This is a genomic window from Clavibacter sp. A6099 (assembly GCF_021919125.1).
Classification (GTDB): Bacteria; Actinomycetota; Actinomycetes; order Actinomycetales; family Microbacteriaceae; genus Clavibacter; species Clavibacter seminis.
On the sequence record NZ_CP083439.1, the window covers coordinates 393,544 to 448,379 of the forward strand.

Below are 54,836 nucleotides of genomic sequence, written 5' to 3' on the forward strand. Positions count from 1 at the left end.
GGCGTTCGCCAGCCCCTCGGCGAGGAGGCGCAGCACCTCGAGCTCGCGGTCGGTGAGCGTCAGCACGCGCGGGTCGGTCGGGATCGTGGGGATCGGCGCGGTGGAGGCGGCGTCGGCGGATCCGCGCCCGAAGCGCTCGATGACCCGGCGCGTGACGTCGGGCGAGAGCAGCGCGTCGCCGCGCGCGATCACGTGCACGGCCTCCACGAGCGACTCGGGCGACGCGCTCTTCAGCACGAACCCGCTCGCGCCCGCGTCGAGCGCGGTGAAGAGGTAGTCCTCGCGGTCGAAGGTCGTGAGCATCAGGACGGCGGCGCCGATGGCGGGATCCGCCACGATGCGCCGAGTGGCCTCGAGCCCGTCGACGCGCGGCATCTGCACGTCCATGCAGATCACGTCGGGCGCGAGCGCGGCGGCCAGGCGCACGCCCTCCTCGCCGTCGGCGGCCTCGCCGACCACCTCGATGCCGTCCTCGCTCTCGAGGATCACGCGGATGCCGGCGCGCACGAGCGCCTGGTCGTCGACGAGCAGGACGCGGATGGATGCGGGTGCGGCGGGTGCGGTCGGGTCGGTCGGCTCGGCGCTCATGCGCGGGTCTCCTCGGGGGTCGGGGCGGGGATCGACGCGTCGAGCGGCTCGGGCAGCGGCACGGGCGGGACGACCGGCGCGCGCCCCGTGGGCACCGAGGCCCGCACGAGGTAGCCGCCGCGGGCCTTCGGGCCGATCTCGATGGATCCGCCCACCGCCGCCACGCGCTCCCGCATGCCGCGCTGGCCGAGGCCGCCCGGCCCGTTCCGCACGGGACCCGAGGCCGCCGACGCCGCCGCGCCCGCGGGCCCGCCGTCGCTCACCTCCACCTCGACGCGGTCGGCGAGGTAGCGCAGCCGGAGGTCGACGCGCGCACCCGTGCCCGCGTGCTTCCGCACGTTCGTGAGCGACTCCTGCGCGACCCGGTAGACGATGAGGTCGACCGTGGGAGTCAGCGGACGCGGGGTTCCGATGACGTCGTAGGCGACCGCGAGGCCCGCGCCGCACGCATCGGCCACGAGCTCGTGCAGCTGCTCGACGCCGCGGGTGGACGCGGTGCGGGTGGGGTCCTCGGCGGCGTCGTGGCCGGCGGACCCTGCGCCTTCCTCGTCCTGCCGCAACGCGACGAGCATGCGGTGCAGCTCCTCGATGGCGCTGCGGGCGTTGTCCTCCACGATGCCGAGCGACGCCGCGGCCTTGTCGGCGTCGCGGGCGAGGACCCGCCGGGCCGCGCCCGCGTGCACGCCCATGACCGAGACGTGGTGCGCGACGACGTCGTGCAGCTCGCGCGCGATGCGCACCCGCTCGAGCGTGACCGCCTGCTCGGCCACGCGTTCGCGCTCGGTCGCGAGCTCGGCCGTGCGCGTCTCGAGGGCGCAGCGGTCGCGCGCCGACGCCCACGCGCGGTCGCCGAAGTACCAGGCGCCGCCGAAGTAGAGGAGGTTCGTGATGATCGTGATGAGGCCGGACGCGACCGGCGCGGGGATCCACGAGTCCGCCGGGGCGTTCTTGAAGACGGAGGCGTTGATCGAGTAGAAGCCCGAGGTCTGCAGCAGCGCGCTGAACAGCCACGCGAACATGCCGACGACGACGATCCCGCGCGTGATGTTCGCCCGTAGGCGGCTCCGCCCCCACGCGCCCAGCGAGTACATGGCGATGAACATGGCGATGTTGGAGAACAGCACCTCCGGCACGAACTGGTAGGCGCCGACGATGAAGACCGTGGCGATCACCAGCGTCACGGCTTCGGGCTGCACGCGGCGGAGTGCCAGCGGGAGCGTCATGAGCACGATCCAGGCGACGATGACCCACATGGCGGGCCGCGACGGGTACATGCCGAGCGCGTAGTACTGCATGACGCTGAACGTGGTGAGCACGAGCATCACGAGCGCGAGGATCACGTCGAAGCGCAGCCCCGCGCGGTCGGGACGCGGGCGCACCCAGAAGCGGTCGACGCTGTCGGGGGCGGATGCGGCGCTCATCCGCCCAAGGTATCGACGCCGCCCGGCGCAGCGCATCCGCCGGATGACGGAACGCCCGCCGATGACGGGAGCCTGTGGCCGGACATCGAGATAGGCCGCACGGGTCAACCGGTGCCAGACTGGCGCGACGGGCGCATCCGCCCGGCCGTCTCTCCCGCACCGCCGCGGATCCTCCTCCGTGCGCCGCCCGCCCGCCGCACGAGGTGCGCTCGACCTCCCGTCCCGCGCCCTCGTCGTCCGCGCTCGCGCGCTCGCCTGCCGGATCCGCTCGCACCACCGCCGACGCTCGCGTCGGCACGAAAGGACCCCATGTCCGACACCACCGCATCCGCCCGCCCGGCGCCCGGCAGCGCCGGCGCGCCCGGCGACGCAGGCCGGCCCGCCGCCCCCGTCGTCTCCCGCCGCGCCTGGCAGGCGCTCATCGTGCTGCTCGCGGGCATGTTCATCGCGCTGCTGGACACGACCATCGTGAACGTGGCGCTGCCGACCATCCGCACGAGCCTCGACGCCTCCGAGTCGACGCTGAGCTGGATCATCTCCGGCTACGCGCTCGCGTTCGGCCTCGCGCTCATCCCCGCCGGCCGCCTCGGCGACCGCTACGGGCACAAGTGGGTGTTCGTGACCGGCATCGCGCTCTTCACGCTCGCCAGCCTCGCGTGCGGTGTGGCTCAGGACGACCTCCAGCTCGTGATCGCACGCGTGGTGCAGGGGCTCGCCGGCGGCCTGTTCGTGCCCGCGGTGACCGCCTTCATCCAGCTGCTGTTCCCGCCGCAGGCGCGCGGCAAGGCGTTCGCCATCATGGGCGCCGTCATCGGCGTCTCGTCCGCGCTCGGCCCGATCGTGGGAGGCCTCATCATCCAGGCCGCTGGGGAGGAGTCGGGCTGGCGCCTGGTCTTCTTCGTCAACCTGCCCGTGGGCCTCGCGACCGTCATCGCCGCGATCTTCCTGCTCCCGAGCCGGAAGGTGGCCGAGGAGGTCGCGGGCGACGTGCGCGCGCAGTCCGGCCAGCGCCCGGGTGCGCAGGGCGGTGGCGCGCAGGCGAAGCCCGCGGCCCCCGCCGCCTCGGGCGTCGACCTCGTCGGCATCCTCCTCGTGAGCGCCGGCCTCGTGGCCCTCCTCGTGCCGCTCATCGACGGCCAGGACCAGGGCTGGCCGCTCTGGACCTACCTCTCGCTCGCGGGCGGCGTCGTGCTCCTCGCGTTGTTCGGCGCGTGGGAGGTCATGCAGACGAAGCGCTCGAAGGGCGTGCTCGTGCCGCCGCACCTGTTCTCGCACCCGGCGTTCACGGGCGGCGTGATCCTCGCGATGGTCTACTTCGCGGCCTTCACGAGCATCTTCTTCACCATCTCGATCCTGTGGCAGTCGGGCCTCGGCAACTCCGCGCTCGAGTCCGGCCTCGTCTCGATCCCTTTCGCGATCGGCAGCATCGTCGGCTCGTCGCAGAGCAACCGCCTCACGAACCGCCTCGGCCGCACCGTGCTCGTGATCGGCACCGCGCTCGTGAGCGTCGGCCTGATCTGGCTGTGGCTCGTGCTGCTGAACACGGCGGCCGCGGACCTGACCAGCTGGATGCTCCTCGTCCCGCTGCTGCTCGCGGGCATCGGCAACGGCCTCTTCATCGCCCCGAACGCGCAGTTCATCGTCGCGACCGTGGATCCGGCGGAGGCGGGTGCCGCGTCCGGCGTCATCGGCACCGTGCAGCGCGTCGGCTCGGCGGTCGGCATCGCGGTCATCGGCAGCGTGCTGTTCGCGGGCGTCGCCGGGGCCGGGATCCGTGGACCCCAGGACCTGCCGCAGGCGTTCACCGACGCGTCGGCCTCGGCCATGGGCGTCAGCGCGATCTTCGCGGTCGTCGCCTTCGCGCTCGTGTTCGCCCTGCCGCGGCGGGTGTCGCGCGGGCACTGACCCGCGCGGCTCCTCCCGCTCCACCTCTCGCCGATCCGGATCCGTCCGGGTCGGCGAGAGCCGTTTCCGCGGGTGCGTACCTCTTTTTATGCGGCGGCGATGCGCTCCCGTAGCCGGGTGAGCGCGTCCGCCGCGCCGTGCAGCACCGAGATGTGGCCGTCGTCGGGGCGGATCACGAGCTGCGCGCTCGGCACGCGGTCGGCGAGCCAGCGCGCGTGGGCGACCGGTGCGATCCGGTCGGCGTCGCCGTGCAGGAGGATCACCGGGGTGCGGACGGCCGCCAGGTCGACGCCCCAGTCGGCGACGAGCGCGAGGTCGTCGTCGACCATGCCGCCGATCCCCGCGTCGAACCCGTGCGATGCGACCCCGTCCAACCACGCCCAGTCGGTCTCCAGCGCGCGGAGGTCGCCGTCGGTGAACTTCGCCGGGTCGAACTCGGACGCGGCCAGCTCCTGCTCGAGCGCCTCACGCCCGGCCACCGCGGCGCGCAGCTCGCGCTCGCCGCCCGCGTGCATGCCCGCGAACCAGTCGAGGCCCTCGGCGCGGATCGGCGCGAGCGCGGCCCCGCAGAGGGCGCCGAGCACGCGCCCCGGGAGCGCGGCCGCGGCGGCCAGCGCGAGCACCGCGCCGCTCGAGTGACCGAGCACGGCGAACCGGTCGACGCCGAGCGCGTCCGCGACGGCCGCGTCGTCGGCTGCCGCGTCGGCGACCGCGCGGCCCGGGTGCCGGGTGGATCCGCCGTACCCCGGTCGGTCGTACGAGATCCACCGGATGCCGCGGCCCGCCGGTGCCTCGACCAGCGGCGCGGGCGGCGGCCCGACGTTCGGGGTTCCGTGGTGGTAGACGACCACGAGGTCGGCACCGTCGCCGGGGCCCGTGTCGTAGCAGTGCAGCGCGCGGCCGTCGGGGAGCCGCAGATCCGTCTCGGTGAGCATGGGGCGAGCGTAGGCGCGCGTGCGGCCGGCGGACAGGGGCGCTGCGGTGCCCGGGACGCGGGCGCCGCACGGTGGCAGGATCGGCGCATGGACGAGGTGCAGCGCGACGAGCTCCGGGAGCTCCGCCGTCGTGCCTACGGACCAGCCCCCGATCTCGACGACGCCGATCTCGACCGACTGCGGGAGCTCGAGGGGCGGCAGGGCGGCGCAGCGTCGGCGTCGCGCTCGCACTCGGAGGGCGCGGCCTCGCCCGTCGCTCCGTCCACGGCCCACCCCGCGGGTCCTGCTCCCGCGGATCCCGTCCTCGACGAGCGCGACGCCGACGAGCGCGACGCCGACGAGCGCGACGCCCCCGCATCCCGCGCGCCCGCGTCCCGCCGTCGCACCGCGATCCTCTGGGCCGCATCCGTGCTCGTCGCGGTCGGCGCGACCGTCGCGCTCACCTCGGGCCTCGCGACGATGACGGGCCGCGACGTCGGGACCATCGCGCTGGATCCCGACCGTCCCGTCCCCGGCCGCTGGGACGACTGGTACCAGGACGTCGCGACGGGAGTCGGCGAGTTCCACGGCCTCACCGTGATCGGCCTCGAGAACCCCGAGGACGACGCCGCGTGCGTCACGGTCGTCGCCCCGCAGTTCGCCCGCGGCACGAACCCGGTCGGCGGATGCGCGGCCGGCTCGTTCCCGGCCCGCGGCGTCCTCACAGTCACGGGCGACATGCCGGCCGAGCTCCGCGACGAGTTCCCCGAGGGCACGGCGCTCGAGTTCGTGCTCGAGGGCGGATCCGTGCGCGTCACGGCGGGCTAGGCGTCACGGCGGGCTAGGCGCAGCGTCGGGCCCCCGCGTCAGGCCGGGTTCGAGTTGAGCAGCCGGGTCACCGCGATCATCGCGCCGCCCACCACCGCCGGGATCCCGCCGCCGGGGTGCACCGACGCGCCGACCCGCCACAGCCAGGGCCGCCAGGGGTCGTTGTACGAGGGGCGGTGGAACGGCCCGCTCAGCCACGGCGGACGCGCTGCGCCGTAGAGCGCGCCGTGCGGCTCGCCGCCCTCGCCGTAGTAGCGCGGATCGAGCACCGTCTGCTCGTCGAGGAGGTCGGTGAGCGGCCCGTCGAGCCCCATCGCCGCGGAGACGCGGTCGACCTCGCGCCGCACGAAGGGGTGCTCGGCCGTGTAGCGACCGCCGTCGGCGGGCGCGGTGAGCAGGATCCCGACGGTGCTGCGCGGGTTCGGGTACACCTCGCCCGCGCGGTACTGGTTGACGAACACCATGGTGTCCGCCGGCTCGTCGCCCGCCTCGAGGCTGCGGTGCAGCGCGGCCGGCTTCGTCGGCAGCACCACGCTGTGCGTCGCGATCCCCGCGGGCAGCTCCTCCCGCAGCACGCCGTAGAGCGCGACGGCCGAGCAGGAGAGGGTGCGGGGGCGCAGGCGGGGGAGCGTCGGGATCCGCGACGGGCCCATCAGCGCGGCCAGCCGGTCGGCGTCCAGGGCGCTGACGACGAGGTCGGCGGGGTGGCGCCCGACGGCGGTGGTGACCGAGCCGCGCTCGATCCGGGTGACGGCCTCGCCAGTGCGCACGTCGACCCCGGCTGCCTCGGCCAGCCGACCGAGCGCGAGCACGATCTCGTACACGCCGCCGCGCGGCACCCAGGCGCCGGTCTCCGCCATGATCGCCGGCATGCTCGCGTAGAGGGCCGGGGTGCGCGCGGGCGAGACGCCCGCGTTGAGGGTGTGGATCGCGATGATCTCGCGCAGCCCGTCGGGCAGCCACGGCAGGCCGTCGAGGTAGGCGCGCGTGGTGAGGCGCGTGCCGTAGACGTCCAGCAGCCGGCGCAGCGCCGGCAGGGCGGACCGGTCGAGGGGATCGGCGAGCAGCAGCTCGGTCACGTCGTCGGCGAGGGGCGCGTGCAGGTCGGAGAACCGCTTCCAGGCGGGGTACCAGGGGTGATCGGGCGCCACCGGCAGCGAGGTCTCCTCCCCATCGAAGTAGTAGCGGCCGACCTCGGGCATCCGCACCAGGTCGAGCCGGCCGTCGTCGCGGGTCCGCTCGGGCGCGCGCCCGCCGTCGCCGAGTCGCCGCAGCAGCTCGTCCCAGACCGCCGGGAACGTCACCAGCGACGGCCCGGTGTCGATGCGGTCGTCACCCAGCCGGATCCGCCTGCTCTTGCCGCCGAGCTCGGGGGAGGCCTCGAGCAGGGTGACGCGATGGCCCGCGTGCGCGAGCAGCGCGGAGGCGGTGAGCCCGCCGATCCCGCCGCCGACCACGACGACGCGGCTCACGGGGTGCCTCCCAGCACGATCGAGACCATGAGCAGCACCCCGGCGAACGTCCCCGCGATGTACGGGAAGGCGACCGACAGGCGGTACAGGCGGTGCCCGGTCTGCGGCGTCGGGTCGCGCAGGAGGCCCACCACGAGGATCCCGGCGATGAGCAGGTCGACGGCCGCCACGGGCACGCTCACCACCGCGAACAGCGCCGCCGAGAGGATCCACCAGGCCCCGCTCCACATAGCCGTCCCGCGCGGACCGAGCCGCACCGCGGTGGTCGTGATGCCCGCCTCGCGGTCCTCCACGATGTCCTGCACCGCGTCGAAGGCGTGCTTGGCCACGCTCCAGGCCATCAGCCCGAGGGCGGCGGGCCAGACCGGCGCGACCTCGAGGGCCGCCGGCACGATCACCAGCGGCAGCGCGTAGGCCGCGTTGCTCAGCGAGTCGAGGAAGGGCCGCGCCTTGAAGCGCAGCGGGGGCGCGGAGTAGAAGACGAACACGCCCGCGTAGAGCAGGATCGCCGCGTTCGCGAGCGGCGGCAGCACGAGGAGGAAGCAGACGAGGAACGGGACGTTGACGGCGGCGACGGCCCACGCGATGAGCCGCACCTCGGACTGGCGGATCCTCGCGCCCTCGATGGAGCCCTTGCGGGGGTTGGCCGCGTCCGTGTCCTGGTCGTAGATGTCGTTGACGCCGTAGATCAGCAGGTTGAACGGCAGCGTCAGCCACAGGATGATCGGCAGGGCCCGCATGTCGAACAGCGCGCCGGTCAGCCACACGGCGACGAGACCGGATCCGATGGTGTTGATCCACAGCACCGGGCGCGAGATGAGCACGAGGCGGCGCACAGCCACGCCGATCCCCGACGGTGCGATGCGCGACATCCGCTCGCTGCCGTCGGTCACGGGCACGAGCGTACGCCGCTCGCGCTTACGCCGGCCTGACGGCGTCGGGCCCAGACTGGGTGGATGCGCATCATGCTGCTCACCGCCGGCTCCCGCGGTGACGTGGAGCCCTTCGTGGCCCTGGCGCGACACGCGGCATCGCGCGGTCACGAGGTCCGGCTGGCCCTGCCCGACGACTCGGTCGCGCCCGAGGGCGTGGACACCGTGCCGCTCGGCCTGGACGCGCAGCGGGTCATGTCGCCCGGCGGTCGCACACCATGGGCTCTCGCGCGCCACGTGCGCGCGGAGGTGCGGCCGGCGATCCGGCGGATGCTCGCCGCCGCGGTGCGGGAGACGGTCGCCTTCGGCCCCGACGTGGTGGTGCACCACCCCCTGATCCTCAGCGCGCCGATGGTGGCGGACGCGCTCGGCGTGCCCCGCGTGCTGGTGGAGTTCGCGCCGGTGGCCACCCCGAGCGACCGCTTCCCCGCCGCCGGCGGACCCACGGCCACGCGCGACCTCGGCCCGCGCAACCGGTCCACCTACGCCGTGCCGCGTGCCGCCGCGCGCCTCTTCGACGGCGACGTGGCGCGCGCGGCATTCGAGCTGCCGACGAGCGGGCGTGCGGGCCCGCGCTCGTCGTCGCGCGCGACGCTCATGGCCGTGAGCCCGCAGCTGCTGCCGCGGCCGGACGACTGGCCGGAGCGGATCCACCAGACGGGGGCCTGGTACGAGGCGGCGCCGACGGCGTCGACCGACCCGGTCGTCGGCGACTTCCTCGGCCGCGGACCGTGCATCGTCGCCTCGTTCGGATCCATGACCAGGGGGGATGCGGCGGCGCGGGGGCGGGCGATCGTCACGGCCGCCCGCGCCCACGGCCTGCGGGTGCTGCTCGTCACGGGGTGGGGCGGGCTCACGCTGCCGACGGACTGCCGCGGATCCGACGTGCTGGCGGTGCGGGCGGCGCCGTTCGATCAGGTTCTGTCGGGCGCCGCGCTCGCCGTGCACCACGGCGGGGCCGGGACCTCCCACGCCGTCGCCCGGGCGGGCGTGCCCGCGGTCGTCGTGCCGGTCACCGCCGACCAGCCCTTCTGGGCCGCCCAGCTGCACCGGCAGGGGGTGGCCGCCGCGCCGATCCCGCTGCGCCGCCTGTCGGTCGACGCGCTCGTGACCGCGATGGGTGACGCCCTGTCCCGCCGCGAGCGCGCGGCCGAGGTGGGCGCGCTCATGCGGCGGGAGCAGGGGGTGCGGCGGGCGCTCGACGTGCTCGAGTCCCTCTGACGCCGAGCCCGCCCGTCAGCCCGGCGCCCGCCCGTCGATCAGCCGAGGATCGCGCGCATCTTCTCGTAGAACGGCGCGGGATCGCCGGCCAGCGAGTCCTTCACCATGCGGCTCCAGTCGTCGACGACGACCTCGACGGATCCGGTGACCAGGCCGTCGAGCGACGCCCGCGGCACGTCGCGCGGGTCGATCATCGGCCCGTCGTAGCCGGCCATGATGTCGGTGTCCGCCGCACCCAGGTGCACGCCCTGCACGAACGTGCCCTGGCCGGCGAGCTCCAGCCGCACGGCGTTGGTCATGTTCCACTCGGCCGCCTTCGCCGCCGCGTAGCCGCCGTTCGCGCGGGTCGAGAACCATGACAGCGCTGACAGGATGTTGACGATCGCGCCCCCGCCGTTGGCCGCGAGCACGGGCGCGAACGCGCGGATCACGCCGAGCGTCCCGTAGAAGTGGGTGTCCATCTCGCGGCGGATCTCCGCCATGTCGCCCGTGACGAGCGTGGCGCCCGTCGAGATGCCCGCGTTGTTGACGACGAGGGTCACGTCCGACGCGGCCGCGGCGGCGGCGTCCACGGACGCCGGGTCGGCGAGGTCGAGGCGCAGCACCTCGACGCCGGGGATGTCGATCGCCTCGGGGCGGCGCGCGGTCGCGTAGACCTTGCGGGCGCCGCGCGCGAGCAGCTCCTCGACGAAGGTGCGGCCGATGCCGCGGTTGGCGCCGGTGACGAGGGCGACCTGATCCTGGATGTCCATGCGTGCTCTTCCTCCTGCCGCCCGCGTCGTTCGCGGAGTGCGGCGCGGCCTACGCTAGGAGTTGACGTCGACGTGAAGGGCAAGTCCGCCCGGCGGATCGACGGCATCACCACCACCACCATGAGGAAGAGGGCGACATGCTGCGGATCGGCGACGTGGCGGGGCGAGCGGGCGTGAGCACGCGGGCGCTCCGCTACTACGAGGAGCAGGGCCTGCTGCCGGCCGAGCGCACCACGAGCGGCCAGCGCGTGTACCCGGAGGCGGCGGTCGAGCGCGTGCAGCTGATCCAGCAGCTGTTCGCCGCGGGACTCCCGAGCCGCACGATCCGCCAGCTGCTCCCTAGCGTCGACTCGGGCGTCGCCGCGCCCGAGTCGCTCGCGCTGCTCCGCTCCGAGCGCGACCGGATCACCGCGGCCATCGCCGAGCTCGAGCGCGCCCGCGAGGAGCTCACCCGCGTCATCGACATCTGTCTCCATCCGACGCCCGAGCACTGCCCGGCGCTGCGCGAGGGCGGGGCGGCGCACGCGCACGCGGCGTCCATCGCGGCCTGATCCGCCCGCCGCCCGCCGCCCGCAGTCGGCCGCGCGCGCTACTCGTCGCTGATCTCCGACCCGTCGAGCGGGAGGAAGCGGACCGGGTACTCGGCGATCGCCAGGGCCGATGCCCGGATCCTGGCCTCGACGGCCGCGTGCGCCTCCTCGGGCGCGGAGACCTGCACCTTCGCGACGCCGTCCGTCTGCGTGCTGCCGTCATCGGCGTAGACGCTCGTGACGCCGTGCTCGGTGACGAGCTCGTCCAGCAGGGCCGGCCAGCGCTCGTGCTCGTCCGGCCAGACCGTCACCCCGACGGTCATCGAGTCGATCTGCACGGGCTGGCCGGGGGCGAGCCCGGCCGCATCGCGCAGCTCGTCGGCGTGCGCGACGAGCGGCAGCATGTCGGTTATGTCCCCGAGGTCGTACTCGAGCGACGCGAGCGCGAACCTGCCGTCCTCCCACAGGGTCGGCTGCAGGTCGATGCCCGGGACGAGGCGGCCCGCGGCGTCGGCGAGGCCCACGACGTCGAACCCGGGATCGAAGCAGCGGGGTCCGCTCGCGTCGCCCGCCTCGGGGACCTCGTCGTGGACGGTGACGGTCGTGCTCGCGCCGGCATCGACCAGGAGCGTCAACGCCACGGCATCCGGGTGCTCGGCCGCGCAGACGGCGGCCAGCGCCTCGGGCAGGTGGGCCGCGTCGACCTCGAGCTCGATCCACGACGAGGGGTCGGAGAACGTCGGCGCCTCGACCCAGCGCTCGGCGTGGCGGACGTCCACCCCGGCCAGCGCGTCCATGCGCGTCGTCAACCGGTCGAAGCCCGCATCCGGGCGAGCGAAGTGCCTCTCGTCGATCGTCCACCCGAGGACGACCAACGCGCTGCCGACCAGGGCGACCACCACGAGACCGACGACGGAGATCCGGATCCACCTCACCATGCCCCAGGGTCGCATCCGGCCCCGCCTCCGCGGGAGAACGCGGCGTGGATCCCACGGGAACGGGCGGGGATGCGCGTCGTCCGCTACGGCCGCTCGTCCACCACGCCCACGAACCGGCTGCCGATCCCGTCGACCTCGCGGCGGGCGAGGCCCAGCGCGGGCTCGGGGAGCTCGTCGGGGGAGTGGCGCTCGCAGGAGAGGTAGGAGAACTCCGGCCACCACTTCTTCGGGCGCACGGCCTCGGTGAAGCCGCAGACCTCGCACGTGAGCTGCACCCAGACGGGCCGCTTGCCGGTCGCGTTCGCGCGGGACTGCGCGAGCCAGGCGGGCGGATCCTGGTCCATCGCGGCGATCGCGGACTCCGGGACGCGCCCCGGGATGCCGTGGCGCGTGGCCATCTCCAGCGGGATGCCCAGCCGCAGCGCGGCCTCTCGTCTCGTGATCATGTCGGTCCAGGGTACGCGGCGGCGCTCGTCCGCTGGGCATCACCCGAATTGGATTGCGCACAACCTAGTTCCGTGGCAGGGTCGAGTCATGACCGATCGCGAGCCCTGCGCCCCCGCCGACGAGACCGCGCCGCCCGCGCGCATCGCCGACGAGCTCGTCTGCTTCTCCCTCTACACGGCCTCGCGCTCCACGACGCAGGCGTACCGCGCGCTCCTCGCGCCATGGGGGCTCACCTACCCGCAGTACCTCGTGCTGGTGCTGCTGTGGTCGGGCGACGACCGCACGGTCACCGAGCTCGGGCAGCAGCTCGACCTCGACTCGGGCACGCTCTCGCCGCTGCTCGCGCGGATGGAGGAGGCCGGCTTCATCACCCGCCGCCGGATCTCCGCCGACCAGCGCGTGGTCACGGTGTCGCTCGCCGCGCGCGGCCGCACCGTGCGGGCCGAGCTCGCGCACGTGCCCGCGGCGATCATCCGCGGCATGGGCCTCGACCTCGACCGCGCGCGCCAGCTGCTCGCCACCCTGCACCTGCTGACCGCGGGGATGCAGGACGCCACGGCCGAGGCGCTCGCGCAGCCCGCGACCCGGCCGGCCGAGGCGTCGGCGCGCACCCGCACCCCCTGATCCGCACCACCCCCATCCCCACCCACGGCCGCCACGAGCGGCCACGAACGGAAGGAACCGACATGGACGCCCTCTACACCGCGGAGGCCCTCGCCACGGGAGCCGGCCGCGACGGCCGCGTGGCCGTCAGCGACAGCGACCTCGCGCTCGACCTCTCCATCCCCAAGGCCATGGGCGGATCCGGCGAGGGCGCGAACCCCGAGCAGCTCTTCGCCGCCGGCTACGCCGCGTGCTTCCACTCCGCGCTGCAGGGCGTCGCCCGCGCGCGCAAGGTGAAGATCGCCGACTCGAGCGTGGGCAGCCGCGTGAGCATCGGATCCAACGGCCAGGGCGGCTACCAGCTGGCCGTGCACCTCGAGGTCGTCATCCCCGGGGTCGAGCACGACCTCGCGCAGGAGCTCGCCGACCAGGCGCACCAGGTCTGCCCGTACTCGAACGCGACCCGCGGCAACATCGAGGTCGTCGTCACGGTCTCGGACGACTGATGGCCGGCCTCGCCCGCACGTCCTTCCCGCGCACGGCCGCCCGCGTCGTGCTCGGATCGTTCCTCGCGTTCGCCGGGGTATCGCACCTCACGGTCGCGCGCGAGGAGTTCCGCGCGCAGGTCCCGAAGTCGCTGCCGGTGCCCGAGGACGTGACCGTCATCGGATCCGGTGTGGCTGAGATCACACTCGGCTCGGCCCTGCTGTTCGCGCGCTCGCGCCGCGGCCTCGCGGGCTGGGCGGCCGCCGCGTTCTTCACGGCGATCTTCCCGGGCAACATCGCGCAGTACGTCCACAAGCGCGACGCGTTCGGCCTCGACACCGACGCCAAGCGGTTCCGCCGCCTGTTCTTCCAGCCGGTGCTCATCGGGCTGGCGCTCTGGTCGACGGGTGCGCTGAAGAAGCGCTGATCCGCCACGCGCTCGACGACGGCCACCGGATCCCGCAGAGGGCCGGTGGTCGTCGGCCGTGACGGGGTCGCTCGTGCATCGTGAGCATGCCCGTCCGCCGGCCCGGAGATGTGCCCGACCGCCGCACCCTGCCAAGCTGTCGGCATGGCGGACGACCGGGACGAGGGCCTGGCCTCGTCGATCATGCGCGACCAGTACCTCTACCTCGTGATCACCGGGGTCGTCGCGATCGTCTACGGCACCCTGCATCCGGAGCAGCGCGTGCTGGGCTACGTCGCCGGCGGTCTGTTCATCGTGGTCGGCGGCATCCTGCTCCGCTGGTCGCTGCGACGGAAGCGGGAGCGCGGCGGGCGATAGGCGGGACCGGTGGTCGCGGGCCTTGACCGGGCCCGACGTGCACGGGACGCTGAGCGCATCGATGCCGACCGTCTCGAAGGAGAGACCGATGACCATGATCTTCGTCAACCTGCCCGTCACGGACCTGCCCCGGGCGATCGCCTTCTACGAGGCCGTCGGCTGCACGGTGAACCCCGACTTCAGCGACGAGAAGGCCGCGTGCCTCACGATCGAGGAGGGCCACAGCGCGTTCATGCTCCTCGTGCGGGACTTCTTCCAGTCGTTCACCGACCAGCCGCTCGGCGATCCCGCCCGCACCGTGTCGGCGATCACCGCGGTCGACCTGCCCAGCCGGGCGGCGGTGGACGCGGCGGCCGAGGCCGGCCTCGCGGCGGGCGGCACGGAGGCGCGCCCGCCCACTGACCACGGGTTCGTCTACCAGCGCCAGCTCACGGATCCCGACGGCAACGTCATCGAGGTCGGGCACATGGATCCGGCGTTCATGCCGCACGGGTCGGACGCAGCGAGCTGAGGCGCGTCGGGGCCTCGCGCTACCGCAGCATCCGCAGGAACGCCGTGATGTCGTCCGCCAGCAGCCCCGGTTCCTCGTGCGGCGCGAAGTGGCCGCCGCGCGGCATGGTCGTGTACCGCACTACGTCGTAGGTGCGCTCGGCCCAGCTCCGGGGCGGGTGCACGAGGTCGTGCGGGAAGACGGCGACCGCTGTCGGCACCCGCACGCGCTCCACCGGCGCGGTGCGTCCGGAGCCGTGCGCGAAGTACGGGCGGAGCGAGGTGCCGATGGATCCGGTGAACCAGTAGAGGGAGGCCAGCGTCAGCAGGTGGTCGTCGCTGAAGGCGCGGGACACGTCGCCGCCGCAGTCGCTCCACGCGCGGTGCTTCTCGAGGATCCACGACAGCAGGCCCACGGGCGAGTCCTGCAGCGCGGGCGCGAGGGTGAGGGGACGCGTCTGCTGCTGGTGCTCGTAGCCGCCCTCGGCCGACTCCCACGCGCGCACCTCCTCCATGTGCGCGCGCTCCTCGTCCGTGAGCGTCGCCTCGTCGAGGTCGCGAGGTGCAGCGACCGCCATCAGGTGGATCCCCGCGACCGCCTCCGGGTGGGCCTCCGCCAGCCGCGACGTGATCCCGGCACCGAGGTCGCCGCCGTGCGCCGCGTAGCGCGCGAAGCCCAGCTCCTCGGTCATCAGCCGGTGCCAGAGCTCGTGCGTCGGCTCGTCGATCCGAGGGCGCTGCGGCGAGAGCGGGAAGCCGGGGAGCGCGGGGACGATCACGGTGACGGCGTCTCCCGGGTCGCCGCCGGAGCGCGACGGCTGGGACAGCCGCTCGGCGATCGGCACCAGCTCCAGCGCGGAGCTCGGCCAGCCGTTCGTGAGCACGATAGGGAGCCCGCCGGATCGCTCCGCCTCGAAGCGCAGGTACGAGACCGGCGTGCCGTCGAGGTCGGCGACCGCCCACGGCAGTGCGCGGATCTCGCGCTCGCGCGCCCGCCAGTCGAACCCGTCGGCCCACACGGCGGCGAGGCGGCGCAGCGTCGCCTGGTCCGTGCCGGCCTCCCACGGCTCGACCGGCCACTCCGGCGCCCAGCGGGTGCGGCGGATCCGGTCGCGCAGGTCGTCGAGGTCGGCGTCGGTGACGTGCAGGGGCAGCGGGTGGGTCATCGGGGTCCTGACGTGGCGGGCGGGCGCGGTCCCCCCATGGTCCCGCGGACCGCCGACGGGATCTACGTCCGCCGCCGCCTCGCCATCACCGCGCGCTGCAGCAGCACGAAGACCAGGAGGATCCCGCCCGTGATGATGGTGGTCGCCTCGGGCGGGATGCCGCCGTCGCGCGTGATGAGCACGTTCATCAGGCCCAGCACGAGGGCGCCGACGACCGAGCCGAGCACGAAGCCGACGCCGCCCGTGAGGAGTGTGCCGCCGATCACGGTCGCGGCGATCGCGTCGAGCTCCCAGCCGATGCCGGTGATGTTCTGCGCGCTGCCGAGCCGGGCCGTGTAGATCACCGAGGCGAGACCGGCGAGCGTGCCGCTGATCACGTAGACGGCGAGCTTGGTGCGGCGCACGGGCAGGCCCATGAGCGCGGCCGACTGCTCGGATCCACCGATCGCGTACACGGTGCGGCCGAGCCGGGTGCGGTGCAGCACGAAGAACGCGACGGCCACCACGACGAGCGCGATGAGCACGCCCGGCGTCGTCACGACGTCGTTGACCTTCGGGCCGTCGACGACCTTCATGTTCGTGGCGAGCGACCGCAGCGGCGACTCGTCGTCGAGCCGCTCGGGGACGGTGCTGAGGATGGAGGCGAGCCCGCGGCCGAGGAACATCATCGCGAGCGTCGCGATGAACGGCTGCACGTCGAAGAACTGGATCAGCACGCCCGAGACGACGCCGGAGGCCGTGCCGATGAGGATCATCAGCACCATCACCACCCACGGGTTCCAGCCCGCGTTCGCGAGCAGCACGCCCGCGACGCTGCTCACGGCGACGATCGCGCCGACGGACAGGTCGATCCCGCCCGTGAGGATCACGAAGGTCAGCCCCACGGCGAGCACGATGACGTGCGCGTTGTTGATCAGCAGGTTCGACAGAGTCGCGGCCTGCAGGATGCGGCCGTACGCGATCTCGCCGTAGGCCAGCATCACGAGCAGGATCACCAGGGCGGCGACCGTCGGCAGCGAGTCGAGGCGGAGGCGCATGCGGCGGCGCGCCGGCCGGGGAGCGGGGCCGGGTCCCGGTGCGGGGGTCGGCGTGGCGGGCTGCTGGATCGTCGTGGCGCTCATGCGGGCACGGCCTCCTTCTCGGTCGGCACGGGGGTGGGCGCCGGCGGGCGGCGCCTCGTGAACAGCGCGCGGACGCGCCGGGACTGCAGGAGCACGATCGCGACGATCACGATGGCCTTGAAGGCGGGCGTGGCCGAGGACGAGATGCCGAGGAACACGACCGTCTTGTCGAGGGTCGCGATGAGGAGCGCGCCGACGGCCGCCCCGAGCAGGTGGAACTTGCCGCCCGCGAGCGAGGTGCCGCCGATGACGACCGCGAGGATCGCGTCGAGCTCCAGCTGGTAGCCGGTGCGGGAGACGTCGACCGTCATGACGCTCGCCGTGGCGAAGATCCCGGCGACGCCCGCGAGCAGGCCGCTCGCGATGTACGCGGTGAACAGGAGCGCGCGGCGGTCGAGGCCCGCGAGGCGCGCGGCCTGCGGATCCATGCCGATCGCCTCGATCATGAGCCCGAGGGCGCTGCGCCGCACGAGCACGGCGACGCCGATCGTGATGAGCACGGCCAGCAGGAACACCACCGGCAGCCCCACGAGGTAGCCGTTGGCGACCCAGCGGAACGGCTCGTTGGCGGCGGCCGTGTTCTGGCCCGCCGTGATGACCTTCGCGAGGCCGCGGCCGGCGAGCATGATCACGAGCGTGCTGATGAACGGCTGCAGCCCCACGACGGAGACGAGCATGCCGTTGACCGCGCCGAGGATCCCGGCGATGAGGAGCGCGAGGCCCATCGCGCCGAGCGCGACGCCGAGCGAGTCGGATCCGGCCGCCTTCAGGAACTCCATGGAGACGGCGCCGGCGACCACCATGATCGAGCCGACGCTCAGGTCGATGCCGCCGGTGGCGACCACGAGGCACATGCCCACCGCGATCATCAGCACGGGCGCCGCGGCGCGGAGGATGTCGACGAGGTTGCCCACCAGGTTCCCCGTGTCCGGGTTCACCGAGAGCGCCAGGTAGCCGGGGTCCTTCGCCACGTTGATCGCCAGCAGCAGGACGATCGCGACCGTGCCCCAGAACCAGGGCCGGTGCAGCACGTCGCCGAGGCCGCGCGCGCTGGGGCGGCGGATCGGGGTGGTCGTCGGGTCGCTCATCGGGCTGCCTCCTCGGGCACGGTGTCGGGCACGGTCTCGAGCGCGATGTCGGAGACGCCCTCCTCCGCGATGGCGGCGACGATCGACTGGGCCGTCACGTCGGGTCCCGCCTCCAGCTCGGCGATCTTGCGGTGGTCCTTGAGCACGACGATCCGGTCGCTGAGCCGCACCACCTCCTCCAGCTCCGAGGAGATGAACACGACGGCGACGCCCGTGTCGGCGAGGGCGGCGACCTGCTCCTGGATCTCGGCCTTGGCGCCCACGTCGATCCCGCGGGTCGGCTCGTCGAGGATCAGCAGCTCGGGCTCCGTGGCGAGCCACCGTCCGAGCAGGACCTTCTGCTGGTTGCCGCCGGACAGGTTCCGGATGGGCCGGTCGGGATCCGCGGGCCGCACGTTGAGCTCGGTGAGGTACTTCGCGACGATGCGGTCCTTCTCCTTGCGCGGCAGGGGACGAGCCCAGCCGCGCTTCGCCTGCACGGCGAGCACGAGGTTCTCCCGCACGCTGAGGTCGCGGATGATCCCCTCGTCGCGCCGGTTCTCGCTCGAGAACGCGATGCGGTGCTCGAGCGCCTTCGCGGGGGAGGAGATGGCGACGGGTGCGCCGTCCATGGTCACGGATCCGGTGTCGGGCTTGTCGACGCCGTAGAGGAGGCGCGCGAGCTCGGTGCGGCCGGAGCCGAGGAGCCCGGCGAGGCCGACGACCTCGCCGCGGCGGAGCTCCACGTCGGTGGCGTCGAGCGAGCCCTTCCGGCCGATCCCGGTGGCCCGGTACACGGGCTCGCCCGCGGCCACCTGGCGGCTGGCGCGCTCGCGGTCGAGGGAGCGGAGGGTCTGCAGGTCCTTGCCGATCATCTCGGCGATGAGCCCGGCCCGGTCGATGTCGCGCGTGAGGTGCTCGCCCACGAGCCTGCCGTTGCGGAGCACCGTGAGCCGGTCGCTGATCGCGAAGACCTGGTCGAGGAAGTGGGAGACGAAGAGGATGGCGACGCCCTCGTCGCGGAGGCGGCGCATCACGCGGAAGAGGCCCTCGACCTCGTCGGCGTCGAGGCTGGAGGTCGGCTCGTCGAGGATCAGCACCTTCGAGTCGAGCACGGTCGCCCGGCTGATCGCCACGAGCTGCTGCAGCGCGAGGCTGATGGTGGAGAGCGGCGTGCGCGGATCCAGGTGGCCGAGCCCCACGCGCGCCAGCACCTCGGAGGCGGCGGCGTGCGTGCCCTTCCAGTCGATGCCGAAGCGGCCGCGCTTCTCGTGGCCGAGCATGACGTTCTCGCCGATGGTGAGGTTCCCGCAGAGGTTGACCTCCTGGTAGACCGTGGAGATCCCGGCGGCCTGTGCGTCGGCGGTGCCGGAGAGGCGCCGCTCGGATCCGTCGACGACGACCCGGCCGGAGTCGATCCCGTAGACGCCCGTGAGCGCCTTGATGAGGGTCGACTTCCCGGCGCCGTTCTCGCCCATGAGCGTGTGGACCTCACCGGGGAAGAGCCGGAGGTCGACCCCGTCGAGCGCCTTGACGCCCGGGAAGGAGATGGTGATGCCCCGCATCTCGACGATGGGGCTGGGTGCCTGCATGGCGCGTGCTCCGTTCCTCCGCCGGCGTCGTCGCCTGCGGGTGGGGGCGGCGGGGCGGATGGTCCGCCCCGCCGCGGGTGTCCGTGCGATCGGGTCAGAACTTCCGGTCGGGCAGCGCGGAGGCGGCCTTCTCGGGCGAGTCGAACGTGTCCGACGGGACGACGATCGACGCCTCGACGCTCTCGCCGTCGAGCAGCTTCTGCACGGCCTCGAGCGCCGTGTCGCCGAACAGCGGGTTGTACTCGGCGACGAAGCTGAGCTTGCCCTCGGCGAGGGCCTCCAGCGCGCCCTTCGTGCCGTCGATGGTCGCGATCTTCACGTCCTCGCCGGGCGTGAGGCCCGCCTCCTCGACGGCCTGGACGGCGCCGAGCCCCATCTCGTCGTTCTGCGCGAACACCATCTGCACGTCGTTCGCGTTCGACTTGAGCACGGTCTCGAAGACGCTCTTGGCCTCCTCGGTCGACCAGTTGGCGGTCTGCGCGCCGACCTTCGTGAACGCGGTGTCGGCGCCGATGACGTCGTTCCAGCCCTCGTTGCGCTCGTTGACGACGGAGACGCCCGCGGGGCCCTCGAGCGTGAAGTACTTGCCGCCCTCGGGCAGCGCGGTCTTCGCCCAGTCGGCGACCGACTCGCTCACGGCGATGTTGTCGGGCGCGATGCGGGTCGCGTAGAGGGAGGTGTCGTCGGGCTCGATGCCGCGGTCGATGAGGACCACGGGGATCTCGGCCTCCTTGGCGCGCTCGAGCGAGTCCTCCCAGCCGGAGCCCTCGGTGGCCGAGAGCAGGATCACGTCGACGCCCTCGTCGACGAACGACGTGAACGCGTCGATCTGCGACTTCTGGTCGTTGTTGGTGGCGGGCGCGTACTTGAGGTCGAAGCCGGCCTCCTTCGTGAACGTGTCCTGGATGTTCTTCTCGTTGGCCTGGCGCCAGGCGCCCTCGGGGCCGACCGCGACGAAGCCGACGGTGGCCGTCTCCCCGCCGCTGTCGGCGGCGCCGCCCGCGGTGGATCCGGTGCCCGAGTTGCTCGAGCAGGCCGCGAGGCCCAGGGCGATGGCCCCGGCCGCGGCGATGGTGGCGATGCGCCTCTTCGTGGACATGTATCTCCTCCTTGAGATGTTCGGGACGACTTCGTCCCTGACGGCCCTCGTGGGCCGGTGTTGCTGCGGTTGCGCGGGGTGCTGCCGCGTGCTCGTGATGTTACCGGTAACAACTTCGTCGGCGCAAGACCCTGTTACCGGGAACACCCGCGTCAGTGCGCGGGTGGACGCGTCGGCGGGCCGGGCGGGAACGGCAGCTCCGGCAGCGGGAACGCGTCCTCGTCCTCGTCATCGCGCGGCGCCGCGATCAGCTCGACGATGGTGTCGACCGTCACGCCCGGGCCGTTGGACAGCTCGCCGATCTTCTCCCGGTCCTTGAGCACGACGATCCGGTCGCTCACGCGCACGAGCTCGTCGAACGCGCTCGAGATGAACACGACGGCGACGCCCTCGAGCGCGAGCTGCGCGATGTGCGCCTGGATGTCGACCTTGGCCCGGATGTCGACGCCGCGGGTCGGCTCGTCGAGGATCAGCACGCGCGGCCGGATCGCGAGCCAGCGCGCGAGCAGCACCTTCTGCTGGTTGCCGCCGGAGAGCTGGCCGGCGGGCGTCGCCGGATCCGCCGGCGTGATGCCGAAGTGCTCGATGTGCCGCTCGACGAGGTCCTCGCGCTCGGCCTTCGCGAGCGGATGCGCCCAGCCGCGCAGCGCCTGCAGCGCGAGCACGATGTTCTCCCGCACGCTCAGCTCGCCGATGAGGCCCTCGGCGCCGCGGTCCTCCGCCGAGAGCGCGACGCGGTTCCGCAGCGCGTCGGCCGGCCGGTCGATCACGATGTCACGCCCGCCGAGCGTCACGACGCCGCCGTCGGCGCGGTCGGCGCCCGCGAGCAGGCGCGCGAGCTCGGTGCGGCCGGATCCGCGGAGCCCGGCGATGCCCACGACCTCGCCCGGGTGCAGCTCGAGGTCCACCGGCCGCAGCATCCCGCGCCGGCCCACGCCCGCTGCCCGGTAGAGCGGCGGCCCGACCGGATCCACCCGGTGCGCCCGCCGCTCCGAGCCGATGCGCTTGAGGTGCGCGACGTCCTTCCCGAGCATGCGCGCGACGAGCTCGGCCCGGTCGAGCTCGTGGGGCAGGTGGTCGCCCTCCTTCACGCCGCCGCGGAGGATCGTCATGCGGTCGCTCAAGGCCAGCACCTGCTCGAGGAAGTGGGAGACGAACAGGATCGCGACGCCCTGGTCGCGGAGGCGGCGGATCACCTGGAAGAGGCGCGCCACGTCGTCGGCGTCGAGGCTGGAGGTCGGCTCGTCGAGCACCAGCACGCGCGGCCGGTCGACCATGGCGCGCGCGATGGAGACGAGCTGGCGGCTGGCGGGGGAGAGGTCGGCGAGGCGGTCGCGGGGATCCAGATCCGCGAGGCCCAGCTCCGCGAGCATGGCGGCGGCGCGCGCGTGCGTGTGGCGCCACGAGATGCCGAGCCGGCCGCTCACCTCGTGGCCGAGCATCACGTTCTCGCCGACGCTGAGGTTCTCGACCAGGTGCGACTCCTGGAACGCGGCCTGGATGCCGAGGGCGCGCGCATCCGCCGGCCCGCCGAGCCGCACGGGCTCGCCGTCGACGAGGATCTCGCCCGCCTCGATCCGGTGCACGCCGAGCAGCGCCTTGATGAGCGTCGACTTGCCGGCGCCGTTCTCGCCGAGGAGCGCGTGCACCTCGCCGGGGTGCAGGTCGAGGTCGACGCCGTCGAGCGCGGTGCCGTTGGGGAACGCCACGGTGATGCCCGTCATGCGCACGGTGGGGCCGGTGGCCGCGCCGCGGCGCGGGCCGACGGGATCGGCGTCGGCGTGCGCGTCCGGGAGCGCGCCCGCGGCCGTGGGGCCGGTCGGGCGGATCGTCGTCGATCCCCGTGCGTGACGCACCTGGTGCTCCTCGGGTTCCGGGCCGTCGTGGCCGCGTGCCGGGTGGTGCCGGCTGGCTCGACTGTAGCGGCCGGGATCGGCCCCGGCGAGGGACGGGGGCGTCGGATCCCCCGGGTGTCGGATTCAGTCCACGTGGCGGGCGGCGGCGCTGGAGTCGCGCACGACGAGCTCGGCCGGGATCCGCGTCGCCTGCGGGATCTCGCGCCCCTCGATCGCGGCGATGAGCACGTCGACCACGAGCGATCCGAGCGCCGGGAAGTCCTGCCGGACGGTCGTGAGCGGCGGGAGGAAGTGGCGGGAGACGGGCAGGTCGTCGAAGCCGACGACGCTGAGGTCCTCCGGCACGCGGATCCCGCGGTCGTGCAGCCCGTGGATCACGCCGAGCGCCATCTCGTCGTTCGCCACGAACACGGCCGTGTACTCGGGCACCGCGGTGAGCCCCTTCGCGAAGTCGTAGCCGAAGTCGCTCGACCAGTCGCCGATCACGATGGGCCGCTCGCGCATGCCCCACGCCCGGGTGCGCGCGTGGAAGGCGCGCTCGCGTGCGCGCGCGTCGAGCCAGTCGAGCGGGCCGGAGACGTGCAGCACGTCGCGGTGGCCGAGGCTCGCGAGGTGGTCGACCACGAGCCGCGTGCCCGCGGACTGGTCGACCGAGACCGTGAGGAACGCCGGATCCTTCTCGGCCTTCACCACGAGCGTCGGCAGCCCGGTCGTGATGGTGCGCAGCACGGCGACCGACGAGGAGCGCGGCGCGACCACGCACAGCGCGTCGATGCCCTGGCCGGTGAGGTGGCGCACGGCCTCCTCGGGCGTCGCATCCTCCTCGTCGCGCAGCGCGAACGACGCGACCGAGTAGCCGCCGTCGCGCGCCGACCGTTCGATGGCCCGCAGGATGCTCGACGGCCCGAACTCCACGGCGCTCTCGATGAGCACGCCGATCCGCAGCGCCTGCTGCGTGACGAGCTGCCGGGCCGCGCTGTTCGGCCGGAAGTCGAGCTCGGCGACGACCTCGAGCACGCGCTGCCGGGTCGACTCCTTGACCTGCGGGTGCCCGTTGAGCACGCGCGAGACGGTCATGTGCGAGACGCCCGCGCGCTCCGCGACCTCGCGGAGGCCGAGCCGCTCGCCGCCGCTCCTGACGCTCACCCGCACTCCATCCGGCATCCTCCGAGGCGGCGACGGACGTCGCGCCCGCCGGGTCGGGCCGGTCGGATCTCCTGTAGCTGCGCACACCCTACCGGGGCGGATGCGCGCGGGCCCGGTGCGGTGGACGGCCGGACAGCCGCGCGCCCGTAACCGATCGGCCCGGCCCTGGCAAGCCCCCGGCGCATGCCACACGCCGCTCGGCCCCCGGACCAGGTTGGAGAGGCGGCGGTTTCGCCGCACGAAGAAATAGGAGCCCCTATGTACTTCCACGCACAGACCTGGATCAACGAGATCGCCGACGGCGAGCCCGACCCCGCCGCCGCGAACGCGCTGCAGGAGGGCCTCGGCGGCCAGTTCGGCGAGATGCGCACGATGATGCAGTACCTCTTCCAGGCGATGAACTTCCGCGGCGCCGCGGCCAAGCCGTACCGCGACCTGATCCAGGGCGTCGGCACCGAGGAGATCAGCCACGTCGAGCTCATCGGCACCACCATCTCGCGCCTGCTCGACGGCTCGCCCGAGTACACCGGCAAGCTCAGCGACCCGCTCGACACCCCGGGCAAGGGGGGCGCGACGCCGCTGAGCATCGCGCTCGACCACGGCAACATCCACCACCACCTCGTGGGCGCCCAGGGCGCGCTGCCCGTCGACGCCGCCGGCAACCCGTGGAGCGGCAGCTACGTCTACAACTCGGGCAACCTCCCGCTCGACCTCCTCTACAACGTCATGCTCGAGTCGACCGGCCGCCTGCAGAAGTGCCGCATCTACGAGATGACCGACAACCCCGTCGCCCGCGCGACCGTCGCGTACCTCATCGTGCGCGACCAGGCGCACGAGAACGCGTACGCGAAGGCGCTCGAGACGCTCGGCGTCGACTGGGGCAAGCTCCTGCCGATCCCGAAGACCAACGCGGAGCAGTTCCCCGAGGTGAAGAAGCTCGTCGACCTCGGCCTCCAGAGCAAGCAGTACAGCTTCGACCTCGACGGCAAGAGCGAGGCCGGCCGCATCTTCCAGGGCACGTCGCCCTCGAAGGACGGCACCGACCTCACCGCGACCGAGCAGGCCCCCGTCGGCGTCCCGTCCACCATCGCGCCCGAGCGGCTCGAGGAGTTCGCCCCGGGCCTCGACAAGGACCTGCTCGCCCTCATCCAGGAGACGGCCGAGCGCGAGCTGGCCGAGGTCGAGGCGTTCTACGGGCCGACCGCGAAGGCCTGATCCGCGTCAGCTGATCCACGCGGCGGCGCCGTCTCCTCGCGGAGGCGGCGCCGTCGGCGTGCCCAGTCGCGGCGGGGTCGGCGCGCACCCCATCCGCCAGGCGCATGCCGGTGATCCCTCCGAGGGACGCCCGCGCGCGACCGCGCTCCGTACGGTGAGGGGATGGGAATGCGGACACGGCGCCGAGCGGCGACGGCCCTCGCGGCGGTCGTGATCCTCGCGTCCGCGCTGAGCGGGTGCTCGTGGCTCCACCCGGACCCGCCCGAGGCCACGGTGTCGTCCGTGGAGGCGCTCCGCGTGCGGCTCGCCGCCGTCGACGGGATCTCGGACGTGACGACGCATCTGAGCCCGAGCGGCGAGGGGTTCGTGCCGGACGAGTGGACCGCGCAGGTCGAGGCGACCGCCGACACCCCGGATCCGGCCGTCGCCGCCGCCGTCCGCGCCGCCCTCGGCGACGGGGTCACGCAGGCGGAGCTGATCCTCTCGCTCGCGCTCCCCGCGGGAGACGGTGCGGCGCCCGTCCGACTCGACCCGAGGGACCCGGTGGTCGTCGACCTCGTGGAGACGTGGCGGCGGATCCCGGGGGTCGCGTCGGTGGATGTCGTGGACTCCGCCCGGTTCGTCTCCCTGCAGGAGGGGGTGGCCTTCGCGGAGGTGGCGGATCGCCTGCGCGCGTCGCTCGGCGACGCCGAGGGCCAGGTGACCCTCCGGCGTGGCACGGCCTCGGTCGGCGTGACCGCCGACGGGCCCCGGGCCGCGGTCCTCGGTGTCGTCGACCTGCTCGCGGCCCGGCCCGACGTGGCGGAGGTGTACGCGGTGCCCGGATCGGCCTCACCGCGCGACCGGGTCGTCGTCGAGACGCGGGACGGCGCGGGCGTGGCCGCCGTCCTGGCCGCGACGGTCGATGAGCGGGCGAATGCGGGCAGCGGACCGAGGGCAGAGTTCACCGTCCGCGCACCCACCTCCTCGTTCGCCGCGGCGGACCCGGACGAGGAGATCACGGGCTGGCTCGGACTCCCCCTCGGCTCACCGGAGCCCGGCGACATCCCGGAGCCGCCCGAGCCCACGACCCCGGCCGCCCCGCCGTCGCCCGCGGCGCCACCCGTCCTCGTCGACGTCGGCGCGCAGGAGGCCGGGGTGCGCGCCTTCCTCGAGGCCGCGGCGGTCACCACCGGTGTGCCCGCCGAGGTGACCACGGTCGCGACGCAGTGCGAGGACGGCTCCGCGGGGACGCAGGCGACCGGCAGCGTGCTCATCCCGATCTTCACCGTGATGGACGAGCCGCAGCCTCCCTTCGACGCGATCACCAGGTCGTGGACCGAGGCGGGGTTCGTCCCCGGAGGAAGCGCGATGGGCCGCGACTTCTGGAAGGCGGGCGACGGCCGCGCCGACGGGGTCGCCTCGGCGAGCATCCGCGGCACCTCCGAGGGCCTCAGCCTCTCGGCCGAGTCGGTCTGCGTTCGGTGACCGGCGCCCGCGCGGCCGCTAGCCTCGCGAGCATGACGTGTCGTCCGTTCCTCGCCGCCGCCCTCCTCGCGACGACGGCCCTGCTCGCGGGCTGCACGTCCGTCGTGGACGGCGGACCCGACCCGACGCCGGCCGTCGTGGAGGGCGAGCGCACCCCGACGACGTCGCCTTCGGCACCCGACCCCGTCGTGCCGACGGACGGCGGCCCGCGCTCCCAGGCGCAGGGCGAGGTCAGCTCCGTGGTGGGCACGCTGACCTACTACACGCCCGCATCCGGCGACACGCTGACCGGCGTCGCCGCCCGCTTCGGCCTCTGCATCGCCGACCTGGAAGCGGCGAACGGGAACTCGCAGATCATGGCCGGCGAGGAGATGCTCGTCGCCCGCACCACGGCCACGCCGCTCGACGACCACGCCTGCCTCGGCTGACCGTCGACCGGTCGGATGGCGCCGCCCCTGCGAGCCCCCTGACCGGATCCGCCCCACCCGGGACACCGCGAACCCGTCGCCGTAGGCTGATGCATGGCCTCCGACACCGCACCCCGAGACCCCGCAGCGCCCCTCTACCTCGACGTCGTGGACGGCTGGTGGCGCGCCGCCAACTACCTCTCCGTCGGCCAGATCTACCTGCTCGACGACCCGCTGCTCGAGCGCCCGCTCACGCGCGACGACATCAAGCCGCGCCTCCTCGGGCACTGGGGCACGACCCCGCTGCTGAACTTCGTCTACGCGCACCTCAACCGGGCGATCATCGAGCGCGACCTCGACATGATCTACATCGCCGGCCCCGGTCACGGCGGCCCCGGCATGGTCGCGAACGCCTACCTCGACGGCACCTACTCCGAGCTGTTCTCGGCGGCGACGCCCGACCGCGACGGGCTCCGGCACCTGTTCCGCCAGTTCTCGTTCCCCGGCGGCGTGCCCTCGCATGCGGCGCCGGAGACGCCCGGATCGATCAACGAGGGCGGCGAGCTCGGCTACTCGCTCGTGCACGCGTTCGGCGCGGCGCTCGACAATCCCGACCTCGTGGTGTCCTGCGTGATCGGCGACGGCGAGGCGGAGACCGCGACGCTCGCCTCCAGCTGGCACCTGGACAAGTTCCTCGACCCCGAGACCGACGGCGCCGTGCTGCCGATCCTCAACCTCAACGGCTGGAAGATCGCGAACCCCACGGTGCTCGCGCGCATCCCCGAGGAGGAGCTGCTCGCGCTCTTCACCGGTTACGGCTATTCCCCCCGGATCGTCTCGGGCGGCTTCGACGGCGAGGACCACTTCGCCGTGCATGAGCGGTTCGCGCTGGCGCTGGGCGAGGCGCTCGACGACATCAGCCGGATCCAGCTCGCGGCCCGCACGGGCGGCAGCGAGGAGCGACCGGCGTGGCCGATGCTGATCCTCCGCACGCCCAAGGGCTGGACCGGCCCGAAGGAGGTCGACGGCAAGCAGGTCGAGGGCACGTGGCGCGCGCACCAGGTGCCGCTCTCCGGGGTCCGCGACGACCCGGATCACCTCCGCCAGCTCCAGGAGTGGCTCGAGAGCTACCGCCCGCACGAGCTGTTCGACCGCGACGGGCGACTGACGCCCGCGCTCCAGCCGAACCGTCCCGAGGGCGACCGGCGGATGAGTGCCAGCCCGCACGCGAACGGCGGCCTGCTGCGTCGCGACCTCCGGCTGCCGCCGCTCGAGGTGAACGCGATCGACCTCAGCGACGGACGCGGCGTCATCGCCGAGCCGACCCGGGTGCTCGGCGGATGGCTGCGCGACGTGATCGCCCGCAACCCGCTCGACTTCCGGATCTTCGGCCCCGACGAGACCGCCAGCAACCGCCTCGACGACGTCTACGAGGTCACGGCGAAGGCCTGGCAGGGCGAGGTGCTGCCGGTCGACGAGCACCTGGCGCACGAGGGCCGGGTCATCGAGATCCTCAACGAGAACATCACGCAGGGGCTGCTCGAGGCGTACCTGCTCACCGGGCGGCACGGGCTCTTCACCTCGTACGAGGCGTTCATCCACGTCGTCGACTCGATGTTCAACCAGTACGCGAAGTGGCTCGAGTCGAGCTCGAAGGTGGAGTGGCGGCGGCCGGTCGCGTCGTTCACGTACCTCCTCTCCTCGCACGTGTGGCGGCAGGACCACAACGGCTTCTCGCACCAGGACCCGGGGTTCCTCGACCACGTCGTGAACAAGCGCGCCGAGATCGTGCGCGTCTACCTGCCGTTCGACGCGAACTCGCTGCTCGTGACGATGGACCACTGCCTCCGCGGCACGGACCTGATCAACGTCGTGATCGCCGGCAAGCAGCCGACCGCGAGCCTGCTGTCGCTCGAGGAGGCGCGGGCGCACGGCGCGCGCGGAGTAGGGGTGTGGGAGTGGGCGGGCACCGAGGTGCCGGGGCTCGAACCCGACGTGGTGGTCGCGTGCGCGGGCGACATCCCGACCGTGGAGGCGATGGCGGCGGTGCAGATTCTCAAGCGGGAGATCCCGCAGCTGCGCGTGCGCTTCGTCAACGTGGTCGACCTGATGCGGCTGCAGGACTCGACGCAGCACCCGCACGGCCTCGACGACGGATCCTTCGACGCGCTGTTCACGCGCGACAAGCCCGTGGTGTTCGCGTTCCACGGCTACCCGTCGCTCATCCACCGCCTCACGTACAAGCGCCACAACCACGCGAACATGCACGTGCGCGGGTTCGTGGAGCAGGGCGGCACGACCACGCCGTTCGACATGCTGATGCTCAACGACCTCGACCGGTTCCGGCTCGTGATGGACGTGATCCGCCGCGTGCCGCACCTCGAGACCACCTACGCGGCCCTCTCCCAGCGCATGGACGACGAGCGGATCGCGCACCGCGTGCACACTCGGCAGTTCGGCGAGGACATGGCCGACGTGTCGGGCGCGGAGGGGCTGCCGTTCGCTGATCCGAACCGGCAGACGGCGATCGACACCGGCGACGACAACGCGTAGCCGGGCGTGACGCCGCGGCCGCCGTCAGCCGGCGGCGGCCGTGGACGGGTCGGCGGGGTCGGCGGACGCATCCGGCCCGTGGTCGAACAGACCGATCGCGTTGCCCTCGCTGTCGCGCACGTAGGCCCAGCGGTCGGTCTCGTTGAGCATCTGGATCCCGCCCATCGCGGATCCGCCGTGCGCCTCGACCTGCGAGACCGTCTCCTCGATGGAGTCGACCGTGATCACGATGGTGGGGTGCGGCACCTCCGCGCGGCGGTGCAGGTCCCCGTTGATCCCGTCCTCGCTCCCGGTGAGGATCATGCCTGCGTCCTCCCCCCACGGCTCGTAGCGGAAGCCGAAGACGGCGGAGTAGAACGCGCTCGCGCGCGCCATGTCCTCGGCGGGGATCTCGAAGTGCTCGACGGCGGCCATGCGCCATGATCCTGCGGGCGGGGAAACTGCGTCAAGGGGCCGGCGCGAGCGTCGCGTCGACGCCCGTGATCACCTGGCCCCACCGGGAGACGGCGATGCGCGTGGCGAGCGCGCGCTGCGTGCGGTCGCCGGACCACTCGGGGAGGTAGGCGCGCGGATCCGACGACGGCGTGCCGAAGCGCACCACGTAGAAGCCGGGCTCCAGGTTGCCGAGCGAGTAGCGGCCGGATGCGTCCGTGAAGCCGGACGCCTCCAGGCGCCCGTCGCCGGTCGCGCGCAGGACGTCGACCGGTGCGGCCGCTGCGGGTGCGCCGCCCGGGAGCGTGACCGTGCCGCCGATGCCCGCGGGAGTGCGGATCACGATGTCTACGCGGGTCTCGCGGCCGGCGGGCGCGGTGAAGAACCGCGCGTCCCGCCATTCGTTGACCTGCCCGAGGTACTGCGATGCGGGCGTGCCGCCCAACGCGACCCAGGCGCGCAGCGTGTACCGCGTGGCGCGCATCCCCTCGAAGCGGAACGCGCCGTCGACGATGTCGACGCTGTCGCCGAACGGGATGTCGGCGAGCTCGAGGGAGACCTCGCCCGTGCGGACGAGGTTCCGGGGGTCCACGCGGTCGAGGTAGACGCGGCCGACGACGGTGGCGGTGGTGGCGCTGGACGCCGGGGTGGGATCCGCGGACGCGGGGGATGCGGGGCCGGCCTGAGCTGCGGTGATCAGGGCCAGGGCGATGAGGCCGACGAGACCGCGTCGGCGGACGGATGGCATGGGCGCTCCGATGCTCGGACCGGCGGGATGCCGGTCAGGAGACCGGTCTACTCCGCCGCCGCCCCGAGGTCACGACCCCCGATGGGGGCGGTCAGCGCGCGGTCGGCGCGGCCCGGGAGGCCCCGGCCGACGGATCCCGCGCGAGCTGCACGTAGATCGACGGCAGCTGCGTGTCGAGCGTCGCCGTGTAGCGGGTCGCGGTGGCGAGGCTTCCGGTGCCTCCCGCCCACCGCGGGAGCTGCCGCGGGGTCTCGCCGGCCGCGGCGACGTACACGACGTACTCGCCGGGCGTGATCCCGTTCAGGCTGAAGCGGCCGTACTGGTCGGTGGACGCGACGAGGCCGGTGGTCGGGGCCACGCCCTCCGCGGCCTCGGCGACGGGGACGAAGCGCACGGACACAGCGGGGGTGCCCACTCCGTCGGACCGGTAGATCTGGCCCTTCGCGCTCGCGCCGCGGTTGAGATCCACGTCGATCCCGGTGAGCGCCGTGCCCCACTGCGCGACCGTGACCGGCGTCGCGCTCTCCCTGTCGTAGGCGTCCGAGTACCACTCGCCGATGATGCCGCGGGAGTCGCCGACGGGCGTCCCGACCTTGATCAGGTAGTCGCCGGGCTCCGCGCTCGAGAGGGTGTACCCGCCCTGCGCGTCCGTGGTCGTGGAGTCGAGGAGCTGGCCGTCGTACGTGCGGTAGGCAGCGACGGAGAGTCCCTTCGCGGGGGCGCCGCCCGTCGTCGTGACCGTGCCCTGGATAGTGGCGTACCGCTTGAGGACCACGTCCACGCGGACGGTCCCGTCGGCCTGCACCGCGAAGGTCTGCGCCCGCTTCACGTCGTTCGTCTGCCCGTAGTACTGGTAGAGGTACTTCCCGCCGACGTTGAAGAAGGCGTGCAGCCGGTACTCGCCCGGGCGCACGCCCGAGAAGGAGAACGCGCCGCCGACGACGCCGGAGACGAGGCCGTCGCTGAACTCGTAGGGCGCGGGCTCCAGGTAGATCTCGCCGGAGGACACGAGGTTGGCCGGATCCACGGAGTCGAGGTAGACGTTGCCGACCACCTTCCCGGTCGACGGCTGCTCGGGGAGGTCGACGCCGGCGGCCGCGACCGGGGCTGTCGCCGCGCTGGTGCGGGTGGTGGGCGTGATCCCGGGTGCCGTGCCGGTGACCGTCGCGGTGATCCGCTTCCCGGCGTCCGCGTCGACGGGCGTGTAGGAGATGGACGTCGCGCCTGCGACGGTCACGCCGTCCACGGCCCACGCGTAGGCGAACGACGCCGGGCGCGGGGTCCACACGCCCGCGACGGCGCGCAGCGGGCGGCCGACCTGCACGTCGCCGGTGATGACCGGGTCGGAGGCCTCGGTGAAGGGGGTCGTGGCGACGGGAGGCGTGGGGTCGGGCACGGGGTCCGCGGTCGGTGCCGGGGTCGGCGCGGTCGGCGTCGGCGTCGTGACGGCGGGCGCGACCGCGGTGGTCGGCCCGCTCGAGCGGGCGAGGGATGCGTACCCGCCCCGGCGCGCGGTGACCGTGAGGTCGATGCGCGCGCCGGCGTCCGCGGCGGTGAGCTTCAGCGTGGATCCGGTCGCGCCCGCGATGGCCACGCCGTCGCGCCACCAGCGGTAGCCGAACGTCGTGGGCTTCGGTGCCCATTCGCCGGTGACCGCGGTGAGCGTGGAGCCGACGCGGAGGGCGCCGGCGATGGTCGGCTTGGGTGACGCGGTGAAGGCCGACGCGGCGCGGGTCGCGCTGGCAGCGGCGCCGGCGGGCGCATCGGCCGCCGTGGCGGATCCCGCGATGCCCGCCTGCGCGGACAGGACGAGCGAGAGCGACAGCAGCCCGATCAGGGCGCGTCGACGTGGTGCGTGCATGGATCCCCCGGTCCGGCGCCGCCGACCGCGGTGCCCGCTGCATGCCTACCGCGCGGAGCCGTCGGCTGTCGACGTGTCGCGCGGAACGGGGGCGCGACGGACCGCGCACGACGACGCCGCCACGACCCGGTGGGTCGCGGCGGCGTCGTCGGTCGGCGTCGCGCGGCTAGCGGGCGACCGGCGTCCCCGTGGTGACCACCGCCGGGGCCGAGCGGATCGCGAGGGCCACGTCCTTGCCCGCGGGCACGACCAGCTCCGAGCGGTCGGCGCCGGTCCCGCCGTCCCACCAGCGGGACGACGGCACGTAGTCGCGGAAGTACGTCACCTGCACGCGGTAGGTGCCGGCGGGCACCGAGTCGAGGAACGCGTCCATGCCCGGGTCGACGAACGTGGTCCTCTTGGCGGTGCCGCCCTGGAACAGGGTGACCTGGGCGTGGTCGGACCAGCCGGCCGCCGGCGTGCCCGAGATCGTGGCGGTCACCGAGGAGCTGACGACGAAGCGCGCGTCGACGGAGGGGAGGTCGGCGCGGCGCGTCGCGGTGTAGACCGTCGCCGAGGCGAGCGATCCGCTGCCGCCCAGCCACTGGGACGCGTACGAGGGAGCCTCGGAGCGGTCGGCCGCGACGAACACGTAGTACCGGCCGGGCAGGATCCCGGTGATGCGGAACCGGCCGGTCGCGTCGGTCGGCGCGCCGCCCACCGTCCGCGGGTCGGCGCCCAGCAGGGCCGCCGCCTCGGGGACGACGTAGACGCGCGCGCCCGCGTACGGCGATCCGTCCGGTGCGCGGACGATGCCTGAGAGCCGGGACCCGGCGTCCAGCGTCGGGTCGACGCCCGTCACGGCCTGGCCCCAGCCGACCGTGAAGCGCGTGGCCGCGTTGCGGTCGTCGGTGTCGCTGTACCACTCGCCGATGACGCCGTCCGGGTTCGTGAACGGGGCGGTGAAGTGCACCTCGTACTGGCCGGGGGTCAGCCCGTCGGCCACGAAGCGACCGGACGCATCCGTGGTCGCGCCGGAGACCTCGCCTCCGCGCACCCGGAAGACCTCGACCTGGGATCCGACCGCAGGGCGGCCGTCGGCCAGGGTCGCGGTGCCGCTGATGGTCGCGTAGCGCTTGAGCACGACGTCGAGCCGCACGGTGCCGTCGGCCTGCACGGTGAAGGTGCGGCCGTCCGTGACGCCGTCCGCCTCGCCGTAGTACTGGTACAGGCGCTGCCCGCCGACCGTCACGTTCGCGGCCAGCCGGTAGTCACCCGGCAGGAGTCCCTCGGCGCGGAAGGCGCCGTCGACGATGGGCGACGACGTGGCTTCGGCCGCTCCGACGCGGAACGGGGTGACCTCGCCGGACGAGATCAGGTTGCCGGGGGCGACGGAGTCGAGGTACACGCGGCCGACGATCGTGCCGGTCGCCTGCACGGGCGGCGGGGTGGTGGCGGCGACGACCGCGGCCGTGCGGGCGCTCGTCCGGGCCGCCGGGTTGTAGCCGGCCGCGCTGCCGGTGACCGTGACGGTGATGCGCTTGCCGATGTCCGCGGCGACGGGCGTGTAGTACTCGCCCGTGGCGTTGGAGATCGCCTCGTCGTCGGCGAACCAGCGGAACTCGAAGGTCGGGTCGGGGCTCCAGGCGTTCGGCACGGCGCGCAGCGCGGAGCCGACGACGGCCGATCCGGTGATGGTGGGCACGGCCGTGGTGAGCGTGCCGCGGCCCACGGTGGCCGGCGTCGGCGCGCTCATGCGCACGGTGGTCGCGTAGCCGTCGCGGTACCCCGCGACCGACACCGACAGGGCGCGACCGAGGTCGGAGTAGGTCGGCGTGTAGGTGGATGCGGTGGCGCCGAAGATCGGCTTGTCGCCGACGAACCACTGGTAGGCGAAGCGCGGCGACGGGGACCAGGTGCCGGGCACGGCGGTCAGCGGGCTGCCGATGGTCGCGGTGCCGGTGATGGTCGGGACGGGCGCCGCGGTGAAGGGCTGCGCGGCGGGGGCGGCCGTCACGGCCGCGGTCGGGCCGCTCGAGCGGGCGAGCGACGCGTAGCCGCTCTTCGCGGCGGTGACCGTGACGGTGATCCTCTTCCCCTGGTCGGCGGCGACCGGCACGTAGCGGGCGGCGGTCGCGCCCGAGATCGCCACCCCGTCGCGCCACCAGCGGTAGGAGAACGAGTCGGGCGCCGGGGTCCACGTGCCGGTGACCGCGGTGAGCGGCGAGCTGACCTGCGCGGTGCCGGTGATGGTGGGTCGCGGCGACGCGGTGAACGCGGCGGCGGCCTGCACGGCGGCCGGGGCGGATCCGCGTGCCGCGTCGGGGGCCGCGGATGCGGTGGGCGTGGGCGCGTCGGCGGCGGATGCGCCGGAGGCGATCCCCACCTGCGCGGAGGCGACGAGCGCCAACGAGACGAGGCCGACGACGGCCCGACGACGTGCAGATGACATGACTCTCCTGGATCCCGACCGCGTCCGTGCGGCCTGCCCCAGTCCTATCGCGCGCTCGCCGTCCGGCGCCGTACCCAGTTCGGGCCGGAGGCCGGGGCGCGGGGGTCTCCCGTACCGTGGGAGCGCCGCCCGACGGGCGGCCGCATCCGCACCGACCCGCACCCGCACCCGCCCCGGAGGCTCCGCATGGCCGCATCCACCCGCATCCTGCCGCCCCGGATCAGCGACCCGCGGCTCGACGGACTCGCCGACGGCGACCCGTCCGACCTCGACGCGCACGCGACCTTCGAGCGGCTGCGCTTCGCCGACGCCGACCTGACGGACGCCGACCTCGTCGACATCGGGTTCGAGGAGTGCGCGCTCGAGCGGATCCGCCTGCACGAGGCCGACCTCACCGCCGCGAGCCTCGTGGACGTGCTCGCCTCGCGCCTCGACGCGCCCGTGCTGAAGGCACCGCGGATCCGGATGCGCGACGTGCGCCTCGAGGGCTCGCGCGTCGGATCCGCCGAGCTCTACGACGCGTCGCTCTCCTCGGTGCACATCACCGACTGCCGGCTCGGCTTCGTGAACCTGCGCGGCTCGAAGATCACCGACCTGCTCATCACCGACTGCGCCATCGAGGAGCTGGACCTCCGCGGAACCGCCGGCATGCGCATCGCGTTCGCCCGCACCACCATCGGCACGCTCGACCTCGCCGACTCGTCGCTCACGCACCTGGATCTCCGCGGCGCCGAGATCATGGACCTCGACACCCCCGACGGCCTCCGGGGCGCGGTGCTCGACTCGACCCAGCTCATGGCGCTCGGCCCGGTCTTCGCGCGGCACTTCCGCGTGCGCGTCGAGGACTGAGCGGCGGGGCGGCCCGCGGATCAGCCGCCCGACGCCGCCCGGCGGGACGTGTCCGGCGACGCGAGCAACCACAGCAGGTAGAGGCCGCCGATCGCGGAGGTGGCGAGCCCGACGGGGATCTGGAACGGGCTGAGCAGGCGCCCGGCCACGAGGTCGGCGACGCTCAGCAGCAGCGCCCCGACCACGAGCGCGGCGAGCATGCGGCCTCGGCTGCCGGGCATCAGGCGGCGGGCGAGGTGCGGCGCGGCGAGCGCGACGAACCCGACCGGGCCCACGGCCGCGACGCCGACCGCGGCCAGCGCGACGCCGGCCGCGAGCAGCACGGTCCGCCACCTGCCGACGTCGAGGCCGAGCGCGCGGGCGGTGTCGTCGCCCATCTCGAGCATGCGCAGCGGCGGCTCGCCGAGGAACGCGAGCGGCACGATCACGGCCAGCACCAGGACGGCGGGCGCGACCTGCGGCCACGAGATCCCGTTGAGCGTGCCGAATCGCCATGTCGCCGCCGCTTGCGCCAGCTCGAGGTCGCTGCGGGTGATGAGGAAGTCGTTGACCGAGGCGAGCATCGCGCCCACCGCGATGCCCACCAGCACGAGCCGCTCGCCCGTGGTCGCGGTGCGGGAGCTCATCAGGTGCACGGCGAAGGCGGTCGCGAAGCCGCCGACCACCGTGCCGAGCGCGATGGATCCGGCCGAGGACGGCGCCGCCGCGGTGGATCCCGTCACCAGGATCGCGACGAGCCCGCCGGTCGCCGCGCCCGTGCTGAAGCCGATGACGTCAGGGCTGCCGAGCGGGTTGCGCGAGACGCTCTGGAACACCATCCCGCTCAGGCCGAGCGCGGCCCCGACCGCGACCGCGCACACCACGCGCGGCAGCCGCTGGTCGGCGACGATGAAGCGGGCCTGCGCATCCCCGCCGCCGAGCAGGGCGTCGAGCGCCTGCGCCGGGGACAGGGGGTAGGCGCCCGTGCCGAGGCCGACCGCTGCGGCGCCGAGGATCGCGAGCACGAGGATCCCGAGCACGAACCGGTCGCGCCGCGGGATGCGCGGCCTCACCGCGCGCCCGTCCGCCGGAGCACGAGCGCGAGCAGCACAGGCGCGCCGACGAACGCCGTGACGATGCCGGCCTCGAGCTCGCCGGGCCGCGCGACGATCCGGCCGAGCACGTCGGCGCCCAGCACGAGCAGGGGTCCGGCCGCCACGGATCCGAGCAGCACCGGCCGCTCGCGCCGCCCGAGGACCCGGCGCACGGCGTGCGGCACGACGAGCCCGACGAACGAGATCGGCCCGGCGACCGCGGTGGCGGCGCCGCACGCGAGCGTCACGAGGGCGAATCCCGCGAGCCGCACCCGCCCGACGGAGCTACCGAGCGCGGTCGCCGTGTCGTCGCCCAGCGCGAGCACCGCGAGCGGGCGCACGAGCAGCAGCGCCCCGACGACCACGACGACCGTGAGCGGGAGGAGCCAGACGAGGTCGGCGGGGTCGCGCGAGGCCACGGATCCGACCACCCAGGAGCGGTAGTCGCCGAAGGTCCGCGGGTCGGAGAGCGTGACGACGCCGGTGACGGAGGCGAGGCTCGCGGTCAGCGCGGTTCCGGCGAGGAGCAGGCGCGTGGGATCCGCGCGCGGCCCCGCCCGCATCCCGACGAGCACCACGACCACGGCGGCGATCGCGGCCCCGGCGAACGCGGGCCACGCGTATCCGGCCGCCGAGCCGACTCCGAAGACCGCGACGCTGAGCACCACGGCGAGCGACGCGCCCGCGTTGACGCCGAGGAGGCCGGGCTCCGCGAGCGGGTTGCGGGTCATGGCCTGCATCACCACGCCCGCGACCGCGAGCAGCACGCCGACCGCGACCGCGAGGAGCGTGCGCGGCGCCCGCAGCTGCCAGACGATGATCGCGTCGCGGCTGCCGTCGTCCGGATGCTGGATCGCGTGCCACACGGCGTCGAGGGCGATGTCGCGGGATCCCGTCGCGAGGCTCACGGCGCACAGCGCGACGAGCGCGGCGAGGGCCACGACCGCGGCGGCGGCGGCGGGCGCGGGTCGGGTCGGTGGCATGGCCGGGTAAGGCTACCCTAAGCTGCCTCGGTGATCATCGCCTCCCCACCCCGTCCCGACCGCCGTCCCACCCACCGCCGCCTCGCGGGCGTCGCGCTCGCCGCCACCGTCCTCGTCGCCCTCACGGCGTGCGCCGCGCCGGCCGCATCCACCGGCGGCACCGGCACCTCGGGCACCGGCGCCGCGGCCGACCCCGCCGGCACGGGCTACACCACACCCCGCACCATGCCCGAGGGCAAGGGCAGCGGCCAGCCCGACGACGTCTTCCCGCGCACCGTCGTCCACTTCGCGGGCACGACCACCATCCCGGCGGCACCGCAGCGCGTCGCCGTCATCTCGACCGGCCAGGCGGACTCGCTGCTCACCCTCGGCATCGTCCCCGTCGCCTCCACCGCGGCCGACGGCGCGGCCGTCGTCCCCGAATACCTGACCCGCGCGTTCCCCGAGGACGCCGACGCGCTCGCGGCCGTCGCGCCGCTCGGCGACCGCATCTCGCCCGACATCGAGAGCGTCGCCGCGGCGAAGCCCGACCTGATCCTCATGAACATCACCGGCAAGGACGCGGCCTCGCTCTACGCGAGCCTCTCCGCCATCGCGCCCACGGTCGCGACGCAGGGCACCGGCCTCTACTGGAAGCAGGACCTCCTGCTCCTCGCCGACGCGGTCGGCCGCACCCAGCAGGCCGCCTCCTGGCTCGACTCCTACCAGTCCGACGCGGCCGCGTTCGGCGCGGGCCTCGCCGAGCGCCCGGCCGTCTCGTTCCTCCGCTCCTCCGCCGACCGCATCCGCGTCTTCGGGGTGGCGTCCTTCGCCGGATCCGTGGCCGAGGACGCGGGCCTCCCGCGCCCGCAGGCGCAGGACTTCACCGACCAGACCTCCCGCGACATCAGCGAGGAGCAGATCGACCTGGCCGAGGGCGACCACGTGTTCGCGGGCGTCCAGGGCGGCGACGAGAAGGCCCTCACCGGGCTCCCGCTGTGGCCGACGCTGCAGGCGGTCGAGGACGACGCGGTCACCTTCGTGGACGACGACGTCTTCTACCTCAACACCGGGCCGACGGCGGCACGCTCGGTGCTCGCGGCGATGGAGAAGGCGCTCGGCTGAGCGCGGCTACGCGTCGCCGTCGATCCGCAGCTTGAACCCGACGTGCGAGGGCGCGTACCCGAGCCGCTCGTAGAAGCGGTGGGCGTCGATGCGGGCAGCATCGGAGGTGAGCTGGACGAGGGGCGTGCCGAGCGCGGGAGCTGCGGCATCGGCGACCCAGCGCATCATGGCCCCGCCGATGCCGGCCGAGCGCAGGTCGCTCCGCACCCGCACGGCCTCCACCTGGAGGCGAGAGCTGCCGCGCCGGGCCATGCCGGGGATCACCGTGAGCTGCAGCGTGCCGACGACCGCGCCGCCCGCATCGTGCGCCACGAGGAGGTCGTTCGCCGGGTCGGAGAGGATGCGCGCGAGCGCGTCGCGGTACAGGTCGACGTCGTCCGGATCCGCCCGGTCGCCGCGCGAGGCGCTCACGGGGTCGTCGGCGAGCAGCCCCATGAGCGGCGCGAGGTCGGCGGCGGTCGCGCGGCGGAGGATCACCCCGTCGACGCGGGCGGCGAGCGGGACGGGGAGGGCGAGGTCGGCGAGCACGCCCCCATCCTCCCCGCCGAGCGACGCGGCGGGGCCGACCTAGGCTGACGACATGGACAGGAACCGGATCAGCGACCTCGCCCATGCCGACCACCCCATCGCCTCGCCGCTCAGCGATCACACCGTCGATCGCCTCCTCGCCGCCGCGGTCGCCGGGGAGGGCACGGTCCTCGACCTGGGATGCGGCGACGGCAGCTGGCTGCTGCGCGCCCTGCGCCGCGAGCCGTCACTGATCGCCGTCGGCGTCGACCACTCCGACGCGGGCTTCGACCGAGTGCGCGAGCAGGCCGAGCGTGAGGGGCTCGCGCATCGCCTCGAGCTCGTGTGCGCCGATGCCCGCACGTGGACCTCCGCCGACCGGTTCGACGTCGTGCTCAGCGTGGGGGCGACGCACGCCTTCGGCGGCCTCGAGCAGACCCTGACCGCGATCGACGGGCACCTGCGCCTGGGCGGTACCGCGGTCGTCGGCGAGTGCTTCTGGGAGCAGGCGCCGACTCCGCGGGTGCTGGACCTGCTGGGTGCCGAGCCCGGCGACTACGGCGACCTCGCGGCCACCGTCGAGGTCGCCGCCGCGAACGGGTGGGTGCCGCTGCAGGGGCACGTCAGCACCGTGGAGGAGTGGGACGACTACGAGTGGTCGTGGACCGGCGCGCTCGCCAGGTGGGCGACGGAGCACCCCGACGACCCCGACCGGGAACAGGTGATGGGCGCATCGGTCGAGCACCGGCGGGCGTGGATGGGCGGATACCGCGGCACGCTGGGCTTCCTCACCATGGTGCTCGGTCGCTCGCCGTCCAGCTGAGAGGGCGAGCCCGGCGGGAGGGGGTGTCGAACCCCGCCCTCCCGCCGAGCGACGCGGCGGCTACGCAGCCCCGCCCGACGCCCGCGCCACGTGCGCGAGCAGCCGCTCGACCAGCATCCGGCGCAGCTCCACCGACGACCAGCCGTGATCCGCGCCCTCCACGGCCGTGAAGGTCGCGCCCGGCATCAGCTCGCCGTAGCGCGCGCCGTAGGTGACCGGCACGACCTGGTCGGCCGTGCCGTGCAGCACCTCGACCGGTCCCGGGTATCCGGCGACCGGCCCGTAGACGTCCACGCCCGCGAGCACCTCGTCCGGGAAGCCCAGCCCGAGGCCCATGCCGGCGACGTCGACGACGCCGCGCTCCCGGGACGCCGCGAGCGGCACGCTCATCACGCGGCCGTGAACGGTGATGTCGTCTACCACCACGCCGGCCGGCGACCACAGCGTGAGGCTCGCGACGAGCTCGGGCGCGCGGGCGGCGGCCAGGGCCGACTCGACGCCGCCGAGGCTGTGGGCGACCACGTGCACGGGTCCGCCCGCGTCCTCGGCGAGGGCGCGGATCATCGCGGCCACCTGGTCGACCTCGTCGAGCAGGCGCACGTCGGCGAAGTCGCCGTCGCTCACGCCGTGCCCGAGCCGGTCGTAGGCGCGCGCCGCCGTGCCGGACGCGGCCAGCGCCCGGGCGACGGGCACCCACAGGCCGTGGCCGCCGGTGCCCGAGTCGCCGAAGCCGTGCACGAGCAGCGCCCCGGGGGCGCCGGGTCGCACGGTGCCGTGCTCCCAGCCGCGCAGGGTGCGCCCGCCGTGGTCGAGCGCGAGCGGGGCGACCCGGGCCGCGGCGGCCCGGTCCATCAGTTCCGCCGGTCGGCGAAGCCGGCCGGGAGGTCGCCGGGGGCGGTGTCGACGACGGTCTCGTCGTCGGCTCCCACGAACTCGTCGAGGGTGATGTGCGCGAACTCCGGCACGACGTAGATCGGGTACGTGGGGCCGGCGTCGCGGTGCGCGCGCATCTGGTCGAGGTGGTCGTTCTGGAAGAGCACGGTCTTGGATCCGTCCTCCTCCACCCAGCGCGGGAAGAAGATCGTGCCGTGCAGCACGCGGGCGGCCGGGACGATGTTCACGACGACGCTGGTGCCGGTGGGCTCGTTCCACGAGACCTTGAAGACGCCGTCGGCGAGGGCGACGAGGTCGACCGTCTGGTCCTTGACCCAGCGGCCGCCGACCATGCCCGTGTGGATCCGGTAGTCGATGGTCGTGGCGTTCTTCACGTACATCTCGTACTGCCAGCCGTTGGCGTACGTGTAGATGAGACGGTGTCCGACGAGGGGGCTGAGGTCCTGAGCGGGCACGGGGTGCTCGACGCTCGTGGTGATCGTTGTCATGCGGCGATCCTGACACCGGAATGCGTTTGTCACAAGCGCATCTTCCTGGGTATCCTCGGTGCATGCCCTCCGACCCGACCGCCGCCGAGCTGCGGGTCGTCGCCCGGCGGCTGGGCGCGGAGGTGGGCCCCTTCCGCCGCCGCCTCATGAACGCGTCGCGGAGCGCGGCCGACCTGCCGGATCTCCCCGACGCGCAGGTCGAGGTGCTCCGCCGCCTCGAGGCGATCGGCTGGGCCACGCCCACCCTGCTCGGTCGCGCGCTCGGGCTCGCGCGCTCCACCGTCAGCAACCTCATCCTCGCCATGGAGCGCGACGGCCTCGTCGACCGCCGGCTCGCGAAGGGCGACGGCCGCAGCACCGAGGTGGGCCTCACGGATCACGCGCGGGATCTGCTGCGCACCTTCGACCGCTCGGCCGAGGCCGTGCTCGTGGGCGCCCTCCGCCGTCTCACGCCCGACGAGCGCCACGCCATCGCCCGCGCGCTCCCGGCCCTCGAGGCCCTGCACGCGGCGATAGGGGGCGAGCCCCGGCGCACCGAGGCTGCCGACAAGCCCCACCCATGACCTCTGGGTCCGGGCCCCTGCTCGGGACGTCGAGTCCTGGTCGCTCATGGCCCCTGTGGATGGATCGCCATCATGTGCGCGTGGAGGCAGATGATGGCGGCCTTCCCGCAACTTGATCAAAGGAGATCAACATGCACATGCAATTCCGTCCGCGCACCGCCGCCGTAGTGATGGCGCTGGGCGCAATCGTCGCATCGACGTCCATCGCACTCCCCGCCCACGCCGCCACCGAAGACGCTGGCCCAGCTGCGGCCGTCACCAGCTCATCTGCTCCGATGTCCTTCCGAGGCTACGACACGTCTGTGGCCGAGGCGCACGGCTATCGCATCGTGACCGACGCGCATGGACGTCAGACGAGCGTGCCGGTGTCCGCGGAAGCCAAGAGCGAGGTCGTGCTTGACAACGCCCTTCCCGGCGACTGCGGCTCGTCCTTCGTCAATGCCACCAAGCTGGCCAACGACACGCTCGCTATCAACACCGGCTACCAGGTCCCGTTTCCGGTCGCCGAGAAGACATGGCGCGTCACTGCGGTCTCGGTGTTCGACTCTCACACGTTCCCGTGGGACGGACCTAGCGGAGGTGCCTGGTCCGCCCAGGCCGCCGCGACGTTGGTCGGTCCTGGAGTCGCGGGCGTCACGCTGAGCTCGCATGTGATCGGTGACGATGGGACGGTCTGCTACTCGGCCGGACCGACGGACACCTTCGATTGAGAGGTGTTGTGATGCGCACAGTCAGGTCGGTCGCGCCAGGGCGCCGGAACGGGAGGGCATGAGGTGCGGAGATCCGCTGATGGGATGCCGCCAGGACGAGCGGACACCGAGGTGCCGGTGTGCGTAGACGACGACGCGCTCCTCAAGATGCTGTACATCCGAGACGTCCACGGGCTGCAGGTCGCAGGCATTCCGTCGACAGCTTCGGGACGGAGAACCCGTACGTCACGCTCGCGCGATGTGTTGGGTGCGGTGGGTCGTTCTACGCACGAGGAGGCGTTGTCGCGTCAATGGCGGGACTCCCTCCACTGGCTTGTCGATGCGTCGCACCGCCAGGAGCTGACTCATCGCATCCTGGAGTCCGGCGACAGGTCTCAGCTTCGCCAGGTCCTGCCGCCGGCCTGGGATGAGAGGACGCAATCGCTCCTGGACCTCGAGGGGTACTCCGAGTGGCACGCCTCTCTTTCACCATCCGTCTTCATGAACACGGAAGACGGAGACGAGCCGCGGGCTGCCCTCGCGTCAGCGACGAAGAGGGGGCTCCGCGTCATCGTCGTCCTGCCGTTGTCCGAACCTCATGCCGAGGAGTTCAGCGCAGGTGGGATGCTCATGTCATGGGAGGTCTACCGTGGCGCCGGTTCACGTGCGGCCGCCCTCGAAGGGTTCCGCGGCGCAAGCTGATCGCGAAGGATCCGAATCGCGTTCGCCGTCCTCATCAATGGCGTCTTGCGTCGTTCCGGCGTTGAGTCGCGCGAGGTACCCGGCGAACGCGTCGAGGTCGTCGAGTGTCCATCCGCCGAGCCCGCGGATGAGGCGGCTGCCACCCTGGGCGTCGTCCGCCTCGATCCCCGCGCGGCCCGCCGGGGTGAGCGCGAGCACGCGCACCCGGCCGTCCTGTGCGTCGGCGCCGACCTCGACGAGCCCCAGCTCCTGGAGCTGGCGCAGCTGCCGGCTGACCACGCTGCGGTCGACCCCGAGCTGGTCGGCGACCGCGCTCGCGTGGGCCGCGCCGCAGCGGCGGATGACGCGGAGCATCTTGTAGCCGATGGGCGGCAGCTCCGGGTGGATCCGCGCGGCGGCCTCCCGGGTGGTGGCCCGGATGCGCGCGGCGAGGGCGGTCATCTGCTCCTCCACCTCGGCGATGCCCGCGGCCACCCCATCGGGGACACCGTCGGCGACGCCCGGGATGTCCCCCGCGGTGTCGCCCACGGGGGAGCGGTCGGCGTCGCTCATCGGCGGGCGTCGACCCCGGCGTCCTCGGCCTCGGGCAGTCGGATGGATCCCGTCGGGTTCGCCTCGCCCGCGGGGGTGAGCGCCACGGCGCCGGCGGATGCGCCGATCAGCGCGTCCTCGGCGTCGGTGCGGTGCACCTCGCGCGCGTCGGGCGCGGCGGCCTTGTCGCTCTTCAGCTGCACGGCGTTCTTGCTGCCGAGCTGCGCGTTGGGCAGGAAGATCACCGCGATGAGCGACACGATTGCGAGCGGCACGCTGTAGAGGAACACGTCGCCGATGCCCACGCCGTACGCGCTCTCGACCACGACGCGGACCGCCGGGCTGAGCTGCGAGACCTGCGGGATGACGCCGGAGCCGAGCGCCTGCGCGGCCGCGGCCTGGTCGGCCGGAGCGAGCTTGATGATCCCCGCGGTGATCTCCGACGCGATGATCGTGCCGAGGATCGAGCCGAGGACGGAGACGCCGACCGTGCCGCCGAGGCTGCGGAAGAACGTGACGGCGCTGGTGGCGACGCCGAGGTTCTTGACCTCGATGGCGTTCTGCACGACGAGGACGAGGTTCTGCATGAGCATGCCGAGGCCCGCGCCGAGCACGAACATGTAGATGCCCACGAGCACGAAGTCGGTGTCGTAGCGCAGCGTGGACAGCAGCGACGTGCCGGCGACGATGAGCACGGCGCCCGAGATCATGATCGCCTTCCACTTGCCGCGGCGGCTGATCAGGCTGCCGAACACGGTCGAGGAGATGAGCAGGCCCGCCATGAGCGGGATCGTCAGCAGGCCCGACTGGGTGGGCGTGGCGCCGCGCGACAGCTGCATGTACTGCGCGAGGAACACCGAGGTGCCGAACAGCGAGATGCCGACCGCGAGGCTGGCGAGCACGGAGAGCGTGAAGGTGCGGTTGCGGAACATCGTGAGCGGGATGATCGGCTCGGCGACCTTGAGCTCGGTGATCACCGCGGCGATCAGCAGCACGACCGCGCCGCCCGCCATGAGGTACGACGTGCCCGATGCCCACTCGAACTGCTTGCCGGCCTGGGAGACCCAGATGAGCAGGAGCGAGACGCCGCTCGCGATGAAGACCGCGCCGAGGTAGTCGACGTGCACCTTGCGCTTCGGGTGCGCGGGGAGATGGAGGGTGACCTGCAGCAGGATGATCGCGATGATCGCGATGGGCAGCGCGATGAAGAAGTTCCAGCGCCAGCCGAACGCGTCGGTCACGACGCCGCCGAGGAGCGGGCCGCCGACGGTGCCGACGGCCATGACGGCGCCGAAGAGGCCGGCGTAGCGGCCGCGGTCACGCGGGCTGATGATGTCGGCCATGATGATCTGGCTCAGCGCCGCGAGGCCGCCGGCGCCGAGGCCCTGGAGCACGCGGAAGACGATGAGCGTCTCGGTGTTCTGCGAGAAGCCGGCGAGCGCGGATCCCAGCACGAAGATGCCGAGGGCGAGCTGGATGAGCAGCTTGCGGTTGAAGAGGTCGGCGAACTTGCCCCAGAGCGGCGTGCTGACGGTGGTGGCGAGCAGGGTCGCGGTGACGACCCAGGTGTAGCCGGACTGGTCGCCCTTGAGGTCGCTGATGATGATCGGCAGCGAGGTCGAGACGACGGTGCCGGCGAGGATCGAGACGAACATGCCGAGCAGGAGGCCCGACAGGGACTCGAGGACCTGGCGCTTCGACATGGATCCGTCGGCCGAGACGGTGCGGCGGGGGGCCTTCGCGGATGGCGCGGTGGCCGGGTGGTGCTGGGACATGATCCTCCGGGTAGTTGACTGCAGGCAACCATATGCCGATGGTGGATCGTTGTCAACCATCTCGGCCGGCCGAGGATCCGCTGCCCGGGCCGGAGGCAGCGCGCGGTCCGGAGTAGACCGGGAGGGAGAGCCGGTCGACCGACCGGCCTCGGAACGAGGAGGAACCCCATGGTCGATTCGGTGGCGACGGTCTGGCTGCCCGTCAAGGACATGACACGGGCGGTGGCGTTCTACCGCGACACGCTCGGTCTCACGATCACGAGCGAGGACGCGGACTGGAGCGAGATCGACGCGGACGGCCTGATGATCGGGCTCAACGCGCGCGAGGAGGCGAGCGGCTCGTCGAGCGGCGGCGCGGTCATCTCGTTCACGCCCGACGGCTCCATCGAGGACGAGCTGGAGCGGATCCGTGCGCGCGGCGCCGAGATCACGGGCGAGATCAGCGACCACGAGTGGGGCCGCATCCTCCCGTTCCAGGACAGCGAGGGCAACGACCTGCAGCTGTACACGCCGCCCGCGGGTTAGGCGCGGCGGCGGTCGCCGCTCACGGCAGCGGCTCGAGGTCGACGTGCACGTCGTCGCCGACCTCGAGGCCGTGGGCGTCGCGGATCGCGCGCTTGATGGGCAGCACCCACGTGCCGTCGCCCTGCGGGAAGACGGACGTGCGCCAGGTCGTGGTGCCGACGCGGACGCGCACCGGCACGGATCCCCAGCCGCGGCGGCCCGCCTCGCCGAGCTCGCGGAGCATCGGGCCGAGCTCGGTGGGCAGGCTCACGAAGGTCCAGAGCGCTCGCCGTGCCTCCCAGGCCCAGAGGGGCGCGGTGAAGTCGAGGGGGAGGTCGTCGGTCACCCGTCGACCCTACGGTCGCGCGCTCGCCGGCCGACGCGGTCCGCGATGAGCGCGGCGACCTCGGCGGCGGTGCGGGACGTGGTGTCGATCGCGAGGCCGCCCAGGCCAGCGCGGTCGATGATCGCGGCCAGCTCGGGGGCGCGTGCCGAGTGCCATGCCCGCGCGTGCGCATCGTGGAGATGGCGTTGGTCGATGCGGGCCTGGACCTCACCGGCGTCGACGGTGAGCCGGACGAGCAGCGGATCACGCGAGCCGAGCGCGGCCGCGTAGCTCGCCAGGTCCTCCGCCCGCTCCACCACGGCCGCCACGATCACGACCGATGCCCCGGCCTCGCGGTAGTTGCGGGACAGGTCGCCGAGGTTGCGGAGCGCGAGCTCCTGCTGGAACGGATCCGCGTGCGGCGCCGGGCGGAGCAGGCTCACGGCGTCCATGTCGACCAGCGCGTGCGGCACACCGCGCGCGGCGAGCAGCGCGCCGAGCGCGTGCATCGTCGTGGTCTTGCCCGCGCCGACGGTGCCGGTGAGGATCACGGCGTCCGTCATCGCACCTCAGCAGCCGCCCGTGACGAGGTCGCACTCGAGCTCGTCCGCGGACGCGGCGACGATCTCGAAGGAGGCCGCGCCCGCGCGGATCGTCACCGTCGACATGCCGGCCCAGCGCGGGTGCGGCTCGGCGGTCGTGCTGGAGATGGCGTGGCGGAGGATCCGGAGGCGGTCGATCGAGAGCGTCGCGGTGCGGCGGCGGAGGACCTGGTCGCGGCGGGTGAGGATCAGCAGCTCGCGCGGCGAGCACGCCGCCACCGCGCCCGCCAGGCTCATCGGCCGGAGGCGCTGCAGCGCGCCCATGAGGCCGTCGGCAGTGGGCACGAGCGGCGTGCGCGGCCGCGACGAGAGGTAGCGGAGCTGCGGATCGCGCGCGGCCAGGTCCCAGTACGCCGCCGCGACGCCGGCCTCGTCCTGCCCGACGTCGATGCGCGGCGTCGCTCGCGCGGTCTGCGTCGGGCCCGTCGCGGACACCCCGGCGGACTCGGCCGCGAGCGTCATCAGCAGCTCGGTCAGGTCCACGACCACGTCGGCGGATGCTCCGTTGAACGGGATCCGCAAGGCCTGGCCGTCGGCGGTGTGCACCGTGAGCAGGCCGTCGAGCAGGTCGACGCGGTCGCGCACGGCGACGAGGTCGGCGAAGGGGATGCGCCGGGCGGAGTACGTGGATCCGTCGCGCGAGAGCACCTCCAGCTCGCGGTCGCCGACGACGAGGAGGTGGTCGTACAGGTCCATCGTCGGGTCGGTGTCGCGGCGCGGGATGTCGCGCGGCACCTTGAGCACCAGGCGCGCGGCGAACGGATCGACGCCGTGCGGTCGATACAGGCGGGGGACCTCGTCGAGCGTGCGGACAGTGTCGATCCACGGGCCGAAGGCGTCGTGCTCGGCGGTTCTGGCGGCTGGTGTCACCACGTGAACGTATACCGCGCGTCGGCGCCCACGGGAGCGGGGCACGTGCCCAATCCGGGGCGATCTCCGTGTGCTAGAGCAGCGGCCGCGTCAGCCCTCGATCAGGTCGCGCTCGGGCGGCACGGAGGTCCACAGCTTGACGACACGACGGCCGAGCGCGCGCTCGAGGCCGCCGAGCGCCTTGACCACGAAGATCGTGGTCCGGGCGGGGGATCCGGCCTTCGAGAAGCCGCGGTCGACCGCGCGCACCCAGGTCTCCGCGGCGATCTTCGCGGTCGAGTAGTTGGCGCCGCCGGGGTAGGGCCGCTGCACGGCGGTGGAGGAGACGATGGCGAGGCGGCCGGCGTCGGACGCCTGCAGGTCGGCGTCGAACGCGCGCGTGGTGTTGCGCAGCGTGGTCACGAGCCGCTCGTGGAGGAAGTCCCAGTCGTCGTCGGTCTGGCCCTCGAGCCCGTTGCCGCCGCGCCAGCCGCCGACCAGGTGGATGAGCCCGTCGACGCCGCCGAGGTCGGCCCGGATCCGCTCCGCCAGCTCCACGACGGCCGCGTGGTCGGCGAGGTCGCAGACCTCGCGGCGGGACGCGTCGACGTCCGCTAGCCGGCCCGCGTCGGTGCCGACGGCGACGACCCGCGCGCCCGCCGCCGCCAGCTCGGCGCAGACCGCGCGCCCGGCCGCGCTCGACGCGCCCGCGACCACGACCACGCGGCCGTCGACGCTCACGCGGCCTGCCCCGTGATCCCGGCGGTGGATCCGATGACGTCGCGCATCTTCTTCTCCAGCGCCTCGAAGAACATGCTGAGCGGGAACTCGTCGTCGAGCACGAGGTCGGTGAGGCCCTTCGGCGGCCCGTCGAGCGGCAGCGCATCCGGCCCCTTCGCCCAGGTGGACGCGGGGTGCGGCGTGACCGTCTCGGTGACCATCGCGTAGGCGGCCAGCCAGTGCGCGGTCTTCGGCCGGTCGATGGAGCGCCAGTAGAGGTCGTTCACGCGGTCGGCGAGGGCGATCACCACGTCGGCGACGTCGTCCCAGTCGATCGTGAGGCGCGTGTCGGTCCAGTGCAGCACGTGGTGCTGGTGCAGCCACGCGAACAGGAGCTGGCCGCCGAGGCCGTCGTAGTTGCGCACGCGGGATCCGGTGATGGCGAAGCGGAAGATGCGGTCGAAGATCACCGCGTGCTGCACGAGGCCGGCGCGCTCGAGCAGCGCGTCGTCGGCGGCGGTCCGCTCGGCGGGATCCATCGCGGCGAGCCGGCGCTGGATCGCGACGGCCTCGCGGAACGCGGTGAGGTCGCAGCGCAGCTCCTCGATCGAGTAGAGGAAGAACGGCATCCGCTGCTTGATCATGAACGGGTCGAACGGCAGGTCGCCGCGCATGTGCGTGCGGTCGTGGATGAGGTCCCACATCACGAAGGTCTCCTCCGCGAGCCGCTGGTCCTCCAGCAGGCGCCGCGCGTCGTCCGGCAGCTCGAGCTTCGTGACCTCGGCCGCGTGGCGCACCACGCGGCGGAAGCGGGCGGCCTCGCGGTCGGCGAAGATCGCGCCCCAGGTGAAGGTCGGGATCTCGCGCATCGCGACGGTCTCGGGGAACAGCACGGCCGAGTTGGTGTCGTAGCCGGGCGTGAAGTCGACGAAGCGGATGGGGACGAACAGCGCGTTGCCGTAGTCGCCCGCCTCCAGCTCGGCGACGAACTCGGGCCACACGACCTCGATGAGCACGGCCTCGACGAGGCGGCTCGCGCTGCCGTTCTGCGTGGTCATCGGGAAGACGACGAGGTGCCGGATCCCGTCCACGCGATCGCGCTGCGGCTGGAACGCGTCCAGGGAGTCGAGGAAGTCGGGCACGCCGAGCCCGGCGTCGACCCAGCGCGCGAAGTCCACGTCGAGCGCGGCGAGGTAGGCGGCGTCGTGGGGGAAGAGCGGGGCGAGCGCGCGGACGGAGTCGCGGATGGTCTGGATCAGCCGCGCGGCGTCCGCGTGGTGCGCGGCGTCGGGGACCGAGCCGTCCTTGACCTGCATGGGCTGGAGCGCGACGGCGGCGTCCTTGAGGGCGAGCCAGGCGGGGGAGGAGGCGACGGTCGCGACGTCCTCGACGACCTCGGGCTCGCCGATGACGGCTGCGGTGGGTGCGGCGCTGGACATGGATCGACCTCCGATCGTGCGGGTGGCGTGCGGTGCCTCCACCGTATCCGCGGGATCGGCGCCGGATCGTGTCCCGCGTGCCGGATCCGCGCGTGGATTAGAGCGGCGACGCAGCATCCGTGCGCGAGCGGCGAGTGCTACGCCTCGTCGTCGGCCGGCACGGGCGTCGTCGTCCCCGTCTCGTGGTCGCGCCGGAGGATCGCGTAGCCGACGGATGCACGCGGCTCGCCGCCCACGACGGGCCAGCCGTCGCGGTAGTGCGCCTCCTTCACGAAGCCCGCGCGCACGAGCACGCGGCGCATCGCGCGGTTGTCGTCGCGCGTCTGCGCCTCGAAGCGCGTCACGTGCGGGTACGAGCTGAACACGTGAGCGGTCAGCGCGCGCACCACCGGCGCGCCGAGCCCGCGACCGCGCGCGGCCTCCGCGAGGCGCAGGTCGAACAGCACGCCCGGATCCGCGAGGTCGTCGAGCACGACGAGGCCCACGCGGCCGGATCCCGCGACCTCGACCCACAGGGCCGCGTGCTCGGGCCCGGAGAAGTCGCCGTCGGCGATGCGCGCGTCGACGTCCGCGGCCGTCGGCCGGGGCCGGACGTGGAACGGGAACGCGTTCGAGGTCAGGAACTCCCGGAGCGCGTCGCGGTCGCGCTCGACGTCGACGGGGACCAGCGCGGCGGCCGGGGATGCGGGCGGGGTCTCGGGCATGGGGGTCCTCCGGGTCGGTTCGAGCGACGGCAGCGGGGGCCGGCTTCTCCACAGGCGCGGGTGAACAGCGGGTGAACCCGACGGTCCCCCGTAGTGGGGACATGCGAGCAGGGCGCAGGATCATCGCCGTGGATCCATTCATTCTCCTCGTGCTCGTCGTCATCACGGCGCTCGCCTTCGACTTCACCAACGGCTTCCATGACACGGCGAACGCCATGGCGACCTCCATCGCCACCGGCGCGCTGAAGCCCAAGGTGGCCGTCACGCTCTCCGCGGTGCTCAACCTGGTCGGCGCGTTCCTCAGCATCGAGGTCGCGCTCACGGTCACGAACGCGGTCGTGAAGATCCAGGACAAGTCGGGCGCCCCCGACCCGGCTCTGCTGCAGGGCGGCGGATCCGCGCTGCTGCTCATCGTGCTCGCGGGCCTCATCGGCGGCATCGTCTGGAACCTGCTCACCTGGCTGCTCGGCCTCCCGTCGAGCTCCTCGCACGCGCTGTTCGGCGGCCTCATCGGCTCGACGCTCGCGGGCCTCGGGCTGAACGGCGTGAACTGGGCGGGCGACGGATCCAAGCTCGACGGCGTCGTGGGCAAGGTGATCCTGCCGGCGCTCATGTCGCCGATCCTCGCCGGGGCGGTGGCCGCCGTCGGCACCTGGCTGGTGTTCCGGATCATCGGGAACCTCGCCGGGCGCGGGCTCGACCGCACCTTCCGCATCGGCCAGATCGGCAGCGCCTCCCTCGTCTCGCTCGCGCACGGCACGAACGACGCGCAGAAGACCATGGGAGTCATCACGCTCGCGCTCATCGCGGCGGGCGGCTGGACCGACACCGAGTCCGTGCCGTTCTGGGTCAAGATCAGCTGCGCGCTCGCCATCTCGCTCGGCACCTACATCGGCGGCTGGCGCATCATCCGCACGGTCGGCAAGGGCCTCGTCGAGATCGACACGCACCAGGGCATGGCGGCCGAGAGCTCGTCGGCCGCGGTCATCCTCGCCTCCAGCCACCTCGGATTCGCGCTCTCCACCACGCACGTCGCGACCGGATCCATCCTCGGCTCCGGCGTCGGCCGCCCCGGCGCGCAGGTGCGCTGGAGGGTTGCGCTGCGCATGGTCGTGGCGTGGATCATCACCCTCCCGGCCGCCGCCCTCGTCGGCGCGGTCATGTGGTGGCTCGGTCACCTCATCGGCGGAGCGGCCGGCGGCATCGCGATGACGCTCGTGCTCGTCGCCGTCGCGATCACCGTCTACGTCCGCTCCCGCAAGGACGACGTGGGCGCGCACAACGTCAACGACGAGTGGTCCGACGAGAAGGCCGCCCGCCCCGCCACCCAGCCCGCCGACGCCTGAAGGACCCCGCCATGCTCCCCCTCTTCTTCTCCGCGGTCGGCCAGGTCGCCCTCGTCGCCCTCCTCCTCGGCGCCGGCCTGCCCGCCCTCTTCGCGCTCGGCGTGCGGTCCTTCGCGCTCGCCAGCCCCGAGACCAGCGGCCGCGTCGCCGGATCCGACTCCGCGCGTCGCACGCCGCCCGTCGTCCTCCAGGTGGCCGGCGCCCTCTGCTACGCGGTCGTCGTCCTCGCCGTGATCGCGGGCCTCACGCTCATCATCGCGACGGGCCTCGGCCAGACGGTGAGCTTCGAGCACGTCATCCCGACCTTCACCTCGAAGGGCTGACCATGACCGACAGCGCATCCGAGGCCGGCGGGCCCGGCGACGGCGCGACCGGCGTCGTCGTCCCCGGCCGTTCCGACCGTGGCATCGTCCAGCGCGTCGTCGGCTGGCTGCGTGCGGGCTACCCGTCCGGCGTGCCGGACCAGGACTACGTGCCGTTGCTCGGGATCCTCCGTCGCAGCCTCACCGCCGAGGAGCTCGAGCAGGTGGTCGACCAGCTCGTCGACGACGCGGTCGCGGCCGAGGCCGCCGGCGAGGAGATGGGCAGGAGCCAGCTCCGCGAGCGCGTCGAGGCGATGCTGCTCGGCCCGGCCATGCCCGAGGACCTGGTGCGCGTCTCGGCGCGGCTGGCGGCCGCGGGCTGGCCGCTCGGATCCCCGGAGGACCTGCACGAGCCGGACGCCGCCGACGCGCGCGCGACCGAGCGCACGGGCCTCGTCTCCCGCATCGTGTCGTGGCTGCGCGCCGGATACCCGGCCGGGCTCCCCGAGCAGGACTTCGTCCCGCTGCTCGCGCTGCTGCGTCGCCGTCTCAGCGACGAGGAGGTGCAGGAGGTGAGCGCCCGGCTCGCATCCGAGGGCGGGCTGCCCGCCAGCCGCCTCGACGTCGCCTCCGCCATCGCGGGCGTCACCTCCGAGATGCCGTCGGACGCCGACATCGAGCGCGTGCGCGCCTACCTCGAGTCCCACGGCTGGCCGGAGGGCTTCCGCATCTGATCGGGGCCCGCCCTCAGGAGCTCGCCCCCTTCGGCTCGCGGCGATCGAGGGCTGGCACCGCAGCTGATCCACGGTCGGCTACCGGTCGGTGCGCTGATGCGGGTGCGATGACGTGCCGTGGCCGACTCCCCCGAGGGCGACTCCGCGACGGGTCGCCCCCTGCGCATCTTCGTCACCCTCACGCGGACGCGCACCGTGCAGACGGCCGTGGAGATCGGCCGCCGGTCGGGCCTGCCGAGCACCACGGCGCACCGCATCGTGAGCGAGCGGGTGGACGCGGGACTGCTCGAGCGCGACGACGAGCGCCGTCTCCACCGGCCGTCGCCGTCCCCGTCCGCGACGGGTCGGGCCTCCCGGTGCCCGCCCGCTGCTAGGGGTACCCGACGAAGCCCTCCCACGCGGCGCGACGCGGCCCGTGGGGATCGTCGACGATCGTCCGCTCGCGCGTGTAGACCTGCGTCGCGCGCCTGTCCGCGTCGTAGAGCGGCCACTCCGGGCCGGGGCCGCTCCCGTGCGCGAAGGACACGAGGTCCGCGCGGAGGGCGCCGGCGACGTCGGCATCGGATCGCGAGGCGCCGATGGCCTTCTCGATGCGGTCGAGCTGTCCGAACAGCAGGGCGATGTCGGATCCGTGCGTCACGCCGAAGCCGAGCAGTGACATGAGCCGCGGGCCCCTGTCGAGGCGGAACATCCGGGTCGGGGCGTAGCGGCTGTGCGCCTCGGCGACGGCGACGGCCGGGTGCCAGAAGGCCGCGTCGCCGCCGATCCGCGCCTCGTCGACCCGCCCCCGGGAGGAGTACGCCCCGCGGACGCGGTCGAGCGTCCCCGCGGGCGACGCGGCGAAGAGCCTCTCGAGCTCATCCCGGGACGATGCGAGCTCGCCCTTCATGGCCTTCTGGAAGACCGTGTGCTCGTCGTGGCAGGTGCCGATCATGAGGGGCAGTCGGAGCGCGCGCCCGCCGCGATACGCGTCGATCGGCGCTTCGGGGAGCAGATCGCCGTCGACGACGTAGCTCATGCTGATGGTGCCCGTGGTCTCCTCACGCGTCTGCCGGTCGAACGTCCTGGCGGCCGTGATGAGCGACCTCGCCGGCACGCGTCGGATCTCCGACACGTCGTCGCCGTCGAGCCCGAGCAGGCGGAGGTAGCGGGCCGTCCAGTCCTGCACCCGTTCCCGCGAGTAGACGTGGAAGGCCGGCGCGCTCGCGGACACCGCGCGGGCGAACAGCCCGGAGGCGGCGGGGGAGGCCAGGAGCGTCGTGACGGCCAGGGCCCCGGCGGACTGCCCGTAGATGGTGACGTTCTCCGGATCGCCCCCGAACGCGGCGATGTTGGACCGGATCCAGCGGAGAGCGGCCATCTGGTCTCGGAGGGCGAGGTTCGAGTCGTGGTCGCCGCCTCCGCTGCGCCCGGCGAGGTCGAGGAAGCCGAGCACCCCGACCCGGAAGTTGAAGGTCACCGCGATGACGTCGGAGTCGCCGATGAGCCGTTCCCCCGGATAGAGCGAGGACCTGCCGCTCCGGTTCCCGCCGCCGTAGATGAAGACGATGACCGGACGCGGGCCAGGCCGCCCCGTCCGCGCGGCGACGTTGACGGTCAGGCAGTCCTCGCTGACCGTCGGCTCACCGGGCACCTGGCGGCTCGAGCGGCCGAGGGGCGTCTCCCAGGGCCCTGGCCCGAACTCGGCGGCCGGGCGGGTCCCCTCCCACGGCTCGGCGGGGGCCGGTGCACGGAACCGGCGCGGACCCACCGGGGCGGCGGCGTAGGGGATGCCGCGCCAGTGCTCGACGTCGCCCTCGACGACGCCCTGGACCCAGCCGTCCGCGGTCCGCACGGGCTGTCCGGGATCTCGATCCATG

55 protein-coding genes and 1 pseudogene (1 of these 56 running past the window's edge) are annotated in these 54,836 nt (G+C 73.5%); 23 read left to right on the forward strand and 33 right to left on the reverse strand.

Annotated features, from left to right (window positions below; all coding sequences use genetic code 11):
* A protein-coding gene (locus KYT88_RS01865; RefSeq protein ID WP_043585608.1) for a response regulator crosses the window boundary here: on the reverse strand, positions 1-588 show its 5' portion. Its footprint begins 144 nt before the window's first position; only the first 588 of its 732 coding nucleotides appear in the window; the start codon lies at positions 586-588; the stop codon falls past the left edge of the window.
* The gene (locus KYT88_RS01870) at positions 585-2,009 is read right to left on the reverse strand and encodes a sensor histidine kinase (protein WP_043585606.1); all 1,425 of its coding nucleotides are present in this window, start codon (positions 2,007-2,009) and stop codon (positions 585-587) included. Before KYT88_RS01870 ends, KYT88_RS01865 begins: the two co-directional genes overlap by 4 nt.
* Before the next feature lie 309 nt (positions 2,010-2,318).
* On the opposite strand from KYT88_RS01870, the gene KYT88_RS01875 reads away from it, so the two are divergent.
* The gene (locus tag KYT88_RS01875; protein ID WP_043585605.1) at positions 2,319-3,914 is read left to right on the forward strand and encodes an MFS transporter; all 1,596 of its coding nucleotides are present in this window, start codon (positions 2,319-2,321) and stop codon (positions 3,912-3,914) included.
* Between the two features lie 86 nt (positions 3,915-4,000).
* Here KYT88_RS01875 and KYT88_RS01880 read toward each other — a convergent pair whose 3' ends face one another.
* Positions 4,001-4,849 (reverse strand): alpha/beta fold hydrolase, encoded by an 849-nt coding sequence (locus tag KYT88_RS01880; protein ID WP_237583743.1) that lies wholly within the window; start codon positions 4,847-4,849, stop codon positions 4,001-4,003.
* Between the two features lie 87 nt (positions 4,850-4,936).
* Here KYT88_RS01880 and KYT88_RS01885 point away from each other — a divergent pair, with 87 nt between their 5' ends.
* Complete coding sequence (locus tag KYT88_RS01885) at positions 4,937-5,656, forward strand: hypothetical protein (RefSeq protein WP_043585604.1); 720 nt, start codon at positions 4,937-4,939, stop codon at positions 5,654-5,656.
* 38 nt (positions 5,657-5,694) lie between these two features.
* Here the strand turns inward: KYT88_RS01885 and KYT88_RS01890 are convergent, their stop codons facing one another.
* Complete coding sequence (locus tag KYT88_RS01890; RefSeq protein ID WP_043585602.1) at positions 5,695-7,128, reverse strand: phytoene desaturase family protein; 1,434 nt, start codon at positions 7,126-7,128, stop codon at positions 5,695-5,697.
* Positions 7,125-8,021, reverse strand: coding sequence for a UbiA family prenyltransferase (locus KYT88_RS01895; protein ID WP_237583744.1), 897 nt, complete (start codon positions 8,019-8,021; stop codon positions 7,125-7,127). Before KYT88_RS01895 ends, KYT88_RS01890 begins: the two co-directional genes overlap by 4 nt.
* A 63-nt stretch (positions 8,022-8,084) precedes the next feature.
* On the opposite strand from KYT88_RS01895, the gene KYT88_RS01900 reads away from it, so the two are divergent.
* Positions 8,085-9,281 carry a glycosyltransferase gene (locus KYT88_RS01900; RefSeq protein ID WP_043585600.1) on the forward strand — a complete coding sequence of 399 codons (1,197 nt, stop codon included), beginning with the start codon at positions 8,085-8,087 and terminating at the stop codon, positions 9,279-9,281.
* A gap of 38 nt (positions 9,282-9,319) precedes the next feature.
* On the opposite strand, the gene KYT88_RS01905 is transcribed toward KYT88_RS01900, so the two are convergent.
* Positions 9,320-10,033 (reverse strand): SDR family oxidoreductase, encoded by a 714-nt coding sequence (locus tag KYT88_RS01905; RefSeq protein ID WP_043585598.1) that lies wholly within the window; start codon positions 10,031-10,033, stop codon positions 9,320-9,322.
* Positions 10,034-10,170: 137 nt separating this feature from the next.
* Here KYT88_RS01905 and KYT88_RS01910 point away from each other — a divergent pair, with 137 nt between their 5' ends.
* The gene (locus KYT88_RS01910; RefSeq protein ID WP_051629311.1) at positions 10,171-10,584 is read left to right on the forward strand and encodes a MerR family transcriptional regulator; all 414 of its coding nucleotides are present in this window, start codon (positions 10,171-10,173) and stop codon (positions 10,582-10,584) included.
* A gap of 38 nt (positions 10,585-10,622) precedes the next feature.
* Here KYT88_RS01910 and KYT88_RS01915 read toward each other — a convergent pair whose 3' ends face one another.
* The gene (locus tag KYT88_RS01915) at positions 10,623-11,501 is read right to left on the reverse strand and encodes a hypothetical protein (protein ID WP_043585595.1); all 879 of its coding nucleotides are present in this window, start codon (positions 11,499-11,501) and stop codon (positions 10,623-10,625) included.
* An 83-nt stretch (positions 11,502-11,584) separates the two neighbouring features.
* The gene (locus tag KYT88_RS01920; protein WP_043585593.1) at positions 11,585-11,947 is read right to left on the reverse strand and encodes a hypothetical protein; all 363 of its coding nucleotides are present in this window, start codon (positions 11,945-11,947) and stop codon (positions 11,585-11,587) included.
* Between the two features lie 88 nt (positions 11,948-12,035).
* Between KYT88_RS01920 and KYT88_RS01925 the strand changes: the two genes are divergently transcribed.
* The 5 genes from KYT88_RS01925 to KYT88_RS01945 all read left to right on the forward strand — a co-directional run bounded on the left by KYT88_RS01925 (position 12,036) and on the right by KYT88_RS01945 (position 14,332).
* Positions 12,036-12,572 carry a MarR family winged helix-turn-helix transcriptional regulator gene (locus tag KYT88_RS01925; protein ID WP_051629310.1) on the forward strand — a complete coding sequence of 179 codons (537 nt, stop codon included), beginning with the start codon at positions 12,036-12,038 and terminating at the stop codon, positions 12,570-12,572.
* A gap of 62 nt (positions 12,573-12,634) precedes the next feature.
* Positions 12,635-13,057 (forward strand): organic hydroperoxide resistance protein, encoded by a 423-nt coding sequence (locus KYT88_RS01930; RefSeq protein ID WP_011931635.1) that lies wholly within the window; start codon positions 12,635-12,637, stop codon positions 13,055-13,057.
* Positions 13,057-13,464, forward strand: coding sequence for a DoxX family protein (locus KYT88_RS01935; RefSeq protein ID WP_043585590.1), 408 nt, complete (start codon positions 13,057-13,059; stop codon positions 13,462-13,464). The genes KYT88_RS01930 and KYT88_RS01935 overlap by 1 nt, the downstream gene beginning before the upstream one ends.
* 144 nt (positions 13,465-13,608) lie before the next feature.
* Complete coding sequence (locus KYT88_RS01940) at positions 13,609-13,821, forward strand: hypothetical protein (protein ID WP_043585589.1); 213 nt, start codon at positions 13,609-13,611, stop codon at positions 13,819-13,821.
* An 88-nt stretch (positions 13,822-13,909) separates the two neighbouring features.
* Positions 13,910-14,332 carry a VOC family protein gene (locus tag KYT88_RS01945; protein ID WP_043585588.1) on the forward strand — a complete coding sequence of 141 codons (423 nt, stop codon included), beginning with the start codon at positions 13,910-13,912 and terminating at the stop codon, positions 14,330-14,332.
* Between the two features lie 19 nt (positions 14,333-14,351).
* On the opposite strand, the gene KYT88_RS01950 is transcribed toward KYT88_RS01945, so the two are convergent.
* The 7 genes from KYT88_RS01950 to KYT88_RS01980 all read right to left on the reverse strand — a co-directional run bounded on the left by KYT88_RS01950 (position 14,352) and on the right by KYT88_RS01980 (position 23,357).
* Positions 14,352-15,476 carry an epoxide hydrolase family protein gene (locus KYT88_RS01950; protein WP_043585586.1) on the reverse strand — a complete coding sequence of 375 codons (1,125 nt, stop codon included), beginning with the start codon at positions 15,474-15,476 and terminating at the stop codon, positions 14,352-14,354.
* A gap of 62 nt (positions 15,477-15,538) precedes the next feature.
* Positions 15,539-16,597, reverse strand: a complete 1,059-nt coding sequence (locus tag KYT88_RS01955) for an ABC transporter permease (RefSeq protein ID WP_043585583.1) — start codon at positions 16,595-16,597, stop codon at positions 15,539-15,541.
* Positions 16,594-17,685 (reverse strand): ABC transporter permease, encoded by a 1,092-nt coding sequence (locus KYT88_RS01960; protein WP_051629309.1) that lies wholly within the window; start codon positions 17,683-17,685, stop codon positions 16,594-16,596. Before KYT88_RS01960 ends, KYT88_RS01955 begins: the two co-directional genes overlap by 4 nt.
* A complete protein-coding gene (locus tag KYT88_RS01965) occupies positions 17,682-19,256 on the reverse strand; it encodes a sugar ABC transporter ATP-binding protein (protein WP_043585581.1) in 1,575 nt (524 codons plus the stop codon). The genes KYT88_RS01960 and KYT88_RS01965 overlap by 4 nt, the downstream gene beginning before the upstream one ends.
* 94 nt (positions 19,257-19,350) lie before the next feature.
* A complete protein-coding gene (locus KYT88_RS01970; RefSeq protein ID WP_043585579.1) occupies positions 19,351-20,355 on the reverse strand; it encodes an ABC transporter substrate-binding protein in 1,005 nt (334 codons plus the stop codon).
* Positions 20,356-20,507: 152 nt separating this feature from the next.
* On the reverse strand, positions 20,508-22,211 hold the full coding sequence (locus tag KYT88_RS01975; RefSeq protein ID WP_081840925.1) for a sugar ABC transporter ATP-binding protein: 1,704 nt from the start codon (positions 22,209-22,211) through the stop codon (positions 20,508-20,510).
* A gap of 123 nt (positions 22,212-22,334) precedes the next feature.
* Positions 22,335-23,357: a LacI family DNA-binding transcriptional regulator gene (locus tag KYT88_RS01980; RefSeq protein ID WP_043585890.1), complete on the reverse strand. Its 1,023-nt coding sequence runs from the start codon at positions 23,355-23,357 to the stop codon at positions 22,335-22,337.
* Between the two features lie 258 nt (positions 23,358-23,615).
* On the opposite strand from KYT88_RS01980, the gene KYT88_RS01985 reads away from it, so the two are divergent.
* The 4 genes from KYT88_RS01985 (at position 23,616) to KYT88_RS02000 (ending at position 28,999) form a co-directional block, all read left to right on the forward strand.
* Entirely contained in the window at positions 23,616-24,572 is a 957-nt protein-coding gene (locus KYT88_RS01985) for a manganese catalase family protein (protein WP_043585577.1), read from the forward strand.
* A gap of 162 nt (positions 24,573-24,734) precedes the next feature.
* Positions 24,735-26,039, forward strand: coding sequence for a hypothetical protein (locus KYT88_RS01990; RefSeq protein WP_147362351.1), 1,305 nt, complete (start codon positions 24,735-24,737; stop codon positions 26,037-26,039).
* Positions 26,040-26,071: 32 nt separating this feature from the next.
* The gene (locus KYT88_RS01995) at positions 26,072-26,467 is read left to right on the forward strand and encodes a LysM peptidoglycan-binding domain-containing protein (protein ID WP_147362350.1); all 396 of its coding nucleotides are present in this window, start codon (positions 26,072-26,074) and stop codon (positions 26,465-26,467) included.
* Positions 26,468-26,560: 93 nt separating this feature from the next.
* Positions 26,561-28,999 carry a phosphoketolase family protein gene (locus KYT88_RS02000; RefSeq protein WP_043585574.1) on the forward strand — a complete coding sequence of 813 codons (2,439 nt, stop codon included), beginning with the start codon at positions 26,561-26,563 and terminating at the stop codon, positions 28,997-28,999.
* Positions 29,000-29,023: 24 nt separating this feature from the next.
* Here KYT88_RS02000 and KYT88_RS02005 read toward each other — a convergent pair whose 3' ends face one another.
* The 4 genes from KYT88_RS02005 to KYT88_RS02020 form a co-directional block, all read right to left on the reverse strand.
* A complete protein-coding gene (locus tag KYT88_RS02005; RefSeq protein WP_051629307.1) occupies positions 29,024-29,413 on the reverse strand; it encodes a VOC family protein in 390 nt (129 codons plus the stop codon).
* 31 nt (positions 29,414-29,444) lie between these two features.
* Positions 29,445-30,179 (reverse strand): carboxypeptidase regulatory-like domain-containing protein, encoded by a 735-nt coding sequence (locus KYT88_RS02010; protein ID WP_043585572.1) that lies wholly within the window; start codon positions 30,177-30,179, stop codon positions 29,445-29,447.
* A 91-nt stretch (positions 30,180-30,270) separates the two neighbouring features.
* The gene (locus KYT88_RS02015) at positions 30,271-32,040 is read right to left on the reverse strand and encodes a carboxypeptidase-like regulatory domain-containing protein (RefSeq protein ID WP_043585570.1); all 1,770 of its coding nucleotides are present in this window, start codon (positions 32,038-32,040) and stop codon (positions 30,271-30,273) included.
* Positions 32,041-32,206: 166 nt separating this feature from the next.
* On the reverse strand, positions 32,207-34,471 hold the full coding sequence (locus KYT88_RS02020) for a carboxypeptidase regulatory-like domain-containing protein (RefSeq protein ID WP_051629306.1): 2,265 nt from the start codon (positions 34,469-34,471) through the stop codon (positions 32,207-32,209).
* A gap of 186 nt (positions 34,472-34,657) precedes the next feature.
* Between KYT88_RS02020 and KYT88_RS02025 the strand changes: the two genes are divergently transcribed.
* Complete coding sequence (locus KYT88_RS02025) at positions 34,658-35,320, forward strand: pentapeptide repeat-containing protein (RefSeq protein WP_043585567.1); 663 nt, start codon at positions 34,658-34,660, stop codon at positions 35,318-35,320.
* A gap of 20 nt (positions 35,321-35,340) precedes the next feature.
* Here KYT88_RS02025 and KYT88_RS02030 read toward each other — a convergent pair whose 3' ends face one another.
* Positions 35,341-36,372 carry a FecCD family ABC transporter permease gene (locus KYT88_RS02030; RefSeq protein ID WP_043585561.1) on the reverse strand — a complete coding sequence of 344 codons (1,032 nt, stop codon included), beginning with the start codon at positions 36,370-36,372 and terminating at the stop codon, positions 35,341-35,343.
* On the reverse strand, positions 36,369-37,376 hold the full coding sequence (locus KYT88_RS02035; protein WP_043585558.1) for a FecCD family ABC transporter permease: 1,008 nt from the start codon (positions 37,374-37,376) through the stop codon (positions 36,369-36,371). Before KYT88_RS02035 ends, KYT88_RS02030 begins: the two co-directional genes overlap by 4 nt.
* 30 nt (positions 37,377-37,406) lie before the next feature.
* Between KYT88_RS02035 and KYT88_RS02040 the strand changes: the two genes are divergently transcribed.
* On the forward strand, positions 37,407-38,480 hold the full coding sequence (locus KYT88_RS02040; RefSeq protein WP_051629305.1) for an ABC transporter substrate-binding protein: 1,074 nt from the start codon (positions 37,407-37,409) through the stop codon (positions 38,478-38,480).
* Positions 38,481-38,486: 6 nt separating this feature from the next.
* Here the strand turns inward: KYT88_RS02040 and KYT88_RS02045 are convergent, their stop codons facing one another.
* Positions 38,487-39,008 (reverse strand): GNAT family N-acetyltransferase, encoded by a 522-nt coding sequence (locus tag KYT88_RS02045; RefSeq protein WP_043585554.1) that lies wholly within the window; start codon positions 39,006-39,008, stop codon positions 38,487-38,489.
* Positions 39,009-39,060: 52 nt separating this feature from the next.
* Between KYT88_RS02045 and KYT88_RS02050 the strand changes: the two genes are divergently transcribed.
* Positions 39,061-39,810, forward strand: coding sequence for an SAM-dependent methyltransferase (locus KYT88_RS02050; RefSeq protein ID WP_043585547.1), 750 nt, complete (start codon positions 39,061-39,063; stop codon positions 39,808-39,810).
* Positions 39,811-39,870: 60 nt separating this feature from the next.
* Here KYT88_RS02050 and KYT88_RS02055 read toward each other — a convergent pair whose 3' ends face one another.
* Both KYT88_RS02055 and KYT88_RS02060 read right to left on the reverse strand, forming a co-directional pair.
* Positions 39,871-40,662: an alpha/beta hydrolase gene (locus tag KYT88_RS02055; RefSeq protein WP_043585540.1), complete on the reverse strand. Its 792-nt coding sequence runs from the start codon at positions 40,660-40,662 to the stop codon at positions 39,871-39,873.
* A complete protein-coding gene (locus KYT88_RS02060; protein WP_043585538.1) occupies positions 40,662-41,192 on the reverse strand; it encodes a phenolic acid decarboxylase in 531 nt (176 codons plus the stop codon). Before KYT88_RS02060 ends, KYT88_RS02055 begins: the two co-directional genes overlap by 1 nt.
* Positions 41,193-41,254: 62 nt before the next feature.
* Between KYT88_RS02060 and KYT88_RS02065 the strand changes: the two genes are divergently transcribed.
* Both KYT88_RS02065 and KYT88_RS02070 read left to right on the forward strand, forming a co-directional pair.
* Positions 41,255-41,755: a MarR family winged helix-turn-helix transcriptional regulator gene (locus tag KYT88_RS02065; RefSeq protein ID WP_051629304.1), complete on the forward strand. Its 501-nt coding sequence runs from the start codon at positions 41,255-41,257 to the stop codon at positions 41,753-41,755.
* A 131-nt stretch (positions 41,756-41,886) separates the two neighbouring features.
* The gene (locus tag KYT88_RS02070; protein ID WP_043585532.1) at positions 41,887-42,465 is read left to right on the forward strand and encodes a hypothetical protein; all 579 of its coding nucleotides are present in this window, start codon (positions 41,887-41,889) and stop codon (positions 42,463-42,465) included.
* Between the two features lie 639 nt (positions 42,466-43,104).
* Here KYT88_RS02070 and KYT88_RS02075 read toward each other — a convergent pair.
* Together KYT88_RS02075 and KYT88_RS02080 are read right to left on the reverse strand one after the other, a co-directional pair.
* The gene (locus KYT88_RS02075) at positions 43,105-43,698 is read right to left on the reverse strand and encodes a MarR family winged helix-turn-helix transcriptional regulator (protein ID WP_043585529.1); all 594 of its coding nucleotides are present in this window, start codon (positions 43,696-43,698) and stop codon (positions 43,105-43,107) included.
* Positions 43,695-45,452: an MDR family MFS transporter gene (locus tag KYT88_RS02080; protein ID WP_182480752.1), complete on the reverse strand. Its 1,758-nt coding sequence runs from the start codon at positions 45,450-45,452 to the stop codon at positions 43,695-43,697. The genes KYT88_RS02075 and KYT88_RS02080 overlap by 4 nt, the downstream gene beginning before the upstream one ends.
* Positions 45,453-45,620: 168 nt before the next feature.
* On the opposite strand from KYT88_RS02080, the gene KYT88_RS02085 reads away from it, so the two are divergent.
* Positions 45,621-45,977 carry a VOC family protein gene (locus KYT88_RS02085; protein ID WP_043585527.1) on the forward strand — a complete coding sequence of 119 codons (357 nt, stop codon included), beginning with the start codon at positions 45,621-45,623 and terminating at the stop codon, positions 45,975-45,977.
* Between the two features lie 19 nt (positions 45,978-45,996).
* On the opposite strand, the gene KYT88_RS02090 is transcribed toward KYT88_RS02085, so the two are convergent.
* From KYT88_RS02090 to KYT88_RS02115, 6 genes are all read right to left on the reverse strand, one after another.
* On the reverse strand, positions 45,997-46,302 hold the full coding sequence (locus tag KYT88_RS02090) for a DUF1905 domain-containing protein (RefSeq protein WP_043585526.1): 306 nt from the start codon (positions 46,300-46,302) through the stop codon (positions 45,997-45,999).
* Complete coding sequence (locus KYT88_RS02095) at positions 46,299-46,844, reverse strand: nucleotide-binding protein (protein WP_043585520.1); 546 nt, start codon at positions 46,842-46,844, stop codon at positions 46,299-46,301. The genes KYT88_RS02090 and KYT88_RS02095 overlap by 4 nt, the downstream gene beginning before the upstream one ends.
* A 6-nt stretch (positions 46,845-46,850) precedes the next feature.
* On the reverse strand, positions 46,851-47,753 hold the full coding sequence (locus tag KYT88_RS02100) for a hypothetical protein (protein ID WP_043585878.1): 903 nt from the start codon (positions 47,751-47,753) through the stop codon (positions 46,851-46,853).
* 90 nt (positions 47,754-47,843) lie between these two features.
* Entirely contained in the window at positions 47,844-48,473 is a 630-nt protein-coding gene (locus KYT88_RS02105) for an SDR family oxidoreductase (RefSeq protein ID WP_043585517.1), read from the reverse strand.
* Complete coding sequence (locus KYT88_RS02110) at positions 48,470-49,891, reverse strand: DUF6421 family protein (protein WP_043585876.1); 1,422 nt, start codon at positions 49,889-49,891, stop codon at positions 48,470-48,472. The genes KYT88_RS02105 and KYT88_RS02110 overlap by 4 nt, the downstream gene beginning before the upstream one ends.
* 137 nt (positions 49,892-50,028) lie before the next feature.
* Positions 50,029-50,595, reverse strand: coding sequence for a GNAT family N-acetyltransferase (locus tag KYT88_RS02115; protein WP_043585516.1), 567 nt, complete (start codon positions 50,593-50,595; stop codon positions 50,029-50,031).
* Positions 50,596-50,723: 128 nt separating this feature from the next.
* Between KYT88_RS02115 and KYT88_RS02120 the strand changes: the two genes are divergently transcribed.
* The 4 genes and pseudogenes from KYT88_RS02120 to KYT88_RS15910 form a co-directional block, all read left to right on the forward strand.
* Entirely contained in the window at positions 50,724-51,941 is a 1,218-nt protein-coding gene (locus KYT88_RS02120; protein ID WP_043585514.1) for an inorganic phosphate transporter, read from the forward strand.
* Positions 51,942-51,952: 11 nt separating this feature from the next.
* A complete protein-coding gene (locus tag KYT88_RS02125) occupies positions 51,953-52,264 on the forward strand; it encodes a hypothetical protein (protein ID WP_043585512.1) in 312 nt (103 codons plus the stop codon).
* Positions 52,265-52,266: 2 nt separating this feature from the next.
* Positions 52,267-52,977, forward strand: a complete 711-nt coding sequence (locus KYT88_RS02130) for a DUF3349 domain-containing protein (protein WP_051629303.1) — start codon at positions 52,267-52,269, stop codon at positions 52,975-52,977.
* Between the two features lie 117 nt (positions 52,978-53,094).
* Positions 53,095-53,265 (forward strand): annotated as a pseudogene (locus KYT88_RS15910) (helix-turn-helix domain-containing protein); the annotation flags it as partial.
* An 82-nt stretch (positions 53,266-53,347) separates the two neighbouring features.
* On the opposite strand, the gene KYT88_RS02140 reads toward KYT88_RS15910, so the two are convergent.
* The gene (locus KYT88_RS02140; protein ID WP_043585510.1) at positions 53,348-54,835 is read right to left on the reverse strand and encodes a carboxylesterase/lipase family protein; all 1,488 of its coding nucleotides are present in this window, start codon (positions 54,833-54,835) and stop codon (positions 53,348-53,350) included.
* Position 54,836: the final 1 nt, after the last annotated feature.

Bases quoted from the DNA above. Each gene is read 5' to 3' on its own strand.
- KYT88_RS01870 (WP_043585606.1), bottom strand. From the start codon at position 2,009: ATGAGCGCCGCATCCGCCCCCGACAGCGTCGACCGCTTCTGGGTGCGC.
- KYT88_RS01875 (WP_043585605.1), top strand. From the start codon at position 2,319: ATGTCCGACACCACCGCATCCGCCCGCCCGGCGCCCGGCAGCGCCGGC.
- KYT88_RS01880 (WP_237583743.1), bottom strand. From the start codon at position 4,849: ATGCTCACCGAGACGGATCTGCGGCTCCCCGACGGCCGCGCGCTGCAC.
- KYT88_RS01885 (WP_043585604.1), top strand. From the start codon at position 4,937: ATGGACGAGGTGCAGCGCGACGAGCTCCGGGAGCTCCGCCGTCGTGCC.
- KYT88_RS01900 (WP_043585600.1), top strand. From the start codon at position 8,085: ATGCGCATCATGCTGCTCACCGCCGGCTCCCGCGGTGACGTGGAGCCC.
- KYT88_RS01905 (WP_043585598.1), bottom strand. From the start codon at position 10,033: ATGGACATCCAGGATCAGGTCGCCCTCGTCACCGGCGCCAACCGCGGC.
- KYT88_RS01910 (WP_051629311.1), top strand. From the start codon at position 10,171: ATGCTGCGGATCGGCGACGTGGCGGGGCGAGCGGGCGTGAGCACGCGG.
- KYT88_RS01915 (WP_043585595.1), bottom strand. From the start codon at position 11,501: ATGGTGAGGTGGATCCGGATCTCCGTCGTCGGTCTCGTGGTGGTCGCC.
- KYT88_RS01920 (WP_043585593.1), bottom strand. From the start codon at position 11,947: ATGATCACGAGACGAGAGGCCGCGCTGCGGCTGGGCATCCCGCTGGAG.
- KYT88_RS01925 (WP_051629310.1), top strand. From the start codon at position 12,036: ATGACCGATCGCGAGCCCTGCGCCCCCGCCGACGAGACCGCGCCGCCC.
- KYT88_RS01930 (WP_011931635.1), top strand. From the start codon at position 12,635: ATGGACGCCCTCTACACCGCGGAGGCCCTCGCCACGGGAGCCGGCCGC.
- KYT88_RS01935 (WP_043585590.1), top strand. From the start codon at position 13,057: ATGGCCGGCCTCGCCCGCACGTCCTTCCCGCGCACGGCCGCCCGCGTC.
- KYT88_RS01940 (WP_043585589.1), top strand. From the start codon at position 13,609: ATGGCGGACGACCGGGACGAGGGCCTGGCCTCGTCGATCATGCGCGAC.
- KYT88_RS01945 (WP_043585588.1), top strand. From the start codon at position 13,910: ATGACCATGATCTTCGTCAACCTGCCCGTCACGGACCTGCCCCGGGCG.
- KYT88_RS01950 (WP_043585586.1), bottom strand. From the start codon at position 15,476: ATGACCCACCCGCTGCCCCTGCACGTCACCGACGCCGACCTCGACGAC.
- KYT88_RS01955 (WP_043585583.1), bottom strand. From the start codon at position 16,597: ATGAGCGCCACGACGATCCAGCAGCCCGCCACGCCGACCCCCGCACCG.
- KYT88_RS01960 (WP_051629309.1), bottom strand. From the start codon at position 17,685: ATGAGCGACCCGACGACCACCCCGATCCGCCGCCCCAGCGCGCGCGGC.
- KYT88_RS01965 (WP_043585581.1), bottom strand. From the start codon at position 19,256: ATGCAGGCACCCAGCCCCATCGTCGAGATGCGGGGCATCACCATCTCC.
- KYT88_RS01970 (WP_043585579.1), bottom strand. From the start codon at position 20,355: ATGTCCACGAAGAGGCGCATCGCCACCATCGCCGCGGCCGGGGCCATC.
- KYT88_RS01985 (WP_043585577.1), top strand. From the start codon at position 23,616: ATGTACTTCCACGCACAGACCTGGATCAACGAGATCGCCGACGGCGAG.
- KYT88_RS01990 (WP_147362351.1), top strand. From the start codon at position 24,735: ATGGGAATGCGGACACGGCGCCGAGCGGCGACGGCCCTCGCGGCGGTC.
- KYT88_RS01995 (WP_147362350.1), top strand. From the start codon at position 26,072: ATGACGTGTCGTCCGTTCCTCGCCGCCGCCCTCCTCGCGACGACGGCC.
- KYT88_RS02000 (WP_043585574.1), top strand. From the start codon at position 26,561: ATGGCCTCCGACACCGCACCCCGAGACCCCGCAGCGCCCCTCTACCTC.
- KYT88_RS02005 (WP_051629307.1), bottom strand. From the start codon at position 29,413: ATGGCCGCCGTCGAGCACTTCGAGATCCCCGCCGAGGACATGGCGCGC.
- KYT88_RS02010 (WP_043585572.1), bottom strand. From the start codon at position 30,179: ATGCCATCCGTCCGCCGACGCGGTCTCGTCGGCCTCATCGCCCTGGCC.
- KYT88_RS02015 (WP_043585570.1), bottom strand. From the start codon at position 32,040: ATGCACGCACCACGTCGACGCGCCCTGATCGGGCTGCTGTCGCTCTCG.
- KYT88_RS02020 (WP_051629306.1), bottom strand. From the start codon at position 34,471: ATGTCATCTGCACGTCGTCGGGCCGTCGTCGGCCTCGTCTCGTTGGCG.
- KYT88_RS02025 (WP_043585567.1), top strand. From the start codon at position 34,658: ATGGCCGCATCCACCCGCATCCTGCCGCCCCGGATCAGCGACCCGCGG.
- KYT88_RS02035 (WP_043585558.1), bottom strand. From the start codon at position 37,376: ATGCCACCGACCCGACCCGCGCCCGCCGCCGCCGCCGCGGTCGTGGCC.
- KYT88_RS02050 (WP_043585547.1), top strand. From the start codon at position 39,061: ATGGACAGGAACCGGATCAGCGACCTCGCCCATGCCGACCACCCCATC.
- KYT88_RS02055 (WP_043585540.1), bottom strand. From the start codon at position 40,662: ATGGACCGGGCCGCCGCGGCCCGGGTCGCCCCGCTCGCGCTCGACCAC.
- KYT88_RS02060 (WP_043585538.1), bottom strand. From the start codon at position 41,192: ATGACAACGATCACCACGAGCGTCGAGCACCCCGTGCCCGCTCAGGAC.
- KYT88_RS02065 (WP_051629304.1), top strand. From the start codon at position 41,255: ATGCCCTCCGACCCGACCGCCGCCGAGCTGCGGGTCGTCGCCCGGCGG.
- KYT88_RS02070 (WP_043585532.1), top strand. From the start codon at position 41,887: ATGCACATGCAATTCCGTCCGCGCACCGCCGCCGTAGTGATGGCGCTG.
- KYT88_RS02075 (WP_043585529.1), bottom strand. From the start codon at position 43,698: ATGAGCGACGCCGACCGCTCCCCCGTGGGCGACACCGCGGGGGACATC.
- KYT88_RS02080 (WP_182480752.1), bottom strand. From the start codon at position 45,452: ATGTCCCAGCACCACCCGGCCACCGCGCCATCCGCGAAGGCCCCCCGC.
- KYT88_RS02085 (WP_043585527.1), top strand. From the start codon at position 45,621: ATGGTCGATTCGGTGGCGACGGTCTGGCTGCCCGTCAAGGACATGACA.
- KYT88_RS02095 (WP_043585520.1), bottom strand. From the start codon at position 46,844: ATGACGGACGCCGTGATCCTCACCGGCACCGTCGGCGCGGGCAAGACC.
- KYT88_RS02110 (WP_043585876.1), bottom strand. From the start codon at position 49,891: ATGTCCAGCGCCGCACCCACCGCAGCCGTCATCGGCGAGCCCGAGGTC.
- KYT88_RS02115 (WP_043585516.1), bottom strand. From the start codon at position 50,595: ATGCCCGAGACCCCGCCCGCATCCCCGGCCGCCGCGCTGGTCCCCGTC.
- KYT88_RS02125 (WP_043585512.1), top strand. From the start codon at position 51,953: ATGCTCCCCCTCTTCTTCTCCGCGGTCGGCCAGGTCGCCCTCGTCGCC.
- KYT88_RS02130 (WP_051629303.1), top strand. From the start codon at position 52,267: ATGACCGACAGCGCATCCGAGGCCGGCGGGCCCGGCGACGGCGCGACC.
- KYT88_RS02140 (WP_043585510.1), bottom strand. From the start codon at position 54,835: ATGGATCGAGATCCCGGACAGCCCGTGCGGACCGCGGACGGCTGGGTC.